Genomic DNA, 57,671 nt, shown 5'->3' on the forward strand with positions numbered 1-57,671 from the left:
ACAGGCCAAGCTTCAACAGGCCGCCAGAGGCCTTGTCATGCGTGGGATAGCGGCTGACGAGATCGCGGAACTGCGCCTCGGCCAGCTGGAAATTTCGGGTGGCGTAGTAACTCTCGCCCAGCCAGTACAAGGCATTGGGGGTGTAGACGCCGTTTGGATACAGCTCCAGAAAACTCAGGAACAACTGCGAGGCATCGTCATACTTGCCGTTCTTCAATGCATCGAAGGCGACGTTGTAGGCAGTGCGTTCCTCGTTGCTGACGGCCAGGGTGCCTGGGTCGCCATGCACGCTGGGCGGCTTCTCGGAAGTTGCCGCCGCTGCAGGCCGCGCGGCCGGAGCCGGGGCGGGTGTGACGCTGCCGGTGGGAGATGGCAATGGCGGGGTTGCGCCACCTGCACCTTCCAGCCGATTCAGGCGTCCGTCCAGGTCCAGATACTGATCCTTGGACTGCTGCTTGAGTTGTTCGTTGTCGTGCTGCAGCTGCTCCACGGTCGCTCGCAAGCCCTGCAGGTCCGAACGCGCCTGCTGCAGCTGGTTGAGGAGATCGTTGTTGGCCTGGCTGTTGGCCTGCTGCTGCTCGAGAACGGCAACACGATCAGCGAGACTGGCTCGCTGCGCGTGTGCCGGCGCGGCGACCACAAGGGCCGCCGCGACGAACAGGGATGTCACTCGAAAGCGCATCGCTTCTTACTGAGCCGTGTACACGATTTCGACGCGACGGTTCTGCGACCAGCAGCTTTCGCTGGTTTCGGTGCAGACCGGACGCTCTTCGCCGTAGCTGACGACGGTCAGCTGGCTGGCGGAACCGCCGGCAGCCTGCAGCGACGACGACACGGCATTGCCGCGACGCTCGCCCAGACCCATGTTGTACTCACGCGAACCGCGCTCGTCGGCATTGCCCTGCAGGGTGATGCGCGAGGAAGGACGGTCACGCAGGTACTTGGCGTGGCACGCCATGATGGCCTGGAATTCCGGCTTCAGGGAGTCCTGATCCAGATCGAAGTAGACGACGCGCTGGCGCAGGCAGGCATCGGTATCCAGGTCGCCCGGGCCGTACAGGCCAGAGGTGGACGGGCCGGTGGGAACGGAGGAACCAGCGGTGGTGTCAGTCGCAGGAGGCGGAGTTTCCTTCACCTTCTTCGAACAACCGGCCAGCACGGCAACGGACAACAGGGAGACAAGCAAGACGCGGGTGGACTTGTTCATGGGATACCTATGGAGGCTCTGGGCCAATGAGTGGTTTAACGCAGCGAAATATTAACATTAATGCGCGGTTCGGTAAGGCCCCCACGAAGGTTCTCTCACATCTCCATCCGCCAGGACCAAGCGCTGGCGGACACGAGCGTCGGCGGACACGGCGTAGAGCACGCCACGACCACCTTCACGTGCGGCGTACAGCACCATGCTGGCGTTAGGCGCAAAGCTCGGCGACTCGTCCAGCGACCCCGGCGAGAGCGTGCTCCAGCTCGGCGAACCCAGGCTGCGGTCCATCATGGCGATGCGGTAGCTGTTGCCGCTGCCCTGTGCCACGGCGATCTTCTTGCCGTCGAACGAGACGCTGGCGGTGGCGTTGTAGTTGCCCTGGAAGGTCACGCGGTTGGCGCTGCCGCCGCTTGCGGCCACCTGGTAGATCTGCGGACGACCGCCGCGGTCGGAGGTGAAGTAGATGCTGCCGCCGTCCGGCGCCCAGGTCGGCTCGGTGTCGATGCCGAAGTGATTGGTCAGCTGGGTCAACTGCTTGCTGCCCAGATCCATGACGTAGATCTCCGGGTTGCCGCTGCGCGACAGTGCCAGCGCCAGGCGGCGGCCGTCCGGCGAGAACGACGGCGCACCGTTGATGCCGCGGAAGCTGGACACCAGCTCACGCGCGCCGGTGGCGATGTCCTGCAGGTAGATCGAGGAATTGCCGCGCTCGAAGCTCACATAGGCCAGCTTCTTGCCGTCCGGGCTCCAGTTCGGCGACAGCAGTGGCTCGGCCGAACGCACGATGGTCTGCGGGTTGTAGCCGTCCGAGTCGGCCACCATCAGCGCATAGCGCATGGCGCCGCCCTTGCCGCTGGCGGTCACATAGGCGATCCGGGTCCAGAACGCGCCACGCACGCCGGTGATCTTTTCGTAGATCGCGTCGGCCATCTGGTGCGAGACATCGCGCATCGCATTGGCACGTGCGGTCATGGCCAGGCCGAGCAGACGCTCGCCCTTGGCCACGTCGAACAGTTCGTACTCGACGCGGTAGGCGCCTTCGCCGGCATCCATCACGCGGCCGACCACAATGTAGTTCTGCTTGAGCGTACGCCAGGTCTGGAACTGCACCTCGGTGCCGCGGGTCGGCTTCTCGACGATCTGCGCAACCGGCAGCGTGCGGAACTGACCGGAACGGTCCAGGTCGGCGCCGACGACGGCAGACACATCGGTCTGCGGCGCAGTGCCGGAGCCCTGGTACGGCATGGGCACGACGGTGATCGGCGTCGCCGAAGCGCTACCGCCGACGATATCGATGGTGAGCCCTTGCTGTTGCGCGAGCGCGCTCAGCGGCAACAACAGGGCGGTCAAGGCAGCTAGCCAACGCAGCGGTTTTTTCATGGACGGCTCGGATCGGGCAGGAAAAGTGTGCAAGGGATACCAATCAGCGAGTGAACATACTCGCAATCGTGAACGAGACAGCGTGAAAATGAAGCGAGTGGTCGCCCACTGGGCATTCCGGCGGCCAGCGAGCGAGCTTGCGTGCGGTGGCGCAGCAATACTCACCCGCCGGAACTGCGCCAGGCAGTCGGCCACATCCCGCAAATCTACCTTCCTACGAGGGGCGCAGCGCAGGTCATGCTGCCGCGCCCCGACCATCCAGGATCAGGGGGATGACTAATCCTGGGGGGTGAACACAAATGTCAGGTTGCGCTGGAACACCGACTCGAACCCACGGTACGGCAATGGCTGCGCGCTCAGCACCGCTGCCTCGATCGAGCGCTGGCCGGCCTCGTCGTAAGGGCAACCCGGCGCCACCTTGGCCTCCATCACGGTGCCACCCGGCAACTGGCGGATGTTGATGCTGCATTTCTGGCCCGGCGGCACCGACGGCGGGCGCACCCACTGCGCCAGCACCTTCTGCTGGATCGCCGCGGCGTACTTGGCCGACAGATCGGTGTTGGTACCGCCCTGCCCTGCGGTCGGCTGCGCGGTGGCGGCGGCAGCCGACGAGGCCTGCTGCGCACGCGCGGCGGCGACCTGGCGCAGCTTCTGCTCGGCCAGCGCGGCTTCCTTGGTGGCCTGTTCGCGCTGGCGGCGGATGTCTGCGATCTTCTTTTCGCGTTCGGCATCGGCGGCAGCCTGCTGCACCGCGGCCTGCTTCTTCTTGGCGTCGGCTTCTTCCTGCTGCTTGGCCAGGCGCAGTTTCTGCTCGGCCTCTTCCTGGCGTTTGCGCTCGGTCAGGTCGATCTGCTCCTGACGGCGCTTGGCCTCCTGTTCCTGCTTGGCCTTTTCCGCCGACAGCGCCAGCGCGTCGACGCGGTCCTGGTCGACCTTGTCCGGCTGCGCGACACGTTCCTGCGCCTGCGCCTGTTGCGGCGTGGGCGCATCCTGCGGACGCGGTTCGGGAATCGGCTGCGGCGGCGGCACGGTGTCTTCCGGTGCCGGTTCGGGCAGCGGTGCCGGCGGTGGCGGTGCCTCCACCGGCGTGGCCTTCAGCGCCTGGCGCGCAACGCGTGCTTCGGCGGCGGACACGTCCAGCGAGGCTTCCATGCTGGGGTCGCCCGCGGCCGGCTCGACCGAGCGTTCGGGCGACCACAGCCAGCCGGCGATGAACACCAGCGCGACCAGCACGTGCACGACCAGGGCCAGCACGACCGGCCGCAGCCAGCCATCCTCGCGCGCCGTCTGAGTGGGGAGTGCGTCAGCGTGCATCGCTGCCTGCAGTGCCGCCGGAGTCGGAGATCAGGCCGACCTTCTCGACCTTGGCCTGCTTGAGCACGTCGATGGCGTCCATGATCTTTTGATACGGCGCGGCACGATCGCCGGCCACGACCACGCGCGCGTCCTTGTCCTGCGCCACGATGGCGGCCAGTTGCGCCTGCAGCGCCGCCACGTCCATCGCCTGCGGCTTGCCCTTGGGCAGCTGCAGTGCGAGCTGGCCGTCGGCGGCCACCACTACCACGACCGGATCCTGCTTGCTCTCCAGCGCCTTGGCGCGCGAGCTGGGCAGGTTGACGTCGGTGCTCAGGGTCAGCAGCGGCGCGGTCACCATGAAGATGATCAGCAGCACCAGCATCACGTCGATATACGGCACGACGTTGATGTCGGATTTGAGCTTGCGCTTCTTACGGCGGGAAATACCGGAAATCATCGCGGAACGTTCCTATTGATCCCCCGCACATGGATGTGCGGGCTCTTGCGAGGGACTCGCCCATCCAATCCATCGCACATGCGTGTGCGCGCTGTCGCGAGGGGCTTGCCTGTCCAATCCCTGCGCCGCGCCAGACGCGCATGTGCGAACGCCGCACCTGCCACGTCCACGCAGCGGGATGTGCGTGCCGTGACGGGGCATTCGCCTGGCTGCCGGCTGTCGCAGGGCACGCGCATTACTCGTCCGCGCCGGCCTGGCGCTGCAGGATCGAGCTGAACTCGTCGGCGAAGGTCTCGTAGCGCACCGACAGCCGTTCCACGCGGGTGGTGAAGCGGTTGTAGGCCCACACCGCGGGAATCGCCACGAACAGGCCGATGGCGGTGGCGAACAGCGCTTCGGAAATACCCGGTGCGACCGCAGCGATACCGGCCTGCTCGCCGCTGCTGACCATGTCGTGCATGGTCACCATGATGCCGAACACGGTGCCGACCAGGCCGACGTACGGCGCGGTGGAACCGATGTTGGCCAGCAATTCGAGATTGCGCTCGAGCTGGTCGACTTCGCGGGTGAAGGCGGTGCGCATGGCGCGCTGCGCGCCTTCCAGTTGCACCCGCCCGTCCAGCCGGCGGCGGTCGCGCAGCCGCGAGAACTCGCGGAAGCCGCTCTCGAACATCGACTCCAGGCCGCCGACGGTGCGGTTACGGTCGGTGGCCGACGCGTAGAGCTTGGCCAGATCGGCGCCAGACCAGAAGCGGTTTTCGAACTCGTCCGCCTCGCGGTTGGCCTGCTTGAAGGCGCGCGCCTTGCGGAAAATGATCACCCAGCTGATGAACGAGCCGATCAGCAGCAGCAACACGATGATCTTGACCGGGATACTCGCCCGCAGGATCAGATCGACATAGTTGATGCTGCTGTTGTGCGCCACGCTGGCGGTCTGTGCCGCAGCGGCGGCAACGTCCTGCGGTAGTGCTTCCACTACCGTGTCCTGCAGGGCCAGGAGCAATGCAATCGACATCCGTTTGTTCCTCAGTAATCGGATTCTGGGGTTTCTAGAGCTTTCAACACGTCATACAGCGCATCGTCCATCCCGCGCGGGCGTAAGTCGCTGGTGCCGAGTGCGGCAATGCGCACCTCGGCGGTCAGCAGCACTTCGCCCTCGCGACGTACCGACTGCGCAAACAGCAGGCTGGCCCGTTTGCATCGCAGCAGTACCGCCGACACTGACAGCGCGTCGTCGAGCCGGGCCGGCTTGAGGAAATCCAGTTGCATCGAGCGGACCGCGAACACCAGATCGTGCTGCTGGCGCATGCGCTCCTGCCCGTAGCCGAGTGCGCGCATCCACTCCGTGCGCGCCCGTTCCATGAAAGCGACGTAGCGCGCATGGTAGACCACGCCCCCGGCGTCGGTATCTTCCCAGTACACGCGTGTCGGCCAACTGAATACAGGCGGGGATTGGGGAATCGGGAGTCGGGAATCGGCGGTCATGGGCACGGAGTGTTGGTCGAGACGGCCTGGGCGCGCGATGAACGGAGCGTCATCAGAACAGCTCTCCCGGCTCGCCGAATCCTGGCGCGCGGTCCCGTGGCGGTTTCAGGCCCAGGTGCGTGTAGGCCTTGTGGGTGGCCATGCGGCCGCGCGCGGTGCGGATCAAAAAGCCCTGCTGGATCAGGTAGGGCTCGATCACGTCTTCCAGCGTGCCGCGCTCTTCCGACAGCGACGCAGCCAGCGACTCCACCCCGACCGGGCCGCCGTCGAAATGATCGACGATGGTGCGCAGCATGCGGCGGTCGAGCTCGTCGAAGCCTTCCGGGTCGACCTTGAGCATCTGCATCGCCGCCTGCGCCACCGGCAGGTCGATATGCCCCGCCGCCTTGACCTGGGCAAAGTCGCGCACCCGCCGCAGCAGCCGGTTGGCGATACGCGGGGTGCCGCGCGCGCGGCGGGCGATCTCGGCCGCACCCTCGGGCGTGCAGTCGATGCCCAGGATCGCCGCGGAGCGGATCACGATGCGGGTCAGTTCCTGCGGCGAATAGAACTCCAGCCGCTGCACGATGCCGAAGCGGTCGCGCAGCGGCGCGGTCAGCAGGCCGGCACGGGTGGTGGCACCGATCAGGGTGAACGGCGGCAGGTCGATCTTGATCGAGCGCGCGGCCGGGCCGTCGCCGATCATGATGTCGATCTGAAAATCCTCCATCGCCGGATACAGCACTTCCTCCACCACCGGCGAGAGGCGATGGATCTCGTCGATGAACAGCACATCGTGCGGCTGCAGGTTGGTCAGCAGCGCGGCCAGATCGCCGGCCTTCTCGATCACCGGGCCGGAGGTCGAGCGCAAGTTCACGCCCAGCTCGTTGGCGATGACATGACTGAGCGTGGTCTTGCCCAGACCCGGCGGCCCGAAGATCAGCACATGGTCCATCGCCTCGCCGCGCGCCTTGGCCGCTTCGATGTAGATCTCCATCTGCTCGCGCACCGGCTGTTGGCCCAGATAATCGGCCAGGCGCTTGGGGCGGATGCTCGCATCGGCGGCATCGTCTTCGCGGGTGGCACTGCTGGCGATGATGCGCTGTTCGGTCATCCCGCCATCTTCGCATGCCGCGTGCGGGCGGCGCAGCATCTAGCAATCAAGATCGGCCTGCCGCAGCACACTGAAGAACGCGTCGAAGCTGGGCGCGCGCCAGGTGGGGACCAGCCCCTCCCAGCGATCGAAATACACCACGTCCGGCTCGCACTGCGGGCCGCGCGCGCGATAGTCCAGGCACAACAGACAGTCAATGTTATGGCTTGACAGCACCAGCACCCGGTCCAGGCCGGCGTGCAGGCAGGCCGCCGCGCTGAAGTCGTCGGGGTCTTCGAAGGCAGCGGCCAGATCCAGCAGGCTGCCGATCTTCGCCAGCGGCGACAGATACCGATCCACCAGCACGCATTCCCAATCCACGTAAAGATCGGAGGGAAAGCGGGTCCGCGGCACCCAGCACCAGCCGGTGTCGCCGCCGTCCTGGACACTGTAGAGCTGCTTGAACAACGCCGGCAGGCGCACGCCCAGGCGCGCTTCGGTGGCAGCCAACACAGAGGCGTCCGCAGCGGCCCCGCCGTCGTTCCAGTACCCGGCACCGCTCCAGAACGTGGTCAACGCGGGCGGCTGCGGCTGCCAACGCACCACATCCCCATCGTGCTTGGCCTGCAAGGCGGGCGACCAGTAGTGGACATCGACCAACTGCGACAGCAGAGCGTCCACGTTGGCGAACTCCGCCAGCCTGCGATTATTGCCTGCGTCGACATAGACCACGGTGGGCTCAACATCGGATGCGGAGTAGTCCAGGCACAGCGCGCGGCTGGGCGTGCGGTCATCGGCGGCAATGACGATCAGGCGGCCGTCATCGCGACCGGCAGCCAGACCGGCAAATGCGTCATCGCGGTAGTCCTCGCGAGCGCGCACCTGTGCGAAGGAAAACAATTCTGCACTGCCAAGCAGGCGTGCACGCGGGATCAGCCATTCGGCCTTGAGCCAGTTGTCCGGTTCCTCAAGCGACTGGCCACGCGCCATCTGCACAGCGCCGCCGTCATAGCGTGCATACAGGCTGCGCAGCCACGCCGGCAGACGTACACCGAGCCGCGCCTGCGCCGCTGCGATGGCGGCCTCGCTCGCCGGCACGCGCCCGAGGTTGAGCGCTTCGTCCCAGAAGGTGGCCAGGCTCGGCGAACGACCGTAGATCATCCACTTGAGCGCTGCCATGCTCAGATCTCCACTTGCGCGCCCAGCTCGACCAGGCGGTTGCCGGGAATGCGGAAGAAGCCGGTGGCCGGGGCGGCGTTGCGATGCATCAGCGCGAACAGCTTGTCGCGCCAGATCGGCATGCCGCGGTTGGCGCTGGCCACGATGGTCTCGCGGCTGGCGAAGAAGGTGGTGTCCATCGGGTCGAAATGGATGCCGCCCTGGTCACAGGAACGCATCAGCGCCAGCGGCACGTCCGGCGTTTCCATGAAGCCGAAGCGCACATAGACGCGGTAGAACTCGTCGCCGATCGACTCGATCTGCAGGCGCTTGTCCGCCGGCGCGTACGGGATCGGCAAGGTGTCGACGTTGAGGAAGATGTTGCGCTCGTGCAGCACCTTGTTGTGCTTGAGGTTGTGCATCAGCGCATGCGGCACCACCATCGGGTCGGCGGTGAGGAACACCGCCATGCCCGGCACGCGCGCCGGCGGGGCCAGCATCAGGCCCGGCAGGAAGCTGTCGATGCGGATGCCGTCCTTGCGGATTTCCTCGCGCAGCAGCGCGCGGCCGCGGCGCCAGGTGCGCATCAGGGTGAACACCACGATGCCCAGCGCCAGCGGGAACCAGGCACCCTGCAACAGCTTGGCGCCGTTGGCGATGACGAAGGCCAGCTCGATGAAGAAGAACACCACGCACAGCGGCAGCACCCAGTTGCGCCAGCGCGGCCACAACGAGCGCGCCACCAGCGCCAGCAGCAGGGTGTCGATCAGCATGGTCATCGACACCGAGATGCCGTAGGCCACCGCCAGATTGGTGGAACTGCGGAAGATCAGCACCAGCGCGATCACCATCACCATCAGCAGCCAGTTGATGCCGGGCACGTAGATCTGACCGATGGTGGTGCGCGAGGTGTGCTTGATCAGCATGCGCGGGATGTAGCCCAGCTGCATCGCCTGGCGGGCCACCGAATAGGCGCCGGTGATGACCGCCTGCGACGCGATCACGGCCGCCAGCGTGGCCAGGATGATCATCGGATACAGCGCCCAGCCCGGCACCGCTTCGAAGAACGGGTTCTTCAGTGCGGAGGGGTGATTGAGCACCAGCGCGCCCTGCCCCAGGTAGTTGAGCAGCAGCATCGGCAACACGAAGAAATACCAGCCATGGCGGATCGGCTTGGCTCCGAAGTGGCCCATGTCCGCGTACAGCGCTTCACCGCCGGTCACCGCCAGCACCACTGCGCCCAGGATGAACACCCCGTGCCAGCCGTGCTCCATGAAGAAGCGGATCGCCCACCAGGGGTTGAAGGCCTTCATCACTTCCGGTGCGTCAACGATGTTCCAGGCGCCGATCGCCCCCAGCGACAGGAACCACAGGCAGGTGATCGGGCCGAACACCTTGCCGACCTTTTCGGTGCCGAAGCGCTGCACCATGAACACCACCAGCAGCACGATCACGGTGATCGGCACGATGAAGGGATGCAGGCTGGGCGCGGCGATTTCCAGGCCTTCGACCGCGCCCATCACCGAGATCGCCGGGGTGATCACGCCATCGCCGAAGAACAGCGAGGCGCCGAAGATGCCGAGAATGCCGACCACGTACGCCGAGCGCGACCCGCTGCGCAGGGTGCGCTGGGTCAGCGCCATCAAGGCCATGATGCCGCCCTCGCCCTCGTTGTCGGCACGCATGATGATGGTGACGTACTTGAGCGTCACCGTGACCATCAGCGCCCAGAACGCCAGCGACAGCACGCCCAGCACGGTGTCGTGGTCGCTGGTCAGCCCGTAGTGCGGCGAGAACGCCTCCTTGAGGGTGTACAGCGGACTGGTACCGATATCGCCGAAGACGACGCCGATGGCGCCGATGACCAAGGCCATATGGCTATTGGCAGGCGCATGGCCGTGGCCAGCTGCGGAAGTGGGGGTCTGGGACATGAAGTGGGCAGGGTATCGCCAAGTGGCGTGAAGGAGAGGAGGACGGCGCGGCCTAACGCAGCGCGGCCTGGAGGGCCTTGCGAATGACCGTGGCGACTTCGTCGCCTTCTGCCCCGGCCTCGCGTGCCATGCGTGCGGCCTCGGCCGGCTTGTAACCCAGTTGCTGCAAGGCCACCGTGGCCTCGGACACCGCATCCGGACCGAGCTGGCCGGTGATCGGCGCGCCACTGCTGAAGTCGGCGGCGCGGTCGCGCAGCTCCACCACCATACGCTCGGCGGTCTTCTTGCCGATGCCGGGGATGCGGGTCAGCGCGGTGATGTCGCCGCTGGTGATCAAGCGGGCGAACTCGTCCACGCTGACCCCGGACAGTACCGCCAGCGCGATCTTGGCGCCGATGCCGGTGACCTTCTGCACGTCGCGGAACAGCCTGCGCTCGCCTTCGCGCAGGAATCCATACAGCGACACGCTGTCTTCCTTCTGCGCGTAGTGGGTGAACAGGATCACGTCGCGGCCGACATCGGGCAGGTCGTAGAAGGTGCTCATCGGCGCCTCCAGCTCATACCCCACCCCACCGACATCGATCACCAGCCACGGCGGCTGCTTGTAGGCCAGCAGCCCGCGCAGGCGGCCGATCATTGGGCACCTCCAAGGAGGTGCCGGGATTGGGCATTGGGGATTGGGGATTGGTTAGTTCCCTCGCGACCGTTGACGACGCCCGCGTACAGCCCGATCAGCTCAGCGCGGACGGACCTGCCGTTGCCAATCCCCAATCCCGACTCCCGACTCCCGATTCTCATTTCTTGCGGCTCCAGGCCTGTTGGGTATTGACGCCCAGGCGCTGCGCGGTGGCGCGCACGTGGGCGTGAGTGATGGCGACCGCCAGTGCGTCGGCGGCGTCGGCCTGCAGCTTGCCTTTCAGGTTGAGCATGATGCCGACCATGTGCTGCACCTGCACCTTGTCCGCCCCGCCCTTGCCGACCAGTGCCAGCTTGATCTCGGTGGCAGCGTACTCGTGCACCGGCAGATCGCGCAGCACCACCGCGCAGATCGCCGCGCCGCGCGCGTGACCGAGCTTGAGCGCGGAATCGGCGCTCTTGCCCATGAACACCTTCTCGATCGCCACTTCCTGCGGCCGGTAGGTCTCGATCACCTCGCCCAGCCCGTGCAGCAGGCGCTTGAGCCGCTGCGCGAAGTCGCCCTCGCCCAGCAGCACCAGCGGCGCATGATAGACATGCCGGCTGCGACCGCTCTCGTCGACGTCGATGATGCCGAGCCCGGTGCGCTGGGAGCCGGGATCGATGCCGAGGATGCGGGTCATCGAGCGGCCGGGAATTGGGAGTCGGGAATCGGGAATGGGCAACGCGGCCTCCTGGCGTGCTCGACGCTGCCGAGCAATGCAGGATGCGGCTGTTTCGATTCCCGATTCTCCATTCCCAATTCCCGGCGCTTACGCGCCGAGCGCCGCTTGATCGACGTTCGAATAGACGTCCTGGACATCGTCCAGGTCTTCGAGCATGTCGAGCAGCTTGCGGACCTGCACGGCGGTGTCGCCGTCGACGGCGATGTCGTTTTCGGCGCGGAAGGTGATTTCGGCGTGTGCCGGCTCCAGGCCGGCGGCGGTCAGCGCCTGCTTGACCTGGGCAAAGGCGTCCGGGGCGGTCAGCACGTCGATGGCGCCGTCTTCCGGGTAGACCACCACATCGTCGGCGCCGGCTTCGATCGCCGCGTCGGTGAGGGTGTCTTCGTCGGTGCCGGCGGCAAAGCTCAGCACGCCCAGGCGCTTGAACATGAAGGCCACCGAGCCGTCGGTGCCCATGTTGCCGCCGCACTTGCTGAAGGCATGGCGCACATCGGCCACCGCGCGCACGCGGTTGTCGGTCAGGCAGTCCACGATCACCGCCACGCCGCCGGGGGCGTAGCCCTCGTAGCGCACTTCCTCGTACTCCACGCCTTCCAGCTCGCCGGTGGCTTTCTTGATGGCGCGCTCGATCACGTCCTTGGACATGTTCGCCGACAGACCCTTGTCCACCGCCACGCGCAGGCGCGGGTTGTTGGACGGATCGCCACCGCCGCCGCGCGCGGCGACGCTGATCTCGCGAATGATCTTGGTGAACATCTTGCCGCGCTTGGCGTCGGAGGCGTTCTTGCGGCCTTCGATGGAGGGGCCTCTACCCATGGGTGGTTCCAGACTGGCTTGGATGACAGGGCGCGGATTTTACCTGATTGCTCGCCCGCACCGGGGCGGCGGCGTTCAGTGGCGGAACCGGCCCTGGCGCAGGAAGCGCAGCACCTGCTGCGCGGCCTCGGGCGAGCGCAACAGGCCGCTGTGGCTGGCCTGCACCACGCAATGGTCGCGCAGCCCGGGCAGGCGGGTTTCGGCCAGCGCCACGGTGCCGTCCGAGCCGCCGTCCAGCGGCGCCAGCCATCGCCCTACCCCGCGCGCGACAGTGCCGGCGATCTGGCCGATCTCAGCCTCGCCCTCCCATTGCACGACACCGTGCTGCAGCAAGGCCGCGCTGCGCCCGAGCGCCCAGCGCCCGCCGCGGCGGGCCAGGCCGCGCGCGGCGGCGCTGCCGCACAACGGCGAGCCCAGACAGACCACGCGGCGCACCGGCAATTCGGGCGCGGCGCGCAGGGCCTGCAGCGCGACCAGCCCGCCCAGGCTGTGGCAGACCAGCAATTGCGCGCCGGTCGCCTGCAGGCGTTCGATCAGCCGTGGCACGGCCCGTTCGGGTCCGCCGAGCACACTGGCGTAGCCGAACAGCGCCGGCGCCAGGCCCTCGGCACGCAGCCGGCGCGCGAGCGGCAACAGCCAGTGCGCGGTGTTCCAGATGCCGTGCACCAGCAGCACGTCGGCGGTCGCGGCGCTCGCCCGCTCACGCAGGATGCGTTGGGAGTGACCCGGGATGAACGAGGATGCGCCGGACACGGAGGTCATGACCGCGACTTGGCGCCGGCTTCAGGTGAGCGCGGATGTGCGGCGGATCTGCCGCAGGTCGCTTGCGCGCGAATCAACGCCACCCGCGCCGGGCCGGCAGACCGACAACCGATTGGCGCCGGCAACCGTGGTCGCACGCCGCGCCAGCCGGGCATCGGCGCGCCGTTCAATCGGCCGCAATGCGCGGGGTGCGGCGCAGGATGAATTCGCGGTCGAGGATCTTGCCGACCGGGAAATCGTATTCGCCGACCTTTTCGAACCCGTAGCGGGCGTAGAAGCGCTGCGCGCCGAAATTCTCCGACCACACGCCGATCCACAACGTGCGCGGGCCGTCGCGCTCCAGCCATTCCAGCGTGGTCTCGAACAGGCGGCTGCCCCAGCCGCTGTTCTGGTAGTCCTTCAACAGATACAGCCGCTTGAGCTCACCGTCGCCGGGACGCACGTCCTGATGCGGCAGCCCGCAGGGGCCGGCGGCAGCGTGGCCGACCAGCAGGTTGTCCATCTCCAGCAGCCAGATCGCATAGTCCGGATGCGCCAGCACGATGCGCGCGCGCTCGACCGCATAGGTCTCCTGCAGGAAGCCGTGCAGATCCTCCTGCGGGTAGAGATGCCCGAAGGTTTCGGTAAAGGTCTGCGCAGCCAGCAGCGACAAGGCTTCGGCATCGTCCGGTGTGGCGCGGCGGATGCGGGTCATACGGGCGTCTCGTGCCGGGTGGACGTGGCAGCTTCGCGCATGCGGTGGTGGGGTCGCAAGCGGGGATTCGGGATTCGGGATTCGGGATTCGGGATTCGGGAATCGGGAATCGGGAATCGGGAATCGGGAATCGGGAATCGGGAATCGGAAGAGCATCTGCGATCCGATACGCGTTTGCGGGCCGGCGCGGCGTGGGCTGCGCGCAGTGCGTTGTTGAGGGCGAGCGCGGGGCAAGCTGCGTCGCAGCTGCGGCAGGCGCCGCCGGTGTGGGCATCGATCGTTGAGCGGGGGCGCGATGCGCCCGCGGCATCCCTGCACGCGACACGCTGCGCGGCGCGGCGTATCGGCTGCACGGCCACGCTGGGGTGGCCGTGTGGGTGGCAGGTCAGACCTGCTTGGGGCGTACCTGCACGTGCACTTCGGCCAGCTGATCGGCGGCGATCGGCGACGGGGCGTCGGTCATCAGGTCCTGTGCGCCGGTGGTCTTGGGGAACGGGATGACGTCGCGGATGGAGTCGGTGCCCGCCATCAGCGCCGCGATGCGGTCGATGCCGAAGGCGATGCCGCCGTGCGGCGGTGCGCCGTAGTTGAGCGCATCCAGCAGGAAACCGAACTTGGCGCGCGCTTCCTCGGCGCCGATGCCGAGCAGTTCGAACACCGCGCTCTGCATGTCCGGGCGGTGGATACGGATCGAGCCGCCGCCGATTTCGTTGCCGTTGAGCACCATGTCGTAACCGCGCGAGACCGCGGTGCGGGCATTGGCGCGCAGGTCGGCGATGTCGTCCACCGCCGGCGCGGTGAAGGGGTGATGCAGGGCCACGTAGCGCTGCGCCTCCTCGTCCCACTCGAACATCGGGAAATCGGTGACCCACAGCGGCGCCCAGCCATCGGCGATCAGGTTGAAATCCTTGCCGGCCTTCAAGCGCAGCGCGCCCATGAAGTCGGACACCTTGTTGTAGCCGCCGGCACCGAAGAACACGATGTCGCCGTTGCCGGCCCCGACGTGCTTGAGCAGCGCAGCGAAGGCGTCTTCGCTAAAGAACTTGGCGATCGGCGAGCTGACTTCGCCACTCTCCGACAGTTTGACGTAGGCCAGGCCCTTGGCGCCGTACTTGGCAGCGTGGGCGGCGTATTCGTCGATCTGTTTGCGCGACAGCGTGGCGCCACCGGGGATGCGCAGCGCGGCCACGCGGCCGTCGGCATCGTTGGCGGCGGCGGTGAACACCGGGAACTCGCTGCTCTTGACCAGTTCGGCCACGTCGACCAGTTCCAGCGCGATGCGCAGGTCCGGCTTGTCCGAGCCATAGCGACGCATCGCCTCGGCCCAGGTCATGCGCGGGAACTGCGCGGCCAGTTCGACGTCCACCACTTCGGCGAAGATGGCACGGATCATGTCTTCGACGAAATCCTGCACGTCGCGCTCGCGCACGAAGGCGAATTCCATGTCGAGCTGGGTGAACTCCAGCTGGCGGTCGGCGCGCAGCGCTTCGTCGCGGAAGCAACGCGCGATCTGGTAGTAGCGGTCGAAGCCGGCCACCATCAGGATCTGCTTGAACAGCTGCGGGCTCTGCGGCAAGGCGTAGAACTCGCCCGGATGCATGCGCGCCGGCACCAGGAAGTCGCGCGCGCCTTCCGGGGTGGCCTTGGTCAGGATCGGGGTTTCGATGTCCTGGAAATCGCGTGCGTCCAGGTGCCGGCGCAGCGCCTGCACCAGCTTGATGCGGGTGCGCTGCATGCGCTGCATTTCCGGACGGCGCAGGTCCAGATAGCGGTACTTCAGGCGCGTCTCCTCGCCCGGGTTCTCGTGCGCGTGGAACGGCAGCGGCGCGGCCTTGTTGAGGATGCTGATGCAGGTGGCGATCACTTCCACCTTGCCGGTGCGCAGCTTGTCGTTGACCGCGTGCCGCGCACGCACCACGCCTTCGACCTGCAGCACGTCCTCGTAGCCTAGGCTGGCGGCCACCTTGAACAGCTCGGCGCTGGCGTCGTCGCCGGCCACCGGTTCGACCGTCACCTGCACGATGCCTTCGTGGTCGCGCAGGTCGATGAAGCACACCCCGCCCAGGTTGCGGGCCACGTCGGTCCAGCCGGCGAGAGTGACGGTTTGGCCGATCAAGGTCTCGTCGACCAGGCCGCAGAAGTGGGTACGCATCGAAAGCTCCGCTGAAAAACCCGACACAGGACAGCGCCGGAGAGCCGGATATTCTGGGGCCGGCGGGCGGCAGGAGCAAATCGGCGGGCGCTCATGGCCGCTTAAGTCAGGGCCCGGCTGAATAGGCGCCAGACCCTTCCGCACCAAGGACGCCACGATGCTGCGCACCGCCCTGCTGCTCTCCGGCTTCGGCCTGATCACCCTGACCGGCCTGCTGACCAGCGCGCCTGCCGCCGCGCAGGACCGCGGCTGGAACGGCCCCAGCATCACCTGCTCCAGCAACGACAACCGTCGCCGCGAGTGCGATACGCCGTTCCGCGGCCGCGCGGTGCTGGTCGAGAACATCTCCGGCACGCGCTGCATCGAAGGCCGCAATTGGGGCAGCGAGCGCGGCCGCGTCTGGGTCGACAACGGCTGCCGCGCGCGCTTTGTCGATGGCCGCAACGGCGGCGGCTGGGGCGGCACCGGTGGCCCCGGCGGCGGCGGGGTGGCCGGCACGGTCCGCTGCGAGAGCAACGACCAGCGCCAGAAGATCTGCGACACCGGCTGGCGCCGCGCCATGCTGGTGCGCCAGCTGTCCAACACGCCCTGCGTGGAAGGCCGCAACTGGCGCCAGGATGGGGGCCGGATCTGGGTGGACGACGGCTGCCGGGGCGAGTTTGCGCAGGCACGCGGCGGCGGCTGGGACCGGGGTGACGGCGGCTACGCTGGCCGCGACGACCGCCCGCGCAACGATTACGCCATCACCTGCGCCAGCGACGACCGCCGCCTGCGTACCTGCGGCTGGGATGGCCGCTATGGCCGCCCGGTGCTGACCCGCCAGCTGTCCGACACCCGTTGCGAAGAAGGCCGCAGCTGGGGGTACGACGAGCGCCGCGCGACGGTGTGGGTCAACGATGGTTGCCGGGCACGCTTCGAGGCGCGTTGAGGCAGCGAACAGGCACGCCGCGCGCAACTGGGCCCAGGGGTTGGGACGTCCGCCCTGCCAGCGGCTGCGGCGCGCTGGTCCGGCTCAGGCGGGGTCGGCCGCGGGCTTGGCAGCAGGCTTGCTCTCGGCGGCGGCCGCCGGCTTGGCATCGCCGCCGGCGCTGCTGCTTTCGGTGAGGTTTTTCTTCTTCTCGCCCGCCGACTTGAAGTCGGTCTCATACCAGCCGTTGCCGGACAGACGGAACGAGGGCGCGGTGATCTGGCGCTTGATCGTGGCCGCCGCGCAGGCAGGACAGGTCTGCGGATCGGGGTCGGCCATCTTCTGCAGGCGGTCGAAGGCGTGACCGCAGGTGGTGCACTGGAAACCGTAGATGGGCATGGCAGGATCAGCTGAAGACGATGCGGGGCGCAGATTCTAGACGGATGCGGGCGGGCAGGTGCAGTGGGCCGTCTGCGACCCTGCACGCGCGCGAACATCTTGCGGGTGAGAGACATCGATCGATGGTGGCTGGGTGGCGCTTGCGCGCCAGGTGCGCTCGCTCGACATCGCCGTTCCAATCGGCAGAAACACGAGGTCGGAGTGTCGCGCGCGTATCGAAGGTAGCAGCCTACGCATCGAGCAGTCATCAAATCGGCGTGATCTCGCGAACCGCGCAGAGAGATGAGGCGACCATCCCGCACGCCACAAACTCACGCTTTGCATCGGCCTGACCTCACACCGGCCGCTATCGAGAGCCACTGAGCCAGGTCGTTTCGATCAAGCCGCACGACCCGGGCTGCTACACTCGAACACGTGATTGACGCGCCTCTCCCCCCACGAGGACCGCATCCATGTTGCGGCTGACTGCCTTATTGCTGGGCGTTGCCCTGCTGCTGACCGGCAGCGGGCTGCTCGGCACCTTGCTTGCCGTGCGCGGTGGCCAGGCCGGTTTCGATGCGCGTGCGCTGGGCCTGATCATGTCCGGGTATTTCGCCGGCTTCTTTCTCGGCACCTTTTTCGCACCGCCGCTGATTCGGCGTATCGGGCATATCCGCGCATTCGCCTTTTACGCGGCGCTGGCGGCGATTGCCGTGTTGCTGCATCCGATCTGGTTGAACGCCTGGGGCTGGGGCCTGCTGCGCCTGGTCACCGGCGCGGCACTGGTCGGCCTGTACACGGTGATCGAAAGCTGGCTCAACGCCGAGCCGGACGCGCGTCGGCGCAGCCGGGTGTTTTCGGTATACATGGCGATCAACCTGTCGGCGTTGGCGCTGGGCCAGATCCTGCTCACTGCAGGCGATGCGGGCGCACCGGCGATGTTCACGCTGACGGCAATCCTGATCTGTGCGGCGGTGATGCCGGTGATGACCACGCGCCTGATTCCGCCCGAAGTGCCGCACGTCTCGCGGCTGCGACTGAAAACGCTGTACGCGTTGGCGCCGGTGGCGACCATCGGCGCGGGACTGTCGGGCCTGGCGATGGGGGCGTTCTGGGGCTTGCTGCCGGTGTACGCCAACCGCATCGGGCTGGATGCCGATGGCGTGGCGATGTTCATGCTCACCGCCATCGTCGGCGGCGCGGTGTTGCAGTGGCCGATCGGGCGCATCAGCGATGGCCATGACCGGCGCATCGGCCTGGTCACGATCAGCGTGCTGGCAGCCGGCATTGCGATCGCCGCCGCGGTGCCGATGGTGCAGGCACAGACCCACCTGCTGTTCGTGCTGTTCTTCGTCTACGGCGGGTTGGCGTTCTCGCTGTATCCGTTTGCGGTGGCGCACATGCTCGATTACCTGCCGCGCGAAGATCTGCTCTCCGGCTGCAGTAGCCTGCTGCTGGTGCATGGCGTGGGCGCGGCGATCGGTCCGGCCCTGGCCGGTGGCGCAATGCAGAAATTCGGGCCTGCGGCACTGCCGGTGTATTTCGCGGTGATGCTGTTGGCGCTGTCCGGATTTACCCTGACCCGCTTGCTGCGCTTCACGCGCCGCCGCACCCATCCGATCTCCTTCCGCCCGATGTTGCGCACCACGCCATCGGCGCTGGAGTTGATGCCGGAAACACAACAGGCCGAAGCGGCGCCGCACACCAAGGGCGGCTGATACACCTGTTTCGCTGTCGTCGGTCGCTGCGCTGCTGATCAGGCGATATGCGGCGTTGCTGCAGAGGCCCCTTTGCCCGCCCACCATTGCGAGGGGCGCCGCAAGGCGAAGCAGCTGGTGGACGACTTTTTGGATGGATCAGTTGTCAAGCGGTTGATCTGCGGCCTGGCTGCAAGGCCCTTGCCCGCCCCACCCTCGCGGGACACGCCGCAAGTACATCCTTGTAGGCTCTTACGCGGCATCCATGCCGCGTAAGGTCCCGCGACGGTGGACGGACAAGGACCAGTCGAGATGGTCGGTGTGCATGGTTAAGAGCAGTCAGAGCGGTGCGTGGTGCGCGTCGTTTGATCCTGATGCGCCGGCTCGATGTCCGACACACGTTTCGACAAGCGGCTTTTCACGCGGCCACCGACCAAATGTCTGGTGCGGTGTCCTTACCGGTTGCGGGACCCTTGGCGGCATGGATGCCGCCAAGGAGCCTCCATGGACGGATTCACGGCGTGTCCTGCAAGTGGTGAGGGCACCGCGCACTCGACTTACCAGGCTTTTGACCTGAGCACTTGAGTGCATCTACAACAACGCGACGATTCGAAATCGCTTGTCTTGAAGTGGAGACAACGCTGCAACACGAAACTCCGGGTGTCTTGCAACAGCGCGGCCCAGAAACATCGAAAAAGTGCTGAATCGCCATCGTCCCGACGTTAGGACTTCCCAAGTCCATCTGGTGATCCCGGCCACACCTTTAGCGCGGTCATCATCACGCAATGCAAGCGCGGCAGTCTTTGCGGACCCTCCCCGCTTGTTGGATTGCAATGGATTCGACGTCCTCCTCGCGCGTGCGCCGTTCGGCCACGCTCGCCTTGTTGCTGGTTCCGCTCACCCTGCCCGCTTATGCGCAACAAGTCCCCGATGGCGCAGCGTCTGGCCCGGCTGCGGCCGAACCGGGCAGCGCTGGCGAACAGGTGTCCACGCTGGATCAGGTGCAGGTGGTCGGCCAGGCGATGACGTATTCCAAGACCAACGTCAGCAAGGAAATGCTGGACCGCCAGTTCGTGCTCGGCAGCGTCAACGATGCGCTCAACGAACTGCCCGGCGTGGTGGTCACCGAGGCCGATGCCTTCGGCTCGTCGGATTGGGGCACCCAGATCAGCATGCGCGGCTTTGTCAGCAATCGCGATACCCAGCAGATCGGCACCACCATCGATGGTGTGCCCAACGGCGGTTCGGCGTATGGCGGCGGCTCCAAGGCCAACCGTTTCATCGACATGCCGGACCTGGAAACGGTGGAAGTCAGCCAGGGCACCGCCGACATCGCCTCGCGCTCCAACGAAGCGCTGGGCGGCACCTTGAACTATCTCACCGGCGAGCCGCTGGAAGAGCAGCGCGTGCGCGTGATCGGCGGCATCGGCGACAACCAGGCGCGCAAGTATTACGCGCGCTACGACACCGGCCTGCTCGGCGGCAACACGCGCGCCTGGGTCAGCGGCTCGTCGGCACGCAACGACGATTGGATCGACGGCAGCGGCCACACCAGCCGCGATCATCTGGCCGGCAAGTTCGTCAGCATCCTGGACAAGTGGACCCTCAGCGGCTACGCGTCCTACGACGATGCCGACGAATCCGAATACACCAGCGTGACGCCCGAGCAGTTCGCGCGCGACCCCGAGCACGATCTGTTGACCGGCACGCTCACCGGCATTCCGTACCTGGACCAGAACTACCGCTCCGGCTCGCGTGCGCTGCGCAAGAATACCTTTGGTTATCTGCGCGGCGCCTTCGATGGCGGCAACGGCTTCAAGACCACGCTGACCGGCTATGCGCATCGCATGCAGGGCCGCGGCGACTGGATTCCGCCTTATCTGGTGGATGTCACCAACGATGGCGCCGGCGCGCCGGAATCCGAAGCGCTTGGCGGCAACACCGTGTACGCCGGCAGCGACCTGGGCAAGCTGTACTACCTCACGCCCGGCGGCGCGGCCGCGACCATGCTGGCCGGTTGCGCCGGCAGCGATGCGGTGCCGGCCGAATCCAACCCGGCCTGCTATCCGGCCGGCTCGGTGCCGGTGCAGTCGTATCGGCACAGCCACTACGACAACCACCGCGCCGGCGCGATGGCCGATGTGGAATGGCGCGCCGAACTCGGCGCCATCGACAACACCGTGCGCGCCGGCGCCTGGCTGGAGCGCTACGACCGCAGTGTCACCCGCGACTGGCATCGCCTGCTCAACGTCGGCACCAACATCAGCTTCGATCATCAGCCGTACTGGGTGCAGTTCAAGGACAACTACCAGACCGACGAGCAGATGTATTACGTCGAGGACGTGATGCGCTACGGCGCCTTCGCCTGGCGCGTGGGCGTCAAGCAGTTCTTCGTCGACCAGACCCGCGACCGCCGCATCGGCGATGCGCAGCATGTGGAATCGGATTCGCATTCGGACCCGCTGCTGTCGGCCGGCCTGACCTGGACCACCCCGGTGCAGGGCCTGGAAGCCTTTGCCGGCTACTCGCAGAACTTCGCCGCGATTCCCTCCGGCGTGCTCGGCGAGACCGACCCGGTCGCACTGAGCCGCGTGCAACCGGAAACCGCCGACAACGTCGAACTCGGCCTACGCCTCAGCCGCTGGCCGCTGACCGGCAGCGTGACCCTGTACGACATCCGCTTCGACAACCGCATCGTCTATGTGCCGGCCAACTTCGTCACCGGCATCGATTACCTGGGCGAAACCGACGGCGTGTACGAGAACTTCGGCGGCGTGCATGCGCGCGGCGTGGAAGCAGCACTGGGCTATGGCTGGGACAACGGCTGGCGCATCAACGGTGCCTACACCTACAACAAGGCCGATTACCTGGGCAGCGGCGACGCCGCACGCGATACCGCGCTGGAGATCACCCCGGGCGCGCAGGTGATCGGCCAACCGCGCAACACCCTGGTGATGTCGGCGGACTGGCGCGGCCAGGCGTGGCGCTTCGGTGTGTCCGGGCGCTATCTGGGCAAGCGCTACCTGGATGCCTCCAACCGCGCCGCACTCGATGGCGTGACCACCTTCGATGCCAACCTCGGGGTGGAGCTGTCGCAGCTGTCGTCGCAGCTCAAGGGCCTGCAGCTGGCGCTCAACGTCAGCAACCTCACCGACAAACGCTACCTGGAAGGCGTGGACGGCAGCGACAGCGCCTTTATCGCCGCGCCACGCACGGTCGGGCTGACGTTGACGCTGGATCTCTAACGTCGGCGGCGTATGGCCGAGCTGCGCGGGACAGGCTTTGCGATGTGCTGGAGCGGATCGGGCTGAAGACACGCCACCCGATCCGCTCACTGCATCGGCTGCCACGCAGGTGTAAACGGAGAGGATCGGCGGTGTTGCAAGCGCAAGACAATAAACCCGCTGACGCGTCGGTTAAGCTCAGCCCGCTCCAACGCAGACAGGATGGGAACGCCAACCAGGTGACACGATGATCGACCTTCCCCGCCGCCGCGTTCTGCAGACCGGGCTTGCCAGTGCCGCCGCCGCGCTGCTGCCGCCCAGCATCGCGCGGGCCGCCGCCATCGCGCCGGACCGCCGCACCGGCACGCTGGAGGATCTGCAGCATGTGGTGATCCTGATGCAGGAAAACCGCGCCTTCGATCATTACTTCGGCAGCCTGCCCGGCGTGCGCGGGTTCGGCGATCGTTTTCCGATTCCCGCACCGCCGTTACCGGGCGCGCCCGCGCGCACGGTGTGGCTGCAGCCCAGCGAAGACGGCCGCCAATGGCTGACGCCGTTTGCGCTGGATACGGCAGCGCAATTCGGCTTCATGCGCGTGCAAGGCACGCCGCATAGTTGGGTGGATGCGCAACACGCCTGGGATCACGGCCGGCTCGGCCACTGGGCCGCCGCCAAGCACAACCATGCGCTGGGCTATTACCGGCGCGCGGATATTCCGTTCCAGTACGCGCTCGCCGACGCCTTCACCATCTGCGATGCGTACCACGCCTCGATCCAAACCGGTACCAATTCCAATCGCGTGTTCCTGTGGAGCGGCGGCAACGATCCGCAGGCGCGCGCCGGTGGCCCGGTGATCGGCAACTCGCACGACAACTTTGCGGAGCTGGGCGGTTTCGCCGACCCCTACCGCTGGACGACCTACGTCGAGCAGCTACAGAGCGCCGGCGTGTCCTGGCAGATCTATCAGGACATGCGCGACAACTTCACCGACAACCCGCTGGCGGGCTTTGCGCCGTTCCGACAGGCCTTCGCTGCTGCGCCCGGGCACGATGCGCAACTGCGTGCGCGTGGTGTTAGCACGCGCGGTGTCGAGCAGCTGCGCGCCGATGTGCTGGGCGGGCAACTGCCATCGGTGAGTTTCATCATTGCCGATGCGGCCGGCAGCGAACACCCTGATCCCTCCAGCCCAGCGCAAGGCGCGGCCTACACTGCACGCGTGCTGGATGCGCTCACCGCCGACCCGCAGGTGTGGAGCCGCACCGCACTGCTGTTGATGTTCGACGAGAACGACGGCTTTTTCGATCACATGCCGCCGCCGGCGCCGCCGTCGCCGGACCCACGCGCGGCCGGCGGCTTTGCGGGCGCATCCAGCATTGCCACCGACGACGATTACCACCGCCACCCGGCACCGGGCGAACAGAAGGTGGATCTGCCCGAGCTGCGCGGCCGCCCCTATGGCCTGGGTCCGCGTGTGCCGCTGTACGTGATCTCGCCGTGGAGCCGCGGCGGCTGGGTGGATTCGCAGGTGTACGACCACACGTCGATATTGCGGCTGCTGGAACGCCGCTTCGGCGTGCCCGCACCGGAGATCACGCCGTGGCGGCGCGCAGTCTGTGGCGACCTGGTCAATGCGTTCGATTTCCGCACGGCCGATGCGCGCCCGTTCGCCGCGGCGCTGCCCGATGTCAGCGCAACCGCAGCGCGCGCAGCAGCCCTGCGCGAACACGCACTGCCACCGTTGCCTGCCGCGTTGCAACCGCCGCAGCAGCCCTTCGGTACACGCCGTTCGCGGGCGCTTCCGTATCGCCCAGGCGTGGAACTGGCCCTGTTGCCCGAGCGTGGCCAGGTGAAGCTGCGCATGTCCAACGCGGGTGCTGCGGTGGTCCTGCATGTCTACGACCGCTTCGATCTTGCGGCGATTCCGCGCCGTTACACCGTAGGGAGCGGCGCAGCAGTGGATGCCACGTGGACCACCGACGATGGCCGTTACGATCTGTGGTTGCTCGGCCCCAACGGATTCCATCGTCACTACCGTGGCGATCTGAGTGCACCGTTGCTGGTGACCGAGATCACCCAGGACGCGAACGATCCCGCGGCCGTGTCGTTATCGCTGCGCAATGCCGGCAGCACTGTCGTGCAGGTGGAGCTGCAACCGGCCGCATATTCAGCCGCGCAGCCGCATGAACGCCTGAGCGTTGCACCCGGCACCACCGAGCAGCGCCGTTGGAAGGCGGCGGCAACTGGCGGCTGGTACGACCTGTGGGTACACCACGACGGCGCAGCCCAGCGTCTGGCCGGACGTATCGAAACCGGCACCGACAGCGTCAGCGATCCAGCCATGGGCGGGCCAGCACGGCTGCAGCAAGATCTGCCTTTGCCGTTCGGCGCACCCGGCTGAGCCTTGCAGCCGGGCCTGCGGTGAGAACGCAGGCTGCTGCGTGCTCAGCATGCTTGCGCACGGTGCCGCTCAGTGCGCGTCGGCCGCATCCAGCATGCCAATCGTTCCCACTCACACGCGACATAACGCGGGAGGCAGCGGGTCGTTGCGCTCACCCCACCATGCTGTCGCGCACCGCGGCCGCCACCGCCTTCAACGCCGCATCGCGCGCATCGCTGTCGACGCTGGCGCCATTCAAGTACGCGGTGAGCAGCAATGGTGCCTTGCCTGCCGGTGGCCAGATGATGGCGATGTCGTTGCGGGTGTCGCTGCCGTTGCTGCCGGTCTTGTCGCCGATCTTCCAGCCGCGCGGCAGGCCGGCGCGCAGGCAGGTATCGCCGGTGCGGTTGTCGATCATCCAGTCGGTCAGCTGCTTGCGCGAGGCCGGTTGCAGCGCGTTGCCGAGCAGCAGGGTGCGCAAGGTGGCGGCCATTGCCGCTGGCGTGGTGGTGTCGCGCGGGTCGCCCGGGGCAAACCGGTTCATCTCCGGCTCGCGGCGGTCGCTGCGGGTGTGCGCATCGCCGATGCCGCGCAGGAACGCGGTCAGGCCGGCCGGGTTGCCGACCAGCGGAAACAGCAGGTTGGCGGCCGGGTTGTCGCTGTAGATCATCGTGGCCCGGCAGAGCTCGGCCACGCTCAGCGACCCGCCGACATGGCGCTCGGTGACCGGGGCGTGCTCGAGCATGTCGGAGGCGCGGATCTTGACCCGTTGCACCAGCGTCAGCTTGCCCTGGTCCACCCGCTGCAAGACTGCCGCAGCCAATACAAATTTGAAGGTGCTGCACATCGGAAAGCGCTCGTCCTCGCGCTGGCCGAGGCGCTTGCCGGTGGCGCTGTCGAGCAGGCTGATGCCCAGGCGGCCGCCGGTGCGGCGTTCGATCTCCGCCCACTGCGCCCGCAGCACATCGTCCGCCGTCATCGCCGGGGTGAGTGCCCCTGCAGGTCTGGAGGCCGCAAGCAGCACGCCCGCGCCGGTTGCGTACAAGAATTGTCGACGGTTCAACATGCAGCAGCCTCCCGGTGAGAGCCCGCAGTATCGGCGCATGCCGGCCACCGGACTATTGCGATGTTTCGATCCCTGGCATGAATTGAACTAATCTCTGTGCATGCCCCGGCCCCGTCTTCCGCTCAATGCCCTGCGCGCCTTCGAGGCCGCCGCGCGCCACCAGAACCTGACCCGCGCCGCGAGCGAGCTGTGCGTCAGCCAGGCCGCGCTCAGCCACCAGATCAAGGCGCTGGAACAGCAACTGGGCAGCAGCCTGTTCCACCGCCTGCCACGCGGCGTGGCGCTCACCGACGAGGGCGCGGCGCTGGCACCGGTGCTCGGCGAGGCCTTCGACCGCATCGCGGCGACCCTGGAGCGCTTTGCCGACGGGCGCTATCGCGAGGTGCTCAGCGTCGGCGTGGTCGGCACCTTCGCCACCGGCTGGCTGCTGCCGCGATTGCCAGCGTTTCATGCCGCGCATCCGGAGATCGAATTGCGCCTTTCCACCCACAACAACCGGGTCGATCTGGCTGGCGAAGGGCTGGATCTGGCGATCCGTTTTGGCGACGGCGACTGGCAGGGCCAGATCGCCCATGCGCTGATGGAGGCGCCGTTTGCGCCGGTGTGCGCGCCCAGCATGGCGCGGGGCCTGCGCACACCGGCCGATCTGGCCCAGCTGCCGTTATTGCGCTCGTACCGTCTGGACGAATGGCCGCAGTGGTTTCGCGCGGCGGGCGTGGCCGAAGTCGCCGCACGCGGGGCGATGTTCGATTCGTCGTTGACGCTGGCCAGCGCGGCGGCCGCCGGTGCCGGCGTGGCATTGTTGCCGTTGCCGATGTTTCGCCAGGATCTGGATGCCGGGCGCCTGGTCTGCCCGTTCCCGATCCAGATCGACGCCGGACGCTATTGGCTCACCCGGCTGCGCTCGCGCCCGGAAGGCGATGCCGATGCACGATTGCGCGACTGGCTGACAACGGAGCAACAGCGCTCCGGTTGAGCGAGCCCGCCGCTGCGCTCAGCGGCGCGCGGATGCCGCGATCCCCTGCACCGCCACGCGGCGAAACGCCTCGTAGTGCGCCCTGTCGGCGAACCAGTGCGGGGCGAACAGCTCGAACAAGCGGTCGTTGTGATACAGCAGCAGCACCCGCTCGTTCTCGCGGTAGCGGATGTAATCGGACCAGGGCCGGCGCAGTCGCCCGTCTGCCCAGGTGATCTCCAGCCCGGTCTCGTCCCACGCAAAGGTGTAGGTATGCCGCAGCGCGGCCTGCTGCGCGTGCAGGCGTTTGATCTTCCGCGGCAAGCCCCAGACGTGCAACACCACCAGGCCGATCAAGCCGCCGCCTCCGGCACCGATCAGCATCGGGCCGATGATTTCGCCGGCCCCGATCAGTTGCAGCAACCCCGCCCCGATCAACAGCAGGACCACCAGGATCACGATCAACAGCTTGGCCGTCTGTCGCGCATGCAGGCGCTGCGCGGCCAGATGGTCTTCCAGACTGATGGTGGCGCTGATCATGTTGCCTACCTCCCTGTGCTTGGCCCCACGCGCATCGTAACGCCTGCGCGTTACGCGCCTTCGATCAACTCCATCCACGCCGCTTCGGCTGTGGCCAGCTGCTGCGCCGTCGCCTCGCGGTCGCGGCCCAGCACCGCCATTTTGTCGGTGTCGGCATAGTTGCCGGGGTTGGCCAGTTCGCGGTCCAGTGCCGCCAGCGCCGCTTCCAGTTCGCCGACGCGCTTTTCCGCGCTGGCCAGCTTGTGCGGGTTGACGGCCTTTTTCGGCGGCAGCGGCTTGGTCGGCGGCGGCGGAGTCGGCGCCACTTCGGCCATCTTCTGCTTGGTGCCCTGCGCGGCCGGGCGGCTGCGCAGCCAGGCGGCGTATTCGTCCAGATCGCCAGCGAACGGCTCGACCACGCCATCGGCCACGCGCCAGAAACTGTCGCAGACCAGGCCGATCAGATGGCGGTCATGCGAGACCATCACGATGGCGCCCTCGAAGTCGCTCAGCGCTTCGGCCAGGGCCTCGCGCATCTCCAGGTCCAGATGGTTGGTCGGTTCGTCCAGCAGCAGCACGTTCGGCTGCTGCCAGGCGATCAGCGCCAGCGCCAGACGCGCGCGCTCGCCGCCGGAAAACCCGTCCACCACTTCGAAGGCGCGGTCGCCGGCGAAGTTCCATTTCCCCAGGAAATCGCGGAACGCCTGATTGGCGCCATCCGGCGACAGCTCGCGGAAGTGATCCATCGGCGACTGGCCCTCGTGCAGCGATTCCACCGTGTGCTGGGCGAAGTAGCCGATCCGCAGATCCGGATGCGCACTGCGCTCGCCCGACAGCGGCTGCAGCTCGCCCACCAGCGTCTTGACCAGCGTTGACTTACCCGCACCATTCGGCCCCAGCAACCCGATCCGGTCACCCGCCTCCAATCCGAATCCGACATCGTGCAACACGGTAATCGCATCGCTGGACCCCAGCTTTTGCGATTCCCCATTCCCGATTCCCGATTCCCGCGGCGCAGCCGCATACCCGCACGCAGCGTGATTCAGCCGGATCAACGAAAACGGCAACCGATTGGGCTGGGCGAACTGGATGCGGAATTCGCGCTCGGCGCGTACCGCCTCGGTGCCGGCCATCTTGGCCAGGCGCTTCATGCGGCTCTGTGCCTGGGTGGCCTTGCTGGCCTGCGCCTTGAAGCGGTCGATGAAGCTCTGCAGATGCGCACGCTCGGCCTGTTCCTTGTCGTGGGCGATCTGCTGCTGACGCAGGTGCTCGATGCGCTGGCGCTCGAAATCGGTATAGCCGCCGACGTACAGCTTGGCGGTGCCGCCGTGCAGATGCAGCGTATGCGTGGCCACGTTGTCGAGGAACTCGCGGTCATGCGAAATCAGCAGCAAGGTGCCCGGGTACTTGAGCAGCCATTGCTCCAGCCACAGCACCGCATCCATGTCCAGGTGGTTGGTCGGTTCGTCCAGCAGCAGCAGGTCGCTGGGCATCATCAGCGCGCGCGCCAGGTTCAGGCGCACCCGCCAGCCGCCGGAGAACGAGGACACCGCGCGGTGATGGGTGTCGGCCGGGAAGCCCAGGCCGTGCAGCAACTTGCCGGCACGCGCCTCGGCGTCGTAGGCGCCCAGCTCGGCCATCTTCTGGTGCGCATTGGCGACCGCTTCCCAGTCCTCACGCGCAGTGGCTGCGGCCTCTTCCTGCAGGATCGCCGAGACCTCGATGTCGCCGCCGAGCACGAACGACAGCGCCGGATCGGGCAGCGACGGGGTTTCCTGCGAGACGCTGGCGGTGCGCACCTTGCCGGGCAGGTCGACATCGCCCTTGTCCGCTTCCAGTTCGCCCTTGACCGCGGCGAACAGGCTCGACTTGCCGGTGCCATTGCGGCCCACCACACCGACGCGGTAGCCGGCGTGCATGGTCAGGTCGACGTTGGACAACAGCAGACGCTCGCCGCGTCGCATGGAGAAGTTGCGCAGGGAAATCATTGATGGACAGTCCGATAGAACGAAAAGGAATGAGCAGATGAGCAGCACTCCTGCGACGCCATTCTAGCGTTAACGAATAATTAGCGCCTTCGGGCTGGCCGTCGTTCCCTTCGCATCGCCGCGACCAGACCCCGCCCAGCCTTGCTGGTCCTGCCTGGACCCCCGTTCGGAGTTGTCATGAATTACCCGTTGTCCACGCTCGCAACCGCCGTCGTTGCGGCGCTGCTCGCCTCCCCCGCCTTCGCCCAGACCGCCACCCCGGCCAGCGCGCCCGCCAATACGCTCGATACCGTCATCGTCACCGGCACCCGCGTCTCCGACCGTACCGTGGCCGAGTCGCAGTCGCCGATCGACATCATCAGCGCCGAGTCGCTGCAGGCCACCGGCACCTCGGAGCTGGCCACCGCGCTGGCCCGCGCGCTGCCGTCGCTGAACTTCCCGCGCCCGGCCCTGAGCGACGGCACCAGCGCGATCCGCCCCGCGCAGCTGCGCGGCCTGTCGCCGGACCAGGTGCTGGTGCTGGTCAACGGCAAGCGTCGCCACACCTCCTCGCTGCTCAACCTCAACGGCACCATCGGCCGTGGCGCCGCGGCAGTGGACCTGAACACCATTCCGGTGGGCGCGATCGCGCGCGTGGAAGTGCTGCGCGACGGTGCCTCGGCGCAGTACGGCTCCGATGCCATCGCCGGCGTGGTCAACATCGTGCTCAAGGGCGCGGAGAAGAGCGGCAGCCTGCAGGCCGGCTTCGGCCAGTATTCGGCCGGCGACGGCAGCAACTACGAGCTGTCCGGCGACACCGGCGTGGCCTACGGCAACGAGCGCGGCTGGCTGCACGTGGCCGCCCAGCTCAACCAGCAGGACCCCACCGACCGCGCGCGCGGCTATGCCGGCGCACCCAGCGCCTCGCAGCCGGCCGTGGGCCAGAAGGCGTTCAAGATCGGCGACCCGGACATGAATGCTCAGGCGGTGTCGGCCAATACCGAGTTCGCCTTCAGCGACAGCATCACCGGCTACGCCTTCGCCACCGCCAGCAACCGCGACATCACCTCGTTCGCGTTCTTCCGCGCGCCGGGCAGCAGCCAGAACATCCTGTCGGTGTATCCGCAGGGCTTCCTGCCGGAAATCCAGACCTACGCCAAGGACCGCTCGCTGGTGGCCGGCGTGCGCGGTTCCACCGCCAGTGGCTGGGACTGGGATGCCAGCTACAACTACGGCTACAACAAGATCGATTTCCACACCCGCAACACCCTCAACGTGAGCCTGGGGCCGAGCTCGCCGACCTCCTTCTACGATGGCGCGCTGGAGACCACGCAGAACATCGTCAACCTGGACGTCAAGCGCGGCTTCGACTGGGGCCTGGCGTACCCGGTGACGGTGGCCTTCGGTGCCGAATACCGCAACGAGAAGTGGAACCAGTCGCCGGGCGAAGTGGGCTCGTATTTCCAGGCCGGCACACTGGCCGGTGGCGCGCAGGGCTTTGGCGGATTCGCGCCCAGCGTGTCCGGGCGGTACTCGCGTGACAGCTACGCGCTGTATGCGGACCTGGAAGCCGATTTCACCGACAAGTTCTCCGCCGGCCTGGCCGGGCGCTACGAAGACTTCAACGACTTCGGCAGCCAGGCATCGGGCAAGTTGTCCGGGCGCTATGCGTTCACCGACAAGATCGCGCTGCGCGGCACGGTGGCGTCGGGCTTCCGCGCGCCATCGCTGGCGCAGCAGTATTTCCAGTCCACCAGCACCACCTTCCTGGCCGGCAATCCGAACCCGTTCGAGATCCGCACCTTCCCGGCCGACAGCAACGTGGCGCGCGCGCTGGGTGCAGAGCCGCTGGATGCCGAGACCTCGCTGTCCTACAGCCTGGGCCTGGTGCTGCAGCCGACCGACGCGCTCTACCTCACCGTGGATGCGTACCAGATCGATGTGGACGACCGCATCGTGCTGTCGTCCAACCTTACCGGCACCGGCGTGCGCAACCTGCTCGAAGCGCAGGGCATCTTCGGCATCAACGGCGGGCGCTACTTCACCAATGCGGTGGACACGCGTACGCGCGGCGTGGACGTGGTCGGCAGCTACCGCTGGCAGCTCGCCGCCAGCAGCGTGGACCTGACCGCCGGCTACAACTATTCGGAAACCGAAGTGCGCAGCGTCGCCGCCAATCCGGCCGCGTTGTCGGCCAACGGGCTGAGCCTGGAGCGCATCGACCGCACCGAACGCGGTCGCATCGAGGAAGGCTTCCCGCGCGACAAGTTCCTGGTCAACGGTAGCTGGAACCTGGAGCACTGGACGCTGGCATTGGGTGCCACGCGCTATGGCAAGTACAGCACGCGTCCGGCCGCGGCGATCAACGACCAGACCTTCGGTGCCAAGTGGGTGGTGGATGCCTCGGCCAGCTACAAGATCGATCGCTGGACACTGACCCTGGGTGCGGACAACCTGCTGGACGAGTACCCGGACGAGAACAACTTCGCCAACTCCACCAGCGGGCAGTTCCCGTACAGCAATCTGTCGCCGTTCGGCTTCAACGGTGCCTACGTGTACGGTCGCATCAACTATCGCTGGTAATCAAGACAGCGATCCACACTGCTGCGGTGTTGCCACGTGTCGGTTGCTGACGCGCGCGGCACGGCCGCATCCTGACGCCTGACCACACGCCCCGGCCTGCCCGGGGCGTGTGCGTTTTTTTTGCCCGTTGTCCGTGCGGCGTTTTGATGCAGGCATCCAGGCGCGGGCATCGATGCGCCGTGAAGAGCTGCCGGCGGCTGCGGTGGTATCAACACCGCTTCCACCCTGCCGGAGCACCCACCATGGACGCAGCGCAGCTCTCACGTGGCCGCCTGATCGATCACCTGCATCTGGTCGTCCACGACCTGGCGGCGAGCCGACGTTTCTACCAGGCGGTGCTCGATGTGCTGGGCATTCCGATCGGTGGCGAAGGCGAGGGATTCTTCTGGGCCGACGAGCTGTTCGTGTCCGATCGCGACACGATGGCGCAAGGCGAACTCACCGGCCGCCACCATCTAGCCTTCCAGGCGCACGACGTGGCCATGGTGCACGCATTCCATCAGGCCGCCCTCGCCCACGGCGGTCGCGACAACGGCGCGCCGGGCGTGCGCCCGTATCACCCGAGCTACTACGCCGCGTTCGTGCTCGACCCGGATGGCAACAACATCGAAGCGGTGTTCCATGGTCCTGCGCAACGCAGTGCCGATGCGGTGCAAATCACGTTCTGATGCAGAAGTTTCATATCTGGTATCGATGTCCATGATGGTGCAGGCAAGCAGCTGGTACCGCAGGTCTGGTGCAAACCGCGCATCACTTTGGTGCACAATGACAACGATGGCAGTAGCACGTCATACATGACAGTTACTTGCGCAACGTAACCAAAATTTGACATGCGGTTACACGTGGTTAATGGTTGGGAACGCACCGCAGCTGCCGCAACGGACGCGGCCCGGGAGGGGGCCCCCTGCGATGCATCCGTTCCCCACTCGGAGTTGTCACCGCATGAATTGCAAGACCAGTCCACTCGCAGTTGCCGTTGTTCTTGCACTGTCGTTTTCCGCTTCAAACGCGTCCGCGCAGTCACAGGCTCCCACCCAGAAAACGCTCGATACCTTGATCGTGACCGGCACGCGCGTGGCCGATCGCACCGTGGCCGAATCGGCATCGCCGATCGACATCATCTCGCCACAGGCACTGGAATCGACCGGTACCACCGAGCTGGCTACCGCGCTGTCACGCGCGATCCCCTCATTGAATTTCCCCCGCCCGGCCATCTCCGACGGCTCGGACGCAGTGCGCCCGGCGCAGCTGCGCGGCCTGTCGCCTGACCAGGTACTGGTGCTGGTCAACGGCAAGCGCTATCACAGCACCGCGTTGATCAATCTCAACGACACCCAGGGCCGTGGTTCGTCGCCGGCCGATCTCAACACCATTCCGATCGCCGCAGTGGAGCGCATCGAAGTGCTGCGTGACGGTGCATCGGCGCAATACGGTTCGGATGCGATTGCCGGCGTGATCAACATCGTGCTCAAGGTCAGCGGCGAAGGCGGCAGCGTCAATGGCCGCTACGGCAAGTACAGCGCCGGCGATGGCGAGCAGTATCAGCTGTCCGGCGATGCCGGTTTCAGCTTTGCCGGCACCGGCAAGGTGCATCTGGCCGCACAGGCCGGGCATTCGGATCAGACCAACCGCGCACTGCCATTCCAGGGCCGCGTGGAGCAGCGTTACGGCGATCCGGACATCGACCAGGGCGCGATCTCCTTCAACGGCGAATACAGCCCCACCGATTACCTGACCTTCTACTCGTTCGGCATGGTCAGCCGCCGCGAAGTGCTGTCCAACGGCTATTTCCGCTTTGCCGGCGACAACCGCAACCGCCCGGAAATCTATCCGGACGGCTTCCTGCCGCAGATCTACAACGTCAGCAAGGACGTGTCGTGGGTGGGCGGCTTGAAGACCTCCACCGAAGGCGGCTTGAACATCGATCTGAGCTACAACTACGGCCAGAACAATCTCACCTTCGATGTGCGCAACAGCTTGAACAACAGCCTGGGCCTGGCCAGCCCGACCGACTTCCATGCCGGTACGCTGGAAGTGACCCAGAACGTGCTCAATGCCGACTTCACCAAGACGCTCGACTGGGGCCTGGCGTATCCGGTCACGCTGGCCTTCGGTGCGGAATGGCGCGGCGAGAAGTTCAACCAGTCGCCCGGCGATGCGGCATCCTCGGCCAATGGCGGCATTCCCTCTGCGGCAGGCACACTGATCCCGGGCGCACAGGTGTTTCCCGGCTTCAAACTCTCCGACGCCGGCTACTACAACCGCAACAGCCATTCGGCGTACGTCGACCTGGAAGCGGATCTGACCGAAAAGCTTTCGGCCGGCCTGGCCGGGCGCTACGAGAAGTACAGCGATTTCGGCGATACCGCCACCGGCAAGCTGTCGTTGCGTTACGCGTTCACCGACAAGGTGGCCGTCCGCGCCACCGCCTCCACCGGGTTCCGTGCGCCGTCGTTGCAGCAGCAGAACTTCCAGTCGATCGCCACGCAGTTCCTCAACGTGGCCCAGCCCAATGGCACGGTCACTGCGATCCCGTTTGAGATCGGCACCTTCCGTACCGACAACCCGGCCGCGATCGCACTCGGCGCCGAGCCGTTGAAGGCCGAGGAATCCAAGAACTACGGCCTTGGCGTGGTGCTGCAGCCGATCGAAAACCTGTACATCACGGTCGATGCCTACCGCATCGATATCGATGACCGCATCGTGCTGTCGGAAAACCTCACCTCCAATGCGGCGCGCAATTATCTGCAGGCCAATGGCTTCCCGGGCATCGGTGGCGGGCGCTACTTCACCAACGCCGTGGACACCAAGACCCAGGGCGTGGATGCGGTCGGCACCTATCGCTGGAACCTGGACGGCGGCAGCGCGGAGCTGACCTCCGGCTACAACTACAACAAGACCGAAGTGGAACGGGTCGCCGACAACCCGGCAGCGCTGGAAGCGATCGATCCGGGTGCGGTGCGCATCGGCCGCGCCGAACTCGGTCGCATCACCGAAGGCACGCCGCGCGACAAGTTCTTCCTGGGCGGCACCTGGTCGCCGGGCAACTGGTCGTTCACCGGCACCGCCACGCGCTGGGGCGAGTTCAGCACCTTCGGCACCAACGCCGGCAGCGACCAGACCTATGCGGCCAAATGGACGCTGGACCTGGCCGCGTCCTACAAGTTGAACGACTGGAACTTCACCATCGGCGGCGACAACGTGCTCAACGAGTATCCCGACCGCCAGGAAGCCGGCCTGGGCACGCGCACCTACCTGCCGTACAGCAGCGCCTCGCCGTTCGGTTTCAACGGTGCGCTGGTGTACGCCAACGTGAGCTACAAGTGGTAAATCGCCGCGTGCCGGTCGGCAGCGACCGGCATGTCGATCGCCTCGTCCCGCCTCGCTGAGACGAGGCAGCACGCCCGCAGCATCGCTCGCCCTTTCCGATTGTCGCGAAAGGGCGAGTTCCCCCCTTCTTTCGCAAGGATGCGCCACGCAGCAGACGCTGCGTCGCAGTCTGCTGTCTTGCTGTGCACGTCGCCTTGCCAGCGCACACGCGCTGCGCGCAGGTAACACGGATCGCGCAGTCCGCCGTCGTCTTCCCCCGGCAATACGCGCAGCGCATTGCTGCGTCCACCATCCCCTTTGAGTCTCCATTCCCATGCACACCTCCAACGCACTCTCGCTTGCGATCTCGGTCGCACTCACCGTCTGTACGTTCGCTGCCAGTGCGCAATCGCAGCCTGCCCAGCCGCAGAAAACCCTGGACACCCTGATCGTCACCGGTACCCGCGTCAGCGACCGCACGGTGGCCGAATCCGAATCGCCGATCGACATCATCACCGAGCAGTCGCTGCAGGCCACCGGCGCCACCGACATCGCCACCGCGCTGGGCAAGCTGCTGCCATCGCTGAATTTCCCGCGCCCGGCGATCTCCGACGGCAACGACGCCGCGCGCCCGGCCACGCTGCGCGGCCTGTCGCCGGATGCGGTGCTGGTGCTGGTGGACGGCAAGCGCTATCACACCTCCTCGCTGATCAACTACAACCCGTACGTCGGCCGTGGCTCGGCGCCGGCCGACCTGAACTCGCTGCCGATGTCGGCCATCGCGCGCATCGAAGTGCTGCGTGACGGCGCTTCGGCCCAGTACGGCTCCGATGCGATCGCCGGCGTGGTCAATATCGTGCTCAAGCATGGCGCCGATGCCGGCAGCAACAGCTTGTCGATCAATGGCGGCATCATGGACAAGGGTGATGGCGAGCAGAACGGCATCGACGGCTCGGTCGGCCTGCCGTTCGGCAGCAGCGGCGGCGACACCGCGCCGGGCTGGGTGCGGCTGTCCTGGAACTACCAGAACACCATGAGCACCAACCGCGGCGAGAACACCAACCGCGCCACCACCGTGCCGGGCACGCCCAATCCGGGCGGTGTCCCCTACCAGCGCCACGGCGACCCGGCCTCCACGTTCTACCAGGGGCTGGCCGCATTCGGCTACGCGTTCTCGCCGAACCTGGAACTGTACGGCCACCTCAGCATGAGCCGTCGCGAGGTCACCTCCAACGGCTATTACCGCGCCGCCGACAACACCGCGCGCAATGTGCAGGCGATCTACCCGAATGGCTTCCTGCCGCAGATCTACAACCCCACCAACGACCGCTCGGCCGTGCTGGGTTTGAAGGGCAGCACCGAGAGCGAATGGAACTGGGACGTGTCGGCCACCTACGGCAAGAACGACATGACCTTCAACATCCTCAACAGCATCAACACCAACCTGTACTACACCACCGGCAGCTCGCCGACCAATTTCAATTCCGGTGGCTTCGAAACCGAACAGGGCACGATCAACCTGGACATCAACAAGTCCTTCGACTGGGGCCTGGCGTATCCGGTCAACGTGGCCTTCGGTGCCGAGCATCGCCAGGACCGCTACCAGATCACCGCCGGCTCGCCGGAGTCGTACTTCTTCGATCCCAATACCATCAATCCCGACGACGGCGCGCCGTATCCGGGCGGCGCTCAGGTGTTCTCCGGCCTGGAGCCAACGGTGGCCGGCAAGTTCGGACGCCACAGCAATGCGGTCTACGCCAACCTGGAAGCGGACATCACCGACAAGCTGTCCGGCGGCATCGCCGGGCGCTACGAAAACTACAGCGATGCCGGCTCCACGCGTTCGGGCAAGCTGTCGGCGCGCTACGCCTTCAGCGACACCTTCTCGCTGCGCGGCACCATCTCCAACGGCTTCCGCGCACCGTCGCTGGCCCAGCAGAACTACGCCTCGGTGGTGACGCTGATCCAGAACGGCGAGTTGGTGCAGGTCGGTACCTACCGCACCTCCGACCCGGTCGCGGTGGCGCTGGGCGCAGGCCCGCTGAGCCCGGAGAAATCCACCAACTACGGCCTGGGCGCCGTGTGGCAGCCGACCGCCAGCTTCACTTCCAGCCTGGACGTCTACCAGATCCGCATCTGGGACCAGATCCTGTATTCGGACCAGCTGCAGCTGGCGCAGCCGATCGGTCAGGTCGCCGCGGTGCAGTTCTTCGTCAACGGCGCCACCAGCCGCACCCGTGGCGTGGACTGGATCAACAGCTATCTCGCCGACCTGGGCAGCTACGGCAAGCTCAATCTCAGTGCCAGCGCCAACTACAACAAGACCACGATCCTGGAACTGTCCAACCCCAACTTCGGGCGCGCCAGCCAGGGCCTGCTCACCGACGCCACCCCGCGCACCAAGTACATGGCGGCGGCGGACTGGACGCTGGGCGGTTTTGCGCTGAACTTCAACGCCACCCGCTACGGATCGATCAAGCGCATCAGCGACCCGGCCGATGGCAGCCAGGACCAGACCTACGACGCGCGCTGGCTGTTGAACCTGGCCGCCAGCCAGACTTGGAACGCGTTCACCTTCACCGTGGGCGCGGACAACCTCACCAACCAGTATCCGACCAAGGCGCAGCTGACCACCGCCTACGACGACCGCGCCGGCGGCCTGCAGTATTCGTCGCTGTCGCCGTTCGGCTTCAACGGCCGCTACTGGTACGGGCGGGTCACCTACCGGTTCTGACCGGCGGGTTCGAGCGGACCTGCCGATCCGTGCATGCGTCAACGACAAACACCGCCGAGTGATCGGCGGTGTTTGTCGTTGTGGGCATCTCGATTCGCGTGCAGCGGCCCTGCGTCATCTGCCGCGGTGATTGCCAGCACTACGACTGCCGCAACAATGCGTGCCGATCTGGCCCGGCCCGGCACTGCGCCGCCTGGCCGCAGCTCACCAGGAAGCGAACAGCGCGTCCACACCACGCAGGTTGGCGCGATCGTTCCAGCTCAGCGTGTCCAGCTGCTCCAGCCGAAGCGCCGGCAGACGCGCCAGCAGGCAGGCCAGCGCGGCCTCCATTTCGATCAGCGCCAGCCGGTTGCCCAGGCAGTGGTGAATGCCGCCACCGAACGACAGCGCACGGCCCTGCTGGCGGCGGATATCCAGCAGCTGCGGGTCGGTGAACTGCAGCGTGTCGTGATTGGCCGCGCCCAGCATCAGATACAGCATGACGCCCTGGGGGACCGCCACGCCCTCGATCTCAAAATCCTGCAACGCGGTGCGCGTGGCGATCTGCACCGAGCTGTCGTAGCGCATGCATTCAAGCACTGCATTGGGCAGCAGGCTCGGGGTTTCCTGCAGTAGGCGCAATTGCTGCGGATGCCGATGCAGCGCGACCAGCGCATTGCAGATCATGTTGGAAGTGGTTTCGTGGCCGGCAAAGAACAGCAGGATCACGTTGGAGACGATCTCCTCGTCGCTCAGGCGGCGGCCGTTGTCCTCGGCCTGGATGAAACGCGCGATCAGATCATCGCCGCCAGCGCTGCGACGTTGCGCGATCACGCCGTGGAAATATGTCGCCAGCTGGTCGTACGCAACGCTGGTGGCCTGCAGTTCTTCCGCCGTCATCATCGGATCGAAGACTTTTGCCAGTGCGCTGGTCGCGTGGCTCAACGCGGTGACATCGGCGGCATCGATATCCAGCATCCGGCAGATGATGGCGATCGGCAGCGGGAACGCGAACTCGGTCAGCAGATCGCAGTGGCCGTTTGCCTGGAAAGCATCGATCAACCCGGCGGCGGTATCGCTGGCCACTTCACGCATGGACTCCATCTGCCGCGCACCGAAGGCCTGTGTCATCAGTCCGCGCAACTGGGTGTGCAGCGGCGGGTTGAGCAGCAGGAACATGCGGCTCATACCCTGGAACAGCGGCAGGTGCACCGCCGCCTCGCCGTAACGTAGACGAATGCTTTGCAGATAGTCGCGGCCGACCCGGCGATCGCTGAGCAGGCGATCGACCACGGCGTAACGGCCGGACATCAGCCGCCCGTCTGCCACCTGCACCAACGCGCCTTCCTCGCGCAGGCGCGCGTAGGTCGGATAGGGATCGTGCCGGAATTGGGGTGTTGCCAAATCGCTGAGATGCATGGCCTGGCTCGTGTGGCGTCACCCGCAACAGGGGCGATGCATGCGTGGGCCTGCCGAAGGACGCAGGCGCTCCACTGGTAGCCCGGATTGTCGGCCGGCGCCGCGCTGCGACCTTGCGCAGGGGCGAAGCGGTGTCGTCAATGTTGAATCGGCGGGCCGGACTTGCGCCCTGCGTCGCAACTCGCACGCGCACGTGCGGGCCACAGCGCTTTACCCGCGGCGTCTGACGCATGGATCGGCCTGCGTGCATGCGCTGCGTGTCGCATCGCGTTAATCAAGCGCTGTGTACTATGGGCGTCCGGCCAACCGGACCAGCAACGCGGTCCCGGTTCCCCCGCGCCGGACTCCAGCCATGACCACGCAATGCCCGCAGGCGACGCCCGGCGCAGTGCCGTTGGCTGGTCGCGCCCGCGACGCTCTCTCGGACACTCTCACAACGGATTGGAATGCATCACGACACCAGCCTCATCGACATCATCGCCGTCGGCCTCGCGGTCGCTTTCGTGCTGGGCACGCTCGCACAGAAAGTGAAACTCTCGCCGCTGGTCGGCTATCTGCTGGCCGGCGTCTGCGTCGGGCCGTTTACGCCGGGCTTCGTGGCCGACCAGACAATGGCCAACCAGCTGTCCGAGCTGGGCGTGATGCTGCTGATGTTCGGCGTGGGCCTGCACTTCTCGCTCGACGATCTGATGGAAGTGAAATGGATCGCCATTCCGGGCGCGTTGGCGCAGATCGTGGTCGCCACGCTGCTTGGCTGGGCGCTGGCCTGGAGCATGGGCTGGCCGTTGATGCATGGGCTGGTGTTCGGCCTGGCGCTGTCGGTGGCCAGTACCGTGGTGCTGCTGCGCGCACTGGAAGAACGCCGCCTGCTGGAAACCCAGCGCGGCCGTATCGCGGTGGGCTGGCTGATCGTCGAAGACCTGGTGATGGTGATCGCGCTGGTGATGTTGCCGGCGCTGGCCGAGGTGCTGGGCACCGCCGCGCCAGCGGCGGCGCATGCCGGCGAGTCCACCTCGCTGCTGGCCGCGCTGGGCCTGACGCTGTTCAAGATGGTGGCGTTCGTGGCGGTGATGCTGGTGGTCGGGCGGCGGGTGATTCCGTGGTCGCTGGAAAAGGTCGCCGCCACCGGCTCGCGCGAGCTGTTCACCCTGGCCGTGCTCGGCATCGCGCTGGGCGTGGCGTTCCTGTCGGCCACGCTGTTCGGGGTGTCGTTCGCGCTGGGCGCGTTCTTCGCCGGCATGTTGCTGAAGGAATCCGAGCTCAGCCACAAGGCCGCCAGCGATTCGCTGCCGTTGCGCGATGCGTTCGCGGTATTGTTCTTCGTCTCGGTGGGCATGCTGTTCGACCCGATGATCCTGGTCGAGCATCCGTGGCAGGTGCTGGCCACGTTCCTGACCGTGACCCTGGGCAAGTCGCTGGCCGCATTCGTGATCGTGCGTGCATTCGGCCACCCCACCGGCACCGCGCTGACCATTTCCACCAGCCTGGCGCAGATCGGCGAGTTCTCCTTCATCCTGGCCGGGCTGGGCGTGCAGCTGGCGATCCTGCCGGAAACCGGGCGCGACCTGATCCTGGCCGGCGCGCTGCTGTCGATCATCGCCAACCCGTTCCTGTTCTCGTGGCTGGACCGCTGGCAGGCCAGGCAGGCGCAGGACGCCCCGGCCGCGGTGGAGCCGGAACTACCGCCCGGCCCGCCGCTGCCGCTGGATGGCCATGCCATCGTGATCGGCTACGGCCGCGTCGGCAGCGCGCTGGCGCAGCTGCTGCGTAGCCGCGGCGTACCGGTGCTGGTGATCGACGACAACAGCGATCATGTGGCCAAGGCGCATGCGGCCGGCATTCCCGGTATCCGCGGCAGTGCGGCGGCCGACCGCGTGCTGGCCGAGGCCCGCCCGGAGCACGCCAAGATCGCGATCCTGGCGATCCCGCAGCCGCTGGAAGCCGGCGAGGCGCTGGCCAAGCTGCGCGCGATCAACCCCTCGCTGACGCTGCTGGCGCGCGCGCACAGCGACACCGAGGTCAAGCACCTGCTCGAACACGGCGCCGACGGCGCGGTGCTGGCCGAACGCGAGCTGGCCTATTCGCTGGCCGAGATGGTGATGTCCACCCCGCCGTATCGGGCATTGCGCGTACCGGCGTCGTAACCGCAAGGCGGGGCGACGCAGCGCTGCACGACACGAAAACCCGCCGGCGGCGCCTGCGGGTTTTTTGTTGCCTGCAGGTGGTTCAGTGCGAAACGGCTTGCAGCCGTGCATTGATCGAACTGCGACCAGGGCACCGAAAACTGCCCACCAAATCCACTTGATAATCATTCCCATCCGGAGCAGGATGAGCGCCCGTTTCCTTGGCGGCCTCATCCATGACGTTTGCGGTTGGCGTTCTCAACGCAGTGCCAAGCGTGCAGTTGTGCGAGCTGCTGGGCCGCATCGGCTACGGCTTTGTGGTGCTCGACCTGGAACATGTGCTGCGCGCGCCGGACGAACTGGAACACGCCATCCGCGCCTGCGAGCTGTCCGGCTGCGAGGCTTGGGTGCGCGTGCCGGAGGTGGACGAAAAACTGATCGGCCGCGTGCTGGATGCCGGCGCGCGCGGGATCGTGATTCCACGCGCCGAATCGGCCGCGCAACTGGCCGATGCCATCGCCGCGGCACGGTTCCCGCCACTGGGGCGGCGCGGCATCACCGGCGGGCGCGTCACCGGCTTCGGCAATGTCGACCTGCCCACCTACATCGCGCAGGCCAATCGCGATATCCGCATCGTGCCGATGATCGAAAGTGCGGCCGGCATTGCGGCAGTACCCGAGCTGCTGGCGCTGCCCGGCGTGGCACTGGTGATGGAAGGCGCGCTGGATCTTGCGCTGGACCTGGGCCTGGGCCCGCAACCGACCCATCCACAGGTGTGGGAGCTGCTGCTGCAACTGCATGCGCACTGCGTTGCGGCCAACGTGCCGTTCTGCCCCAATCCGCGCACCGACGCGCAACGCGCGCACTGGCTGCAACAGCCGGACCTGCGCTGGATGCTGGCCGGCGAAGACCGCGCGCTGATTCAACGCGCACTGCGCGGCCACCTGGCCAGCTTCGCCGCACCCATTCCACCACCCGCCTGCAGGAGCACGCCGTAGATGTCGACGTTCCGTTTCCACGCCCTGACCATCGCCATCGCTGCGGCCACCTGGGCCCTGCCGCCGTTGGCGTTCGCCACCGAGTCACCGGATGCGGTAGCCACCGATGCGCAGACGCCGATCCGTGCGCTGGACACGATCCAGGTGCAAGGCAGCCTGCTCGGGCGTTCCAGGCCCGACGACGTGCAGCGCTATGCCGGCAGCCGCCAGGTGATCGACCGCGAGCAACTGCGCAATGGCGGCAACCGCTCGCTGGACGATGCCCTGCAGCGCGTGCCGGGCATCAAGATCTTCGACGAGACCGGCACCGGCGCGTTGCCGCAGCTGATGCTGCGCGGCCTGTACGAGAGCCGCAGCGGCCGCGTGCAGGTACTGGAAGATGGCATTCCGCTGGCACTGGCGCCGTACGGGCAGACCAGCCTGTCGTTGTTTCCGGTAGGGCTGAACCAGATCGACCGCATCGATATCGTGCGCGGTGGCGCGGCCGTGCAGTACGGGCCGAACAACGTGGGCGGGGTGATCAATCTGGTCAGCAAGGAGATCCCCAGCGAGTGGAGTACCACGCTGGCGCACAAGGTCACCGCTGGCGGCCAGGGCCAGTTCCTGCAGGACAGCGCGCTCAGCAGCGGCGGCTACCTCACCGACAACCTCGGCCTGCAGGTCGATGCCAATCGCACTTACGGCGAGTACTGGCGCGCGCACAGCGATACCGACATCAGCAATCTGCGCGTGCGTGCGGAGTGGTGGCTGGACGACACCAAGTTGCTCAAGGCCAGCGTGCAACGCTATCTGGTCGACATGGATCTGGCCGGCGCGCTCAGCCCGGACGATTACCGGCGCGACCCGCGCCAGTCCACGCGCCCGCTGGACAGCTTCAATGGGCGTACCACGCGTGCATCGTTGGGATATGAGCAGCTGTTCGGAGAATGGGGTCCGTTGAAAGATGTTCGGTTGTCCTGGACCAACTTCAGCGCGCGCAGCAGCCGCAACTTCATCGTCGGCATGCGCCAGGCCGCCACCGAAACCTGGCGTTCGGACCTGCCGCCGCAACTGCGCCAGACCGCACCGCGCGACTTCCGCGTGGTCGGCAGCGAGCCGCGGCTGAGCTGGAGCATGGGCGATGCCGGTGGCGTGCGTCAGCAGTGGACCGCCGGCGTGCGTGCGGTGCACGAGGACATCGATTTTTTGGTCGGCAATCTGCGCCTGCGCGATGGCCTGTTCACCAGCGTGCGTGACTGGCAGTTCGAAGACCGTGCCCTGGCCGCCTACGTCAGCAATGCGATCACCCTGCCCGACGAACGCCTGACCATCACCCCGGGCCTGCGCTATGAGCGGCTGGATTCGCGCTATTTCAATCGCGCCACCGGCCTGCGTACGCGCAACCAGACCCGCGATGTATTGCCGGGGTTGACGGTGGGTTTCCAGGCCAACGCACACTGGTTCTTCTATGCGGACGGGCAGCGCTCGCTGCGTGCGCCGCAGGTCACCCAGATCATCTTCGGCAACAACCTGGATGCCGAACTGGCGTGGAATTACGAAGCCGGCACGCGCTACCAGCCCAACGACCGCACCCGCATCCAGCTCGGTGCCTATCTGATCGATTTCGATCAGCAGATCCAGCTGGACAACACCACGCGCGTGTTCCGCAACCTCGGCAAGACCCGCCATCAAGGCGGCGAGCTGGAACTGCAATGGAGCCCGGAAAACCTGCGCGCGCTCACCCTCAACGCCGGTTATGCGTATCTGGATGCCAGCCAGGAATCGGGCGCATTCCGCGGGCTGCGCGTGCCCTACACCTCGCGCAACCAGATCACCCTGGGCGGCAACTACACGCTCGGTCACACCACTGTCGCACTGTCGAGCTACTACTTCAGCAAGGCCTACAGCGACGCGGCGAACACCGTGCAGGAGAACGCGATCGCCTCGGTCGGCGAGTTGCCGTCGTACTGGGTATGGAACACGCAGGTGAGCCATACGCTGTTCGAACGCGATGGACAAAAATTCAGCGCGTCGCTGGCGATCAACAACCTGTTCGATCGGCAGTACTGGTTCCGCGGTGTGGATACCAGCCCGTGGGGCCGCCAGGCCGCGCCGTCGCGCACCGTCACCGCCGGGCTGGAGTACACGTTTTAGGCCTTCGACCCGGCACATGCCGTAGCGACCGACGTACAGGGGCGTCGGTCGGCTGACGGCAACGGCGCTCGCGCTGGCGGGCGCCGCAGACAACACGGCGTGCATGACGCACGTCTCCCTGCCGCAGCATGCGGCATGCGATCACCGTATCGCAGGCCACCCAACGCCCCTGCGGCGCCAGGCAGCCCGTTTCAGTACCGGTTTTTTCCACCGTCCTGTTGAACGAGAGCTGCCATGACTGCCACATCCGCTGCACCGTTGGTGATCCTCACCCATGTCTGCCATCCGGCCATCACCGAAGGGTTTCTCCCGGCCGCGCATGCGCTCGGCCTGCCGGTGTGGCTGCTGACCGACCACCGACTCGATCACCTCAGCCATTTCCGCGAGCATCCGGCGCATGCACCGCAACGGGTGATCGAATGCGATGTGTTCAATCCGCTCGGCGTGCTGGATGTACTGCACGACGCCGATGTATCGCCGCGCGCGGTGTTCAGCAACAGCGATCATCTGCAGACCAGCACCGCGCTGGTCGCGGCGGGTCTTGGCCTGCCCGGCAAGGACTGGCAGGTCTGCTACGCGGCCAAGAACAAGGCGGCGATGCGTCAGCGCCTGCGTGCGCGTGGACTGCCGTCGCCGTGGTTCTGCACGCTGGCGCCGGGCGCCGCATTGCCGGCCGACATTCCGTGGCCGGTGGTGGCCAAACCGCGCGAGGGCGTGGCCAGTCTGGACGTTCGCCATTGTGCAGATGCCGCGCAGTTGCAGGCCTATCTGGACGATGTGTGGCAGCGCCATCCGCAGCGCACCGTGCTGCTGGAAGGCATGCTGGAAGGGGCGCTGTTTACGCTGGAAACGCTGGGCGACGGCCATACGTTGCAGGCGCTGGGCGGCTTCAGGGTGCGCTTGTCGCCACCGCCGCACTTCGTGGAATGCGAGGCGCAGTGGGATGCCCGCGTGGACACGCCGGTGATTGCGCAGGCGCTGCAACAGTTGCGCTACTTCGGGGTCGGCTTCGGGCTGTGCCATAGCGAATTCATCCTCACCAGCGACGGCCCGGTGCTGGTGGAGATCAACTACCGCAGCATCGGCGACCGCCGCGAGTTCCTGCTCGACGACATGTTCGGCGGGCAGTGGTTCGCCGCCGCGCTGGCGCCGCATCTGGGCCTGCCGCTGCCGCAGCTGCGCTGCGATCGCGCCCATGCCTTGCTGCGTTACTACGTCGCCGCGCAGGACGGCGAGCTGGTGACCGCCAGCGAAGATCGCCGCCACCACGATGCGCACAGCGATGTGCAGTACCGGCGGATGCGCGCGCCCGGCGAGCGCATCCGCCTGAGCCATTCCAACAAGGATTACCTGGGTGTGCTGAGCGCGGTGGCCAGCGATGCACAGGCCCTGCAACAGGCAGTGGTGCATGCCGAAGCGGGGCTGCAGTGGCGGATCGATGGCGCGGAGCTGCGCGCATGAGCAGTGCCGCCGACCAACGCTATATCGCCACCCGCATCATCGATGCCTGCCTGCGCGAGGACCTGCGCGGCATCGCCACCCGCGGCAGCGCCGCAATGCCCGAGGCAGGCGTGCTGGCGGCATGGACCGACCCCAGCCCGGTGGAGGGCTGGTGGCGCATCGCGCATCTGCCCGACGGCACGCTGTGGTTGCCGATCCATCGGCAGGGCTATCTGCAGGACATCAGCGCCTGCGGCGACAGCTGGATCGTGCAGGGCGCCGATGGCGCATATGTCGAACGCGGTGCGCAGGCCTGGCTGCAACGCATGAGCGCGCAGCTGGACGGCGAGACGCAACAGCTGCATCGCGCCTACGCCGAAGAAGCCGACTGCGCTGCCGCCCACCTGGGCCTGGCGCGCCAGGCCTACGACGCGCAGGCGCCTGCGCTGCTCAATGCCTTGCAGCACCCAGATGCGGCCGAGCGGGCGTATCGCTGCGATCAAGTGGCCAGCTACCGCGATCATCCGTTCTATCCCACCGCACGTGCCAAGGCCGGGCTGGATGCCTCGGAACTGCGCGATTACGCACCGGAATTCGCCCCCACCTTCGCGCTGCGCTGGCTGGCGGTTCCGCGTGCGCAGGTCAGCTGCACCAGTGCAGCGCCGGCCGAGTTGTGGCCGGACTTCGCCACGCTGGGCCTGCCGCCCGCGCTGGCCGACACGCATGTCGCCTGGCCGGTGCATCCGCTGGTGTGGGCGCGGCTGGAGCAGGACGGGTTTGCACTGCCGCCAGGCACGTTGCGAGCGCCGCAGGCCTGGCTGGAGGTGCGCCCCACCCTGTCGGTCCGCACGCTGGTGCCGCTGCAGCATCCGCAGCTGCATCTCAAGCTGCCGATTCCGATGCGCACGCTGGGCGCGCTCAATCTGCGCCTGATCAAGCCCTCCACGCTGTACGACGGCCACTGGCTGGAGCGCGCACTGCGGCGCATCGATGCGCTGGATCCGGCCTTGCGTGGCCGCTGCGTGTTCGTGGACGAATCGCATGGCGGGCATGTGGGACAGACCCGTCATCTGGCCTATCTGCTGCGGCGTTATCCACCGTTGGACGCCACCACGCTGGTGCCGGTGGCCGCGCTGTGCGCGCGGTTGCCCGATGGCCGGCCAATGGCGATCCATCTGGCCGAGCGCTCTGCGCAGGGCGATCTGCTCGGCTGGTGGCGCGCGTACACCGAGCTGATGCTGGCGGTGCATCTGCGTCTTTGGCTGCGCTACGGCATCGCGCTGGAAGCCAATCAGCAGAACAGCGTGCTGGTCTACGCCGATGGCCAGGCGACGCGGCTGCTGATGAAGGACAACGACGCCGCGCGTATCGCGATGCCGCAGTTGCGCGCGCAGCTGCCGGATCTGGACGCATTGGGCCCGCTGCACGATGCGCGCATCGCGGTAGACCAGCCGCAAGCCCTGGCGCAGATGTTCTGCACCATCGTGCTGCAGCTGGATCTGCAGGCAGTGCTGGAAGGCCTGGCCGAATGGCAGCCGGCGCTGCGCGCGCCGCTGTACACGCAGTTGCAGACGCAGTTCGCCTTGACGCTGGCGCAGCTGGATGTCGATGGCATCGATACCGCTCCCGCACGTCGCCTGCTGGCCGCACCGCGGCTGCCGGTGAAGTACCTGCTCAGCGCCGGCAGCCTGCTCAGCAAGCAACTCACCGGTGCGAGCGACATCAACAAGTTCTACGGCGATAGCGCGCCCAACCCCTTCGGCGACGCCTTCGCCGGCGCGCAGCACAGGCCGCGTCGGCAGGCGGGTGCCCAGCGATGAAGCGCATCCTGGGCCCGGTGCTGGCCGCGCATTACCTGGCCGCCTTCACCGCACTGGGCATGCCGTTGTTTCTGCCGCAGGTGCTGGCCGAACTGGCACCGTCTGCGGCGGTTGGCTGGAGCGGCGTGCTGTACGTGTTGCCGACGCTGTGCACCGCGTTGACGGCCGGCACCTGGGGGCGCCTGGCCGACCGCTATGGACGCAAGCGTTCGTTGCTGCGTGCACAGCTGGGGCTGGCGCTGGGCTTTGCGATCGCCGGCTTCGCGCCGTCGCTGAGCTGGCTGGTGATCGGCCTGATCGTGCAAGGCACCTGCGGCGGCTCGCTGGCGGCGGCCAATGCGTACCTGGCCAGCCAGCCGCAGGCCGGCCCGCTGGCGCGCGCGCTCGACTGGACGCAGTACTCGGCGCGCCTGGCGATGGTCAGCGCGCCCGCGTTGCTGGGCCTGGCCGTGGCGCTTGGCCCGGCGCAGTCGCTGTATCGCGCGCTTGCGCTGCTGCCGCTGCTGGCGTTCGCGCTGACCTGGCGTCTGCCCGCCGACCGGCCTGCGCCGCGGCCGACCGCCCCAACTGCGCAGTCCACACCCTCCGGGCATGTGGCTACGTCGGCGCCATCGGCGTCAGCACCGACCACCACACCGGCCAGCGCACTATGGCCTGCGTTGCTGATCGCGCAGTTCCTGTTCTGCTTCGCGATGGTGGTGACCTTCCCCTACTTCATCCCGTATGCGCTGGCGCGCGGCGCCGGCCACGACGCGCTGGCCGGCCTGCTCTACAGCCTGCCGCACCTGGTCTATCTGGTGGTGTTGCCGTGGTGGCGGCGCGGCGATGGCGAGGCCTGGCTGGTGCCCGGCCTGGCGCTGTTCGCGCTGGCCTGCCTGTGGCAGGCGCTGCTGCACGACGCCGCCGCATTGGCAGCGGCACGGCTGCTGTTCGGGTTCGGCATGTTGTTCGGCCTGCGTGGGCTCAACCGCAGCCTGGCGCTGCTCGCCAGCGGGCATGGCGCCGGACGCTTGTTCGGCCGCTTCGATGCCTGCGGCAAATGGGCTGGCGTGTTCGCCGGTGCCGCTGCCGGCGCGCTGGCCCAGGCCGCCGGCCCTGCCACTCCCTTCCTGGCTGCCGCGCTGGCTGCGGCGGCCGCTGCGCTCACCGTTCTGGTGCGCTTCCCTTCGAGGAGATCCGCCGATGTCGCCGCACACGATGCATGACCCCTGGTACGACAGCATGGCCGACGCGCAGGCCTGCAGTTGCTGGTTGAACTGCTACCTGCGCGAGTTCGCGATTCCGCAGCGCGCAGCGGACTTCGATTACCGCGGGCTGGATCGCCCAGGCCCGCGCGTGGCCGAGCAGCGCTGGCTGCGGATCGCGCTGGGCGATACCGGCACGCTGTGCGTGCGCATTGCCTATGCCGATCGCCTGGGCCGCTGCCGCTTTGCCTCCACGCCGTTTCTCAAGGGCGCCGGCCAACCGTGGCAGAGCCTGGACGCGCATGCCTTGGCGCGCTGCCTGCTGCAGGCGCTGGGCAGCACGCAGGCGGTCAACCCGGAACTGCTCGCGCAAAGCGCCAACAGCGTGGCGATCACTGCCGCACTGCTGCGCCAGGCACAGGGCACCGCCGCGACCGGCGAGGCGATGATCGACGCCGAACAATCGATGCTATGGGGGCATGCCTTGCATCCCACGCCCAAGAGCCGCGAAGGCGTCGACCTAGCGCAGGTGCTGGCCTGCGCGCCGGAAGCGCGCGCCGCGTTCCAGCTGTTCTGGTTCCGCATCGACCCACGGCTGTTGCGCATGCAGGGCCGCGATGTGCGTGCCAGCCTGCGGCAGCTCTCCGGCAGCGACGCGCTGTATCCCTGTCATCCGTGGGAAGCGCAGCGCCTGCTCGACGACCCGTTGCTGCGCACCCTGCAGTCACGCGGGCTGATCGAGCCTGTCGGCATGCTGGGCGAGGCACTGCGGCCCACCTCGTCGGTGCGCACGCTGTATCACCCGGAACTTGATTATTTCCTCAAATGCTCGGTGCATGTGCGGTTGACCAACTGCGTGCGCAAGAACGCCTGGTACGAGCTGGAAAGTGCGGTCGCGCTCACCGAGCTGCTGGCACCGAGCTGGCGTGCGCTGGCAGTGCAGGTGCCGGGCTTCGATGTGATGCTGGAGCCGGCAGCCACCTCGCTGGAGGTCGCCCAGGTCGATCCCGCCTTGCACGATGCCGACCCACTGGCGGCGCGTGGCCTGTCGGAGAGCTTCGGCATCCTGTACCGGCAGACCCTGCCCGCCGCGCAACGCGCGCGCTGGCAGCCGCAGGTGGCCGCCGCGTTGTTCACCTGCGATGCGCAGGGCAACAGCGTGTGTGCGTCCAGGCTGCAGGCACTGGGCGGCGCGCAGATGGATCGCCACACCGCCACGCTGCTGTGGTTCCGCGCCTATGCCGGCTTGCTGCTGGACGGAGTGTGGAGTGCCTTGTTCCAGCACGGCATCGCGCTGGAACCGCACCTGCAGAACACCGTGATCGGGTTTGCCGATGGCTGGCCGACGCGGGTATGGATCCGCGACCTGGAAGGCACCAAGCTGCTCGCACATCGCTGGCCCGCCACGCGCTTGCAGGGCGTGGGCGAACGCGCCCGGCAATCGCTGTACTACACGCCGGAACAGGGCTGGAATCGCGTGGCGTATTGCGCGCTGGTCAACAACCTGGCCGAGGCGATCTTCCATCTCACCGAAGGCGATGCCGTGCTGGAGGCGCGCCTGTGGCAATGCGTGGGCGAGCTGGCCGCACGCTGGCAACAGCGCCATGGCACGCAAGCCGCGCTGCAGGGCCTGCTCGACGGCGCGCCGCTGCCTGGCAAGAACAACCTGGGCACGCGGCTGTGGCAACGCGCCGATCGCCAATCCGATTACACCGCGCTTCCCAATCCGATTCCACGCATCGCAGCGGCACGGCGGGTGGCGGCATGAGCCTGCGCATCGATATGGACGCCGTGATGCAGGCATTGCCGGGCATCCGCGACCAAAGCGATGGCCCGCTGTGCGCCTACGTCTACGACCTGGCCGCCCTGGATGCGCATGCGGCCTGGATGCGCGCGCAACTGCCGGCCGACTGCGAGCTGTTCTACGCGGCAAAAGCCAATGCGGAGCCGCCGATCCTGCACACGCTCGCCCCGCACGTGGATGGTTTCGAGGCGGCCTCCGGCGGCGAACTGTCCTGGCTGCACACGCAACAACCCCGGGCTGCGTTGTTGTTCGGCGGCCCTGGCAAGCTCGATGGCGAACTGGCCCAGGCCGTCGCGCTGCCCGACTGCACCGTGCATGTGGAAAGCCTGGGCGAACTGGAACGCCTGGCCGCGATCGCGGCGCAGGCCGGCCGCTGCGTGCCGGTGTTCCTGCGTATGAACATCGCCGTGCCCGGCGCGCAGAGCACGCGCCTGATGATGGGCGGGCAGCCCTCGCCGTTCGGCCTGGACCCGGACGATCTGGACGCGGCGATCCAGCGGCTGCGGGCCAGCCCTTCGCTGCGGCTGGAAGGCTTCCATTTCCATCTGATGTCGCACCAGCGCGATGCCGGCGCGCAGTTGCATCTGATCGCCGCCTACCTGCGCACCGTGCAGCAGTGGCGGCAGACCTATGCGCTTGGCCCGTTGCGGGTGAATGCAGGCGGCGGCTTCGGTGTGGATTATCTGGCGCCGGAATCGTCGTTCGACTGGGCCGGCTTCTGCGCCGGGCTGCCTGCCTTGCTACGCGAACACGGCCAGGCACTGCGCCTGCGGCTGGAACCCGGGCGCTATGTCAGCGCCAGCTGCGGCTGGTATCTGATGGACGTGCTGGACCTCAAGCGCAGCCACGGCGCGTGGTTTGCGATCGCCCGCGGCGGCACCCATCACTTCCGCACCCCGGCCGCGCAAGGCCACGATCATCCGTTCCGTGTGTTGCGTGGCAGGCATGCGCCGGTGCTGCGCGACACCCCGGTCACCCTGGTCGGGCAGCTGTGCACGCCCAAGGACGTGCTGGCGCGCAACCAACCTGTCGCAGCGCTGGCGCCAGGCGACTGCCTGGCCTTCCCGCTGGCCGGCGCGTATGCGTGGAATATCTCGCACCAGCAGTTCCTGATGCATCCGCCGCCGCAGATGGTGTTCCTAACGCAGGGGCATTGACGTACCGATTGCGGACGAACAAAGCTTAGGCATGGGTCAGCAGGCCCACATGCAGATGTGCTGTTGCCGCAATTTCCTGAGGTGACTCGAAGTAGCTGTGCAGAAATTTCGTAGAAGTTAGCCAAGCGGATTGTTGCCCAGTGACAACTCTCCTAGGGAAGGTCTGAACGACCCACCAAACCTCTCAAATTCCAGCTTCTTGCATGTCAGTGACGAGCAACATGTCGTGTTTAGTGCGATTTCTGCAACTTTCTAGCGTTTTAGCTGCCGCCAGGCAGCATTACCCCCGGGCCGGCAGCAATTGCCGGCGCACCATCCATCAGTTGGCCTATGGCTCGGCTCTTGCCTGTGCCCTCAGACCCCGAAAAAGGATGGGATCGCGGCATGATTGAGTTCGACCCGCACCATCGTATAGATCTGACCGGCCCTCGGACCGGTTCTATTTCCTCGGTGATCGCCTGACCGCTCCCGGAAGGTCGCGAGCTGCTCCCGGAAGATTTGGCGTGGCTATCGCTCACCGCCTGCCAGGCGCAGGAATGGTTCCGGATGCTGGAAGCTGCACGCTCGGAACCATTGCTCAACCGCACCGCGCTTGAACTCGGCACTGAACTTCCTATGCTTTGACATGAATACTCATCATGGCCTGGACCTTCTTGTAAGTGTCCGTGAAAACGGGGTAGAACCCCCACTGCAATCCTGGAAGGCTAAGCTATGGCTTGTAGCCGCTTGCATAGGGTCACGACAAGAATTGCACGAAACCGTATGTCAAAGACCAACGAATGGAGAACGATTTTAGATGAAGAATTGGCTGATCGGCTTAGTAGTCACCATGGCATGGACTAGCCCCTGCGTTGCTCAAATCGCCCCTGAGTTGCTCGGGGGCGCGGATCCGGATAAGCCAATGTTTAGCGAATCCTTCTACAAGGGGATCGAGGGCAATTGGGTGCTGGTACGCGAACCCGTCAACACCGGGTACCACTGCTCGGTTAATTTCATCACGCCAGATTCCACCTTGTCGTTTCGCGGTCCCGCCGACGCTGGGATGGCGAGAAAGGGTCATGGCAGTCTTTGGTTCATCAGCGAGGCAATCCCCCCGGTGACAAAGCCCGAGATCGCTCCGATCACGTTGTCATCTACCAACCACCCTACGCAGAATGTTCAGGCTGCCCATGTGAGCATGCCTGGCCAGAGCAGTGGGGCGTTGTTGCTGACCATCGACGTGCAGAAATCGGTACAGGAAAAGCCGGACAGTAATGAGCTCGCCATCCAGCTTCAGGGGAAAGAGGTGTTCCGGTCAAAAGTTGTCCAGTTGCAGCTGGCGTATCGCCAGCTTTCGGCTTGCATGAGCGCGGCTCGAAAATAGACCATGATTTCAGCCGTTTGGCACGTTCAAGATGTCGGCGCAGGCGCGACCCATCCCGCTTGTGTCGCCACTTGAATCAACGAAGATATTCACATCGGCAACCCTCAGCATCCCGGCGCTGTCCGGGATCAGCGCATAGCGAACGTTGCAACTTTTATAGCCGCCGCCAGTGTAAGTCGCGCCGGTCACGAGATTCTGCCACATGACGCGATTGTCAAAGGCCTGCCCATAAGAGAGCGTCCGCGCGATCCCGGCCTGACGGACAGCGGGGTTGCCGTTCGCGGCGACGACCTCTTGCTCAGTCTTACCCAGCCACACCTGGATCAGCAGCGATTCACTGCGCGATAAACGCCTTTTCCCACGGTATTCAGCGGCGATCTGAGTAAAGTCCATATCGGCCTTCATTGCCGCCAGGTTGCCCTGTACCCTCCCCTGCGCTTCGGTTACTTGTTGCTGCATTTGGGCCAATTTTGCCGTGAGCGCTGCCGATTCTGCTGGCGTCAGCTTGCGGCCGCGATTGATCGCAGGCTTCGGCACGTCAGACCACAGCGTTTCCCAGGTAAAATCGGCAAGCGAACTCATCGACAGTCCGGCGGGGACCAGTTCCAGTCCATTCAAGCCGATGGCTGCCAGTTTCGCTCGCAATGTATCGGACTTAACCACACGATCGACCGCCGCAGCTTGTTTGGCATCGCCAATGCTGGCACTGTTGCAGGCTACATTCCATGCCTGTCGCATCGTGTAGCTGGTCGTGCTTTGCCAATCGGTGGGCTGCAGATCAATGATCGCCGGATCCTGTTTCATGGTCTTTGCGCCGCTGGCCACCCGGAATTCTACGGAATCCGGCGTGTCCAATATGCCGGTTGAATCAGCCTTGTGCTTGGGTGCGCCACGGCCGCGCCGAATCGACTTGGGGCATTTGAACTGAAGTTGATATTCCAACCATAGGGGTTGGTCGACCGCTTCATAGACCATCGTCAAATCAATCTGAATGACACGGTTTGAGTCAGGATTTGCGAGATCATCATTGATCGGTGTGTGGTCCATAATTGCGTCACTGGCGTAGACGTTGACACGCTTTCCGGCTGCACCTTGCATATCGATCAGAAACTCGCTGGCCCCGACTTGCGTTGCGATGGCCATAATGCCCGCGCCGATTACGAGTTTTGTGATTTGTCGTGTCATGAGCGCTTCCTTACCCGTTATGTCAACTCGCGCTCTACCGCGCACGTATATTACTGATATCAAGACGTTCTCAAAATTTGAGTACGCAATTTTGAAGCTTCTGCCGGAACCTGGCGCTTCCAGGTCGATTGTGCTGCAGCGACGTCGGAAATGCTAAGCCTTATTGCGGAACGCTCTCGTTAGCCTTGTAGACCAAGCGAGGGACTTCTCTGAGTGCCGGGAAGCCACGAGCGACGCTGGCGTTGCACCTGCACCGGAGAACTCAGCAGATGACGCACGCTGACGGATGCCGTTGGTCGCAGCGCCCACGGCCGCTACGCAGGCGCAGACGATGCGCGGGCTGGGGCATCAGTCGTGAGGACGATTACGTCAGCTGCAGCGCCTGCCTGTTCAAGCCGACCACAGCGCCAGCGTCACCAGCAAGGCCGTTTCGGTCAGTTCTACCAATGCGCCGCAGGTATCGCCGGTCATGCCGCCAAGGCGCTGCAGGCAGCCGCGGCGCCAGAGTGCGAACACCAGTGCGGTGATACCAACGCACAACGCCGCGGTGGCCAGCCCGGCAACGATGCACACCGCGGTGCCGGCGCTCAGCGCCAGCCACAGGCCTGCACGTGGGGCGCCCGACAGTGCGCTGCCCAGCCCGCCGGCGCGCACATACGGCGTACTTAGGAACGCGGCAACCAGCGCGCTGCGCGCCAGTAGCGGCGCCAGCCATAGCGTGGTGGGCGCCTGCGCCAGCAGGCTGGCCAATGCGGCGCATTTGAGCAGCGCCACCAGCACCAGCGCAGTCACCGCCATCGGGCCGCTGGTGGGGTCCTTCATGATCGCCAGCGTGCGTGCGCGGTCGCCCATGCCGCCGACCCAGGCGTCGGTCGTGTCGGCCAACCCGTCCCGGTGCAGGGCGCCGGTCAGCCAAGTCCATGCACTCAACAACACTGCCGCGCCCAGCAGTGGCGCCACATCGCGCAGGCACCCTGTCAGGCCGCACAGCAGCGCACCGAGCAGCAGGCCGACCGCCGGATACCACGGCAACGAACGCGCCTGCGCGCCCGGCCGGGCGAACACCGCGCCGGGCACCGGAATGCGGGTCAGGAAGCCGATCGCCGCGAGCAGCCCGTTGATCATCCGGCGTCGCGTGCCGACTGCGGCGCTGCCGACCGCTCCGACGGCAGCGCCGCAGCGACGCCGTTGGCCAGGCCAGCGGATGCAGCGAGGCGTGCGGCACCGCCAGCTCGGTCATGCGGGCGAATCCGTTGCCGGCCACCATGCAGCGCAGCGCGCGGATCGCACCGCCGTGGGTGACCACCAAGACACGTCGGTTCGGATGGGCGCCAATGATCGCATCGAGTGCGGCAGACAGGCGCGCGCAGAAATCGGCAAACGGCTCGGCCTGCGGCGGCGGGTAGCGCAGCGGGTCGGCCCAGAAGCGGCCGAGCGCTTGTCCTTCGTCGCGATCGATCTCGGCCACCGGCACGCCCTGCCAGCGGGCGAAGTGATATTCGCGCAGCCGCGCGTTCAGCTGCAGCGGCACCCCACGCGCGTGGGCCAGTTCGGTGGCGAAGGCCGCGCAGCGCTGCAAGCTGGACGACACCACCACGTCCCATTCGCCTGCGGCGGTGGCTACGCGCAATTGCTGCCATCCCAAGGCGGTGAGGGGGTCGTCGAGCTAACCGCGGTCGCTGCGCTGGCCGGTGTCGCCGTGCCGCAGCAGGATGATCTGCACACTCATGCGTCGGACACGCCGGCTTCGGCAAAGGTGGCCATGCCGTTGTGCAAGGCGCAGGCGTGACGCAGCAGCGGAATTGCCACCGCTGCGCCGCTGGCCTCGCCCAGCCGCAGGTCCAGTTGCAGCAAGGGTTCGGCATCCAGTGCGCGCAGCAAGGCGGCGTGGCCGCGCTCCTGCGAGCGATGGCCGAACAACAGCCATTCGCGCACGCCGCCATTGAGATGGGTGGCGACCAGCGCCGCGGCGGTGCTGATGAAGCCATCCACCAGCACCGGAATCCCGGCCTGCGCAGCGGCGATGTAGGCACCGACCAGGGCGGCGATCTCGAAACCGCCCAGCCGGCGCAACCGCTCCAACGGCGTCGCAGCATCGGCATGCAGGGCCAGCGCACGGGTAATCACGGTGGCCTTGTGGGCGATGCCCTCGGCATCCAGCCCGGTGCCAGCGCCGGCCATCGCCTGCGGAAACTGCGACAGCAGCGCGCAGCCCAACGCCGCAGCCGAGGTGGTGTTGCCAATGCCCATTTCGCCGCCGACAAACAGCTGCGTGTCGCAACTCTTTGCCTGGGCGACGCTTTCGGCGCCCGCGGCAAGCGCGTCGCGCAGCTGGGTGGAGCTCATCGCCGGCTGCTCGCAGATATTGGCACTGGCCGGCGCGATCCAGGCACGCCGCACCCGCGGCAACTCGCCCGGGTCGTTGACCACGCCCAGATTGACCACTTCCAGGCGCGCACCGAGCTCGCGCGCCAGCACCGCAATGGCGGCGCCACCGCGGGCGAAATTACGCACCATCTCGCCAGTGACCGCCTGCGGAAACGCAGACACGCCCTCGGCGGCGACGCCATGGTCGGCGGCATACACCGCGATCCAGACCCGCTGCACGGTGGGGTGCTCGTTGCGCTGCCAGGCCGCCAGCTGCACTGCCAGCTGTTCCAGCCGGCCCAGCGCGCCGTGCGGCTTGGTCAGTTGCTCCTGCCGCGCCAGCGCAGCCGCGCGCACGCGCGCGTCCGGCACCGCACAGGCACCATGGATCCAATCGCTTGTCACACCGCCTCTCCCGTCAGAACCATCGGCAAACCTGCCATCACCAGCACCACACGCTCGCACTGTAGCGCCAATGCCTGGTGCAGCCGGCCGGCCTGTCGACAAATCGAGGCGTGAGTTCGCCCAGCGGCACGACGCCCTGCCCCGCTTCGTTGCGCGCTCACCCCACAGTGCGCATGCCCGGCGCAACAGCCGCGCTTACTGCGCGGCCTGATAACGCAACGTCAGCAGATAATTGCGCCCGGGCTGCGCGTACCAGCGTGCGGTTTCGTACTGGCGATCGAACACGTTGTTGGCGGTGAGCGAGACCTTCCAGTCCGCAGTCACGGCATAGCTCACGCGCAGATCCAGCAACCCGTAACCGGCCAGGCGCTCGGTGTTGGCCAGATCGTCGAAGCGCTTGCCGGACCCGAACAGGCTCGCGCCAACGCCGAATGCACCGAAGCTGCGGTCCGCATCGATGCGCCCGCTCTGCCGCGCGCGCCGCGGCAACCAGTTGCCGTTGTTGACCTCGCCATCGGCCTGCGGCTGCAGCCAGGTCAAGGCGCTGCGTACGGTCCAGCCGGCCAGCTCGGTGTCGTAGCCGGCTTCCACGCCGCGGATGCGCGCCTGATCGATATTGTTCGGCTGCCCGAACGGATGCGCCGCATCCACCAACGATGCGTCGTAGGCGATCAGATCGTCGATGCGGGTCTGGAACGCGCTCAGCGTCCAGGTGCCCCAGTCGTAGCTGCCGCGCAGGCCGAACTCGGCGCTGCTGGAGGTTTCCGGCCCCAGCAACGGATTGCCGAAATCGGGGTAATACAACTCGTT

43 protein-coding genes and 2 pseudogenes (2 of these 45 only partly in view) are annotated in these 57,671 nt (G+C 66.6%); 18 read left to right on the forward strand and 27 right to left on the reverse strand.

Going from position 1 to position 57,671, the window contains the following annotated elements; genetic code table 11:
* From ybgF to aspS, 16 genes are all read right to left on the reverse strand, one after another.
* Positions 1 to 682, reverse strand: the 5' portion of a protein-coding gene (gene ybgF / locus AC06DU_RS15210; RefSeq protein WP_024939947.1) for a tol-pal system protein YbgF. 137 nt of this gene lie to the left of the window's left edge; only the first 682 of its 819 coding nucleotides appear in the window; it begins with the start codon at positions 680 to 682; the stop codon falls past the left edge of the window.
* Positions 683 to 688: 6 nt separating this feature from the next.
* Positions 689 to 1,207 carry a peptidoglycan-associated lipoprotein Pal gene (gene pal / locus AC06DU_RS15215; RefSeq protein ID WP_016904129.1) on the reverse strand — a complete coding sequence of 173 codons (519 nt, stop codon included), beginning with the start codon at positions 1,205 to 1,207 and terminating at the stop codon, positions 689 to 691.
* A 57-nt stretch (positions 1,208 to 1,264) separates the two neighbouring features.
* On the reverse strand, positions 1,265 to 2,584 hold the full coding sequence (gene tolB / locus AC06DU_RS15220; protein WP_024939948.1) for a Tol-Pal system beta propeller repeat protein TolB: 1,320 nt from the start codon (positions 2,582 to 2,584) through the stop codon (positions 1,265 to 1,267).
* A 276-nt stretch (positions 2,585 to 2,860) separates the two neighbouring features.
* On the reverse strand, positions 2,861 to 3,898 hold the full coding sequence (gene tolA, locus AC06DU_RS15225; protein ID WP_478202748.1) for a cell envelope integrity protein TolA: 1,038 nt from the start codon (positions 3,896 to 3,898) through the stop codon (positions 2,861 to 2,863).
* Positions 3,888 to 4,337, reverse strand: a complete 450-nt coding sequence (gene tolR / locus AC06DU_RS15230) for a protein TolR (protein WP_016904126.1) — start codon at positions 4,335 to 4,337, stop codon at positions 3,888 to 3,890. The genes tolA and tolR overlap by 11 nt, the downstream gene beginning before the upstream one ends.
* 235 nt (positions 4,338 to 4,572) lie before the next feature.
* On the reverse strand, positions 4,573 to 5,352 hold the full coding sequence (gene tolQ / locus AC06DU_RS15235) for a protein TolQ (protein WP_016904125.1): 780 nt from the start codon (positions 5,350 to 5,352) through the stop codon (positions 4,573 to 4,575).
* 11 nt (positions 5,353 to 5,363) lie between these two features.
* Positions 5,364 to 5,822, reverse strand: coding sequence for a tol-pal system-associated acyl-CoA thioesterase (ybgC, locus tag AC06DU_RS15240; RefSeq protein ID WP_478202749.1), 459 nt, complete (start codon positions 5,820 to 5,822; stop codon positions 5,364 to 5,366).
* A gap of 52 nt (positions 5,823 to 5,874) precedes the next feature.
* The gene (gene ruvB, locus AC06DU_RS15245; protein ID WP_104609133.1) at positions 5,875 to 6,915 is read right to left on the reverse strand and encodes a Holliday junction branch migration DNA helicase RuvB; all 1,041 of its coding nucleotides are present in this window, start codon (positions 6,913 to 6,915) and stop codon (positions 5,875 to 5,877) included.
* A 39-nt stretch (positions 6,916 to 6,954) separates the two neighbouring features.
* A complete protein-coding gene (locus AC06DU_RS15250) occupies positions 6,955 to 8,073 on the reverse strand; it encodes an SMI1/KNR4 family protein (protein WP_184379005.1) in 1,119 nt (372 codons plus the stop codon).
* A gap of 2 nt (positions 8,074 to 8,075) precedes the next feature.
* Entirely contained in the window at positions 8,076 to 9,983 is a 1,908-nt protein-coding gene (locus AC06DU_RS15255) for a potassium transporter Kup (protein ID WP_026064726.1), read from the reverse strand.
* Between the two features lie 52 nt (positions 9,984 to 10,035).
* Entirely contained in the window at positions 10,036 to 10,620 is a 585-nt protein-coding gene (gene ruvA, locus AC06DU_RS15260) for a Holliday junction branch migration protein RuvA (RefSeq protein WP_016904121.1), read from the reverse strand.
* 157 nt (positions 10,621 to 10,777) lie between these two features.
* Positions 10,778 to 11,302, reverse strand: a complete 525-nt coding sequence (gene ruvC / locus AC06DU_RS15265; protein WP_016904120.1) for a crossover junction endodeoxyribonuclease RuvC — start codon at positions 11,300 to 11,302, stop codon at positions 10,778 to 10,780.
* Between the two features lie 129 nt (positions 11,303 to 11,431).
* On the reverse strand, positions 11,432 to 12,160 hold the full coding sequence (locus AC06DU_RS15270) for a YebC/PmpR family DNA-binding transcriptional regulator (protein WP_024940614.1): 729 nt from the start codon (positions 12,158 to 12,160) through the stop codon (positions 11,432 to 11,434).
* Positions 12,161 to 12,235: 75 nt separating this feature from the next.
* Positions 12,236 to 12,913: an alpha/beta hydrolase gene (locus tag AC06DU_RS15275; RefSeq protein WP_046346029.1), complete on the reverse strand. Its 678-nt coding sequence runs from the start codon at positions 12,911 to 12,913 to the stop codon at positions 12,236 to 12,238.
* Positions 12,914 to 13,088: 175 nt separating this feature from the next.
* Positions 13,089 to 13,616 carry a GNAT family N-acetyltransferase gene (locus AC06DU_RS15280; protein ID WP_039519508.1) on the reverse strand — a complete coding sequence of 176 codons (528 nt, stop codon included), beginning with the start codon at positions 13,614 to 13,616 and terminating at the stop codon, positions 13,089 to 13,091.
* Positions 13,617 to 14,001: 385 nt separating this feature from the next.
* Entirely contained in the window at positions 14,002 to 15,768 is a 1,767-nt protein-coding gene (gene aspS, locus AC06DU_RS15285) for an aspartate--tRNA ligase (protein ID WP_478202750.1), read from the reverse strand.
* Between the two features lie 157 nt (positions 15,769 to 15,925).
* Between aspS and AC06DU_RS15290 the strand changes: the two genes are divergently transcribed.
* Complete coding sequence (locus AC06DU_RS15290; RefSeq protein WP_478202751.1) at positions 15,926 to 16,696, forward strand: DUF3011 domain-containing protein; 771 nt, start codon at positions 15,926 to 15,928, stop codon at positions 16,694 to 16,696.
* Between the two features lie 84 nt (positions 16,697 to 16,780).
* On the opposite strand, the gene AC06DU_RS15295 is transcribed toward AC06DU_RS15290, so the two are convergent.
* Positions 16,781 to 17,074, reverse strand: a complete 294-nt coding sequence (locus tag AC06DU_RS15295) for an FmdB family zinc ribbon protein (RefSeq protein WP_478202752.1) — start codon at positions 17,072 to 17,074, stop codon at positions 16,781 to 16,783.
* 452 nt (positions 17,075 to 17,526) lie between these two features.
* On the opposite strand from AC06DU_RS15295, the gene AC06DU_RS15300 reads away from it, so the two are divergent.
* From AC06DU_RS15300 to AC06DU_RS15310, 3 genes are all read left to right on the forward strand, one after another.
* Positions 17,527 to 18,771 (forward strand): MFS transporter, encoded by a 1,245-nt coding sequence (locus tag AC06DU_RS15300; RefSeq protein ID WP_478202753.1) that lies wholly within the window; start codon positions 17,527 to 17,529, stop codon positions 18,769 to 18,771.
* A gap of 812 nt (positions 18,772 to 19,583) precedes the next feature.
* The gene (locus tag AC06DU_RS15305; RefSeq protein ID WP_478202754.1) at positions 19,584 to 21,995 is read left to right on the forward strand and encodes a TonB-dependent receptor domain-containing protein; all 2,412 of its coding nucleotides are present in this window, start codon (positions 19,584 to 19,586) and stop codon (positions 21,993 to 21,995) included.
* 226 nt (positions 21,996 to 22,221) lie between these two features.
* The gene (locus tag AC06DU_RS15310; protein WP_478202755.1) at positions 22,222 to 24,372 is read left to right on the forward strand and encodes a phosphocholine-specific phospholipase C; all 2,151 of its coding nucleotides are present in this window, start codon (positions 22,222 to 22,224) and stop codon (positions 24,370 to 24,372) included.
* Positions 24,373 to 24,523: 151 nt separating this feature from the next.
* Here the strand turns inward: AC06DU_RS15310 and bla are convergent, their stop codons facing one another.
* On the reverse strand, positions 24,524 to 25,417 hold the full coding sequence (gene bla, locus AC06DU_RS15315; protein ID WP_478202756.1) for a class A beta-lactamase: 894 nt from the start codon (positions 25,415 to 25,417) through the stop codon (positions 24,524 to 24,526).
* A 100-nt stretch (positions 25,418 to 25,517) separates the two neighbouring features.
* Between bla and ampR the strand changes: the two genes are divergently transcribed.
* Positions 25,518 to 26,393, forward strand: coding sequence for a LysR family transcriptional regulator AmpR (gene ampR / locus AC06DU_RS15320; protein WP_104576459.1), 876 nt, complete (start codon positions 25,518 to 25,520; stop codon positions 26,391 to 26,393).
* Positions 26,394 to 26,411: 18 nt separating this feature from the next.
* On the opposite strand, the gene AC06DU_RS15325 is transcribed toward ampR, so the two are convergent.
* Together AC06DU_RS15325 and AC06DU_RS15330 are read right to left on the reverse strand one after the other, a co-directional pair.
* Positions 26,412 to 26,912: a YcxB family protein gene (locus tag AC06DU_RS15325; protein WP_046343867.1), complete on the reverse strand. Its 501-nt coding sequence runs from the start codon at positions 26,910 to 26,912 to the stop codon at positions 26,412 to 26,414.
* Between the two features lie 50 nt (positions 26,913 to 26,962).
* Positions 26,963 to 28,879 carry an ABC-F family ATP-binding cassette domain-containing protein gene (locus AC06DU_RS15330; protein WP_184608760.1) on the reverse strand — a complete coding sequence of 639 codons (1,917 nt, stop codon included), beginning with the start codon at positions 28,877 to 28,879 and terminating at the stop codon, positions 26,963 to 26,965.
* Between the two features lie 177 nt (positions 28,880 to 29,056).
* Between AC06DU_RS15330 and AC06DU_RS15335 the strand changes: the two genes are divergently transcribed.
* From AC06DU_RS15335 to AC06DU_RS15350, 4 genes are all read left to right on the forward strand, one after another.
* A complete protein-coding gene (locus tag AC06DU_RS15335) occupies positions 29,057 to 31,441 on the forward strand; it encodes a TonB-dependent receptor plug domain-containing protein (RefSeq protein ID WP_478202757.1) in 2,385 nt (794 codons plus the stop codon).
* Between the two features lie 242 nt (positions 31,442 to 31,683).
* Complete coding sequence (locus tag AC06DU_RS15340) at positions 31,684 to 32,109, forward strand: VOC family protein (protein WP_184229819.1); 426 nt, start codon at positions 31,684 to 31,686, stop codon at positions 32,107 to 32,109.
* A 274-nt stretch (positions 32,110 to 32,383) separates the two neighbouring features.
* Positions 32,384 to 34,771, forward strand: coding sequence for a TonB-dependent receptor plug domain-containing protein (locus AC06DU_RS15345; protein WP_478202758.1), 2,388 nt, complete (start codon positions 32,384 to 32,386; stop codon positions 34,769 to 34,771).
* Positions 34,772 to 35,084: 313 nt separating this feature from the next.
* A complete protein-coding gene (locus tag AC06DU_RS15350; RefSeq protein ID WP_478202759.1) occupies positions 35,085 to 37,484 on the forward strand; it encodes a TonB-dependent receptor plug domain-containing protein in 2,400 nt (799 codons plus the stop codon).
* 204 nt (positions 37,485 to 37,688) lie between these two features.
* Here the strand turns inward: AC06DU_RS15350 and AC06DU_RS15355 are convergent, their stop codons facing one another.
* Positions 37,689 to 38,882 (reverse strand): cytochrome P450, encoded by a 1,194-nt coding sequence (locus AC06DU_RS15355; protein WP_478202760.1) that lies wholly within the window; start codon positions 38,880 to 38,882, stop codon positions 37,689 to 37,691.
* Between the two features lie 446 nt (positions 38,883 to 39,328).
* On the opposite strand from AC06DU_RS15355, the gene ybaL reads away from it, so the two are divergent.
* The 9 genes from ybaL to AC06DU_RS15400 all read left to right on the forward strand — a co-directional run bounded on the left by ybaL (position 39,329) and on the right by AC06DU_RS15400 (position 52,904).
* Complete coding sequence (gene ybaL, locus AC06DU_RS15360; protein ID WP_046343878.1) at positions 39,329 to 41,026, forward strand: YbaL family putative K(+) efflux transporter; 1,698 nt, start codon at positions 39,329 to 39,331, stop codon at positions 41,024 to 41,026.
* 215 nt (positions 41,027 to 41,241) lie between these two features.
* Complete coding sequence (locus tag AC06DU_RS15365) at positions 41,242 to 42,003, forward strand: HpcH/HpaI aldolase family protein (RefSeq protein ID WP_478202761.1); 762 nt, start codon at positions 41,242 to 41,244, stop codon at positions 42,001 to 42,003.
* Positions 42,004 to 44,136 carry a TonB-dependent receptor family protein gene (locus AC06DU_RS15370; protein WP_478202762.1) on the forward strand — a complete coding sequence of 711 codons (2,133 nt, stop codon included), beginning with the start codon at positions 42,004 to 42,006 and terminating at the stop codon, positions 44,134 to 44,136.
* A 234-nt stretch (positions 44,137 to 44,370) separates the two neighbouring features.
* Positions 44,371 to 45,597: an ATP-grasp domain-containing protein gene (locus tag AC06DU_RS15375; protein WP_434981830.1), complete on the forward strand. Its 1,227-nt coding sequence runs from the start codon at positions 44,371 to 44,373 to the stop codon at positions 45,595 to 45,597.
* A complete protein-coding gene (locus AC06DU_RS15380) occupies positions 45,594 to 47,396 on the forward strand; it encodes an IucA/IucC family protein (protein ID WP_478202763.1) in 1,803 nt (600 codons plus the stop codon). Before AC06DU_RS15375 ends, AC06DU_RS15380 begins: the two co-directional genes overlap by 4 nt.
* Positions 47,393 to 48,601, forward strand: a complete 1,209-nt coding sequence (locus AC06DU_RS15385) for an MFS transporter (protein ID WP_478202764.1) — start codon at positions 47,393 to 47,395, stop codon at positions 48,599 to 48,601. Before AC06DU_RS15380 ends, AC06DU_RS15385 begins: the two co-directional genes overlap by 4 nt.
* A complete protein-coding gene (locus tag AC06DU_RS15390; RefSeq protein WP_478202765.1) occupies positions 48,579 to 50,348 on the forward strand; it encodes an IucA/IucC family protein in 1,770 nt (589 codons plus the stop codon). The genes AC06DU_RS15385 and AC06DU_RS15390 overlap by 23 nt, the downstream gene beginning before the upstream one ends.
* Positions 50,345 to 51,541 (forward strand): type III PLP-dependent enzyme, encoded by a 1,197-nt coding sequence (locus AC06DU_RS15395; protein ID WP_478202766.1) that lies wholly within the window; start codon positions 50,345 to 50,347, stop codon positions 51,539 to 51,541. Before AC06DU_RS15390 ends, AC06DU_RS15395 begins: the two co-directional genes overlap by 4 nt.
* Positions 51,542 to 52,337: 796 nt before the next feature.
* A complete protein-coding gene (locus AC06DU_RS15400; RefSeq protein ID WP_046343892.1) occupies positions 52,338 to 52,904 on the forward strand; it encodes a hypothetical protein in 567 nt (188 codons plus the stop codon).
* A 9-nt stretch (positions 52,905 to 52,913) separates the two neighbouring features.
* Here AC06DU_RS15400 and AC06DU_RS15405 read toward each other — a convergent pair whose 3' ends face one another.
* The 6 genes and pseudogenes from AC06DU_RS15405 to btuB form a co-directional block, all read right to left on the reverse strand.
* On the reverse strand, positions 52,914 to 54,050 hold the full coding sequence (locus AC06DU_RS15405) for a hypothetical protein (RefSeq protein WP_166770968.1): 1,137 nt from the start codon (positions 54,048 to 54,050) through the stop codon (positions 52,914 to 52,916).
* A gap of 429 nt (positions 54,051 to 54,479) precedes the next feature.
* On the reverse strand, positions 54,480 to 55,214 hold the full coding sequence (locus AC06DU_RS15410) for an adenosylcobinamide-GDP ribazoletransferase (RefSeq protein WP_478202767.1): 735 nt from the start codon (positions 55,212 to 55,214) through the stop codon (positions 54,480 to 54,482).
* Positions 55,215 to 55,278: 64 nt separating this feature from the next.
* Positions 55,279 to 55,818: pseudogene (locus AC06DU_RS15415) on the reverse strand (histidine phosphatase family protein); the annotation flags it as partial.
* The gene (cobT, locus tag AC06DU_RS15420; RefSeq protein ID WP_024940845.1) at positions 55,815 to 56,861 is read right to left on the reverse strand and encodes a nicotinate-nucleotide--dimethylbenzimidazole phosphoribosyltransferase; all 1,047 of its coding nucleotides are present in this window, start codon (positions 56,859 to 56,861) and stop codon (positions 55,815 to 55,817) included. The pseudogene AC06DU_RS15415 and the gene cobT, both read right to left, overlap by 4 nt.
* A pseudogene (locus AC06DU_RS15425) lies at positions 56,858 to 57,012 on the reverse strand (bifunctional adenosylcobinamide kinase/adenosylcobinamide-phosphate guanylyltransferase); the annotation flags it as partial. The gene cobT and the pseudogene AC06DU_RS15425, both read right to left, overlap by 4 nt.
* Before the next feature lie 44 nt (positions 57,013 to 57,056).
* A protein-coding gene (gene btuB / locus AC06DU_RS15430) for a TonB-dependent vitamin B12 receptor (protein ID WP_478202768.1) crosses the window boundary here: on the reverse strand, positions 57,057 to 57,671 show its 3' portion. Its footprint extends 1,263 nt past the window's final position; 615 of the gene's 1,878 nt are visible here — the last part of the coding sequence; the start codon falls outside the window, past its right edge; the stop codon is at positions 57,057 to 57,059.

This window comes from Xanthomonas sp. NCPPB 3200, assembly GCF_056393585.1.

What these genes read in the sequence shown, in the direction of transcription:
- pal (WP_016904129.1), bottom strand. Translation starts at nt 1,207, where the DNA reads ATGAACAAGTCCACCCGCGTCTTGCTTGTCTCCCTGTTGTCCGTTGCC.
- tolB (WP_024939948.1), bottom strand. Translation starts at nt 2,584, where the DNA reads ATGAAAAAACCGCTGCGTTGGCTAGCTGCCTTGACCGCCCTGTTGTTG.
- tolA (WP_478202748.1), bottom strand. Translation starts at nt 3,898, where the DNA reads ATGCACGCTGACGCACTCCCCACTCAGACGGCGCGCGAGGATGGCTGG.
- tolR (WP_016904126.1), bottom strand. Translation starts at nt 4,337, where the DNA reads ATGATTTCCGGTATTTCCCGCCGTAAGAAGCGCAAGCTCAAATCCGAC.
- tolQ (WP_016904125.1), bottom strand. Translation starts at nt 5,352, where the DNA reads ATGTCGATTGCATTGCTCCTGGCCCTGCAGGACACGGTAGTGGAAGCA.
- ybgC (WP_478202749.1), bottom strand. Translation starts at nt 5,822, where the DNA reads ATGACCGCCGATTCCCGACTCCCGATTCCCCAATCCCCGCCTGTATTC.
- ruvB (WP_104609133.1), bottom strand. Translation starts at nt 6,915, where the DNA reads ATGACCGAACAGCGCATCATCGCCAGCAGTGCCACCCGCGAAGACGAT.
- AC06DU_RS15250 (WP_184379005.1), bottom strand. Translation starts at nt 8,073, where the DNA reads ATGGCAGCGCTCAAGTGGATGATCTACGGTCGTTCGCCGAGCCTGGCC.
- AC06DU_RS15255 (WP_026064726.1), bottom strand. Translation starts at nt 9,983, where the DNA reads ATGTCCCAGACCCCCACTTCCGCAGCTGGCCACGGCCATGCGCCTGCC.
- ruvA (WP_016904121.1), bottom strand. Translation starts at nt 10,620, where the DNA reads ATGATCGGCCGCCTGCGCGGGCTGCTGGCCTACAAGCAGCCGCCGTGG.
- ruvC (WP_016904120.1), bottom strand. Translation starts at nt 11,302, where the DNA reads ATGACCCGCATCCTCGGCATCGATCCCGGCTCCCAGCGCACCGGGCTC.
- AC06DU_RS15270 (WP_024940614.1), bottom strand. Translation starts at nt 12,160, where the DNA reads ATGGGTAGAGGCCCCTCCATCGAAGGCCGCAAGAACGCCTCCGACGCC.
- AC06DU_RS15280 (WP_039519508.1), bottom strand. Translation starts at nt 13,616, where the DNA reads ATGACCCGCATCCGCCGCGCCACACCGGACGATGCCGAAGCCTTGTCG.
- aspS (WP_478202750.1), bottom strand. Translation starts at nt 15,768, where the DNA reads ATGCGTACCCACTTCTGCGGCCTGGTCGACGAGACCTTGATCGGCCAA.
- AC06DU_RS15290 (WP_478202751.1), top strand. Translation starts at nt 15,926, where the DNA reads ATGCTGCGCACCGCCCTGCTGCTCTCCGGCTTCGGCCTGATCACCCTG.
- AC06DU_RS15295 (WP_478202752.1), bottom strand. Translation starts at nt 17,074, where the DNA reads ATGCCCATCTACGGTTTCCAGTGCACCACCTGCGGTCACGCCTTCGAC.
- AC06DU_RS15300 (WP_478202753.1), top strand. Translation starts at nt 17,527, where the DNA reads ATGTTGCGGCTGACTGCCTTATTGCTGGGCGTTGCCCTGCTGCTGACC.
- AC06DU_RS15305 (WP_478202754.1), top strand. Translation starts at nt 19,584, where the DNA reads ATGGATTCGACGTCCTCCTCGCGCGTGCGCCGTTCGGCCACGCTCGCC.
- AC06DU_RS15310 (WP_478202755.1), top strand. Translation starts at nt 22,222, where the DNA reads ATGATCGACCTTCCCCGCCGCCGCGTTCTGCAGACCGGGCTTGCCAGT.
- bla (WP_478202756.1), bottom strand. Translation starts at nt 25,417, where the DNA reads ATGTTGAACCGTCGACAATTCTTGTACGCAACCGGCGCGGGCGTGCTG.
- ampR (WP_104576459.1), top strand. Translation starts at nt 25,518, where the DNA reads ATGCCCCGGCCCCGTCTTCCGCTCAATGCCCTGCGCGCCTTCGAGGCC.
- AC06DU_RS15325 (WP_046343867.1), bottom strand. Translation starts at nt 26,912, where the DNA reads ATGATCAGCGCCACCATCAGTCTGGAAGACCATCTGGCCGCGCAGCGC.
- AC06DU_RS15330 (WP_184608760.1), bottom strand. Translation starts at nt 28,879, where the DNA reads ATGATTTCCCTGCGCAACTTCTCCATGCGACGCGGCGAGCGTCTGCTG.
- AC06DU_RS15335 (WP_478202757.1), top strand. Translation starts at nt 29,057, where the DNA reads ATGAATTACCCGTTGTCCACGCTCGCAACCGCCGTCGTTGCGGCGCTG.
- AC06DU_RS15340 (WP_184229819.1), top strand. Translation starts at nt 31,684, where the DNA reads ATGGACGCAGCGCAGCTCTCACGTGGCCGCCTGATCGATCACCTGCAT.
- AC06DU_RS15345 (WP_478202758.1), top strand. Translation starts at nt 32,384, where the DNA reads ATGAATTGCAAGACCAGTCCACTCGCAGTTGCCGTTGTTCTTGCACTG.
- AC06DU_RS15350 (WP_478202759.1), top strand. Translation starts at nt 35,085, where the DNA reads ATGCACACCTCCAACGCACTCTCGCTTGCGATCTCGGTCGCACTCACC.
- AC06DU_RS15355 (WP_478202760.1), bottom strand. Translation starts at nt 38,882, where the DNA reads ATGCATCTCAGCGATTTGGCAACACCCCAATTCCGGCACGATCCCTAT.
- ybaL (WP_046343878.1), top strand. Translation starts at nt 39,329, where the DNA reads ATGCATCACGACACCAGCCTCATCGACATCATCGCCGTCGGCCTCGCG.
- AC06DU_RS15365 (WP_478202761.1), top strand. Translation starts at nt 41,242, where the DNA reads ATGACGTTTGCGGTTGGCGTTCTCAACGCAGTGCCAAGCGTGCAGTTG.
- AC06DU_RS15370 (WP_478202762.1), top strand. Translation starts at nt 42,004, where the DNA reads ATGTCGACGTTCCGTTTCCACGCCCTGACCATCGCCATCGCTGCGGCC.
- AC06DU_RS15375 (WP_434981830.1), top strand. Translation starts at nt 44,371, where the DNA reads ATGACTGCCACATCCGCTGCACCGTTGGTGATCCTCACCCATGTCTGC.
- AC06DU_RS15380 (WP_478202763.1), top strand. Translation starts at nt 45,594, where the DNA reads ATGAGCAGTGCCGCCGACCAACGCTATATCGCCACCCGCATCATCGAT.
- AC06DU_RS15385 (WP_478202764.1), top strand. Translation starts at nt 47,393, where the DNA reads ATGAAGCGCATCCTGGGCCCGGTGCTGGCCGCGCATTACCTGGCCGCC.
- AC06DU_RS15390 (WP_478202765.1), top strand. Translation starts at nt 48,579, where the DNA reads ATGTCGCCGCACACGATGCATGACCCCTGGTACGACAGCATGGCCGAC.
- AC06DU_RS15395 (WP_478202766.1), top strand. Translation starts at nt 50,345, where the DNA reads ATGAGCCTGCGCATCGATATGGACGCCGTGATGCAGGCATTGCCGGGC.
- AC06DU_RS15400 (WP_046343892.1), top strand. Translation starts at nt 52,338, where the DNA reads ATGAAGAATTGGCTGATCGGCTTAGTAGTCACCATGGCATGGACTAGC.
- AC06DU_RS15410 (WP_478202767.1), bottom strand. Translation starts at nt 55,214, where the DNA reads ATGATCAACGGGCTGCTCGCGGCGATCGGCTTCCTGACCCGCATTCCG.